This window comes from Kitasatospora sp. NPDC090308 (assembly GCF_044769485.1).
GTDB classification, from domain to species: domain Bacteria; phylum Actinomycetota; class Actinomycetes; order Streptomycetales; family Streptomycetaceae; genus Kitasatospora; species Kitasatospora fiedleri.
The window spans coordinates 1-55608 of record NZ_JBIVXY010000019.1 but is presented as its reverse complement, the minus strand read 5'-3'; the positions used below and the strand labels follow the sequence as shown (position 1 = coordinate 55608).

Below are 55608 nucleotides of genomic sequence, written 5' to 3'. Positions count from 1 at the left end.
CGAGGCGTTCACCGAGCACCTCAACGGCATGTACGCCTTCGCGCTGTGGGACCCGCGCGCCGAGGAACTGCTGCTGGTGCGAGACCGGATGGGCATCAAACCGCTCTACTACCGGCCCACCCCCGACGGCGTCCTGTTCGGCTCCGAACCCAAGGCGATCCTCGCCCACCCCGAGGTCCGCGCCGTGGTCGACGCCGAGGGCCTGGCCGAACTGCTGGCCTTCACCAAGACCCCCGGCCACGCCGTCTACCGCGGCATGCGCGAACTCAAGCCCGGCCACACCCTGCGGGTGCGCCGCGAAGGACTGACCGAACGCCGCTACTGGGCGCTGGAGTCGTCCGAGCACACCGACGACCTGCCCACCACCATCGCCACCGTCCGCGAACTGCTCGACGACATCGTCGCCCGCCAACTGATCGCCGACGTCCCGCTCTGCACCCTGCTCTCCGGCGGCCTCGACTCCTCGGTGATCACCGCGCTCGCCGCCCGCGGCCTGGCCGCCGCCGGACGGGGACCGGTCCGCTCCTTCGCCGTCGACTTCACCGGCCAGGCCGAGAACTTCGTCCCCGACGAACTGCGCGCCACCCCCGACGGCCCCTACGCGCACGCCCTGGCCGCCCACGTCGGCTCCGCGCACCGCGACATCGTGCTGGACACCGCCGACCTGATGGAACGCCGCCACCGCGACGCCGTCCTGGCCGCCCGCGACCTGCCGGTCGGCCTCGGCGAGGCCGACACCTCGCTCTACCTGCTGTTCAAGGCGATCCGCGAACAGTCCACCGTCGCGCTGTCCGGCGAGTCCGCCGACGAGGTGTTCGGCGGCTACCTGTGGTTCCACGACCCGCAGGCCGTCGCCCACGACGGCTTCCCCTGGATCCACACCCTCACCAGGGGATTCGGCGGCGGCACCGCCACCCTCGGGCCGCAGTCGCTGCTCGCCCCCGGCCTGCTCGCCCGGCTCGACCTCCCCGGCTACCGGGACGCCCGCTACCGCGAAGCCCTGGCCGCCGTGCCCCGGCTGGCCGGGGAGAGCGGCCACGAACGCCGGATGCGGGAGATCAGCCACCTCCACCTGACCCGGTTCGTGCAGATCCTGCTGGACCGCAAGGACCGCGCCTCGATGGCCGTCGGCCTGGAGGTCCGCGTCCCGTTCTGCGACCACCGGCTGGTCCAGTACGTCTTCAACACCCCCTGGGCGATGAAGACCTTCGACGGCCGGGAGAAGTCCCTGCTGCGCGCCGCCGCCCGCGACGTGCTGCCCGAGGCGGTCGCCCAGCGGGTCAAGAGCCCCTACCCCTCCACCCAGGACCCGCGCTACGGCGAGGCGCTGCGCGGCGAACTGCGCGACCTGCTGGCCGACCGGAACGCCCCCGGCCGCGACCTGCTCGACCTGACCGCCGCGGTGGACGCCGTCGCCGACGCGCCCGGACGGGACCTGCGCAACGCGGGCGAGGTGGTGCTGCTGCTCGACGGGTGGCTGCGCCGCTACCGGGTGTCGCTGGAGCTGTAGGGCGCGACCGCCGCGGTACGGCGGGGCCCCGTCGCGTTGTGACGGGGCCCCGCCGCCGGGTTCCTGGCCGCGCTGCCGGGCTGACGGGGTGGGGTCAGTGCGGGCGGCGGACGGTCAGGTCCCGGCAGCGCCAGGAGAGCCGGCCGCTGTTGGCGCGGGGACTGCGGTGGCCCCAACGGCCGCCCGCGACCGACAGGTTGACGATGATCCAGGCCCGCCAGCCGGAGCCGACGCCCCGGCCGTCGGCGTACACCTCACGGCCGTCCAGCTCCCAGCGGACCGAGTCGGGGCCGAACAGGCAGGCGAGGGTGAACCACCGGCCCGGCGTCACCAGGTCGTCCAGGTAGGCCGGGTCGCCGGGGCGGACGTGGTTGCTCAGCTCCAGCATCCGCGGGTGGCCGTCGTGGTACTCCATCACGTCCACCTCCCCGTGGCCGGGCTGCGACCGGCCGGGGGCGACGTCCCGCCCCCAGGTCCAGATCGCGGGCCAGACGCCCTGGTCGGCCGTCACCTGGCAGCGGGCCTCCAGCCGGTCCCCGGTCCGCAGTTCGAACCCGCCCGCGGTGCCCTCGGTGGTCACCAGCGGCGTCCGCCAGCTGCGCGCGTTCTCCCGCACCGCGGTGAAGCGGTCCCCGTCCGGGCCGTAGCCGGGCACCAGGTGGTCGAGCTTGTTGTCGTCCGGGTTCCGCCCGCCCCGCGGGTACGCGGAGGAGGCGCCGGCCGCCCACTGGGAACGGTCCGAGAACGGCGCGTTGAACACGACCGGTGCCTGTGCGGGGCCGGCCGGCTGCGGCGCGGCGGCCTGCTGCGGGACGGTGGGCTGGTCGGCGGTCGGCTGCGAGTCGGTGGGCTGCGGTTCGGCCGGGGGAGGGGTGCTCACTCGTTCACGCTCCGGTGGTGCGTCAGGTTCGGGCAACCCAGGGCATTCCCGGCCAAAACCTTCCCGCACCCTCACCCGACCGGCGCACGGAGGCAAGCCGCCGAGCCCGCGCACGCCCCTGCCGTCCGCTCATATGACGGTACGTCCGGTGGGCTGTCCCCCGGCCGCCGCGGGGCGGGTGGCGCCGCGCCCGGTTCAGCCGCCCCCGGGCGGGCACTCGGCGTCGACCAGGGCGGCCGCCCGGGACGGGTCCTGCCCGGCCCGGTCCAACAGGCCGTCCGCGTGGTAGGTGAGCGGACCGGAGCCGTGGTGGATCTCCAGTTGCAGGTCCGCGGAGAAACGCGGCCAGACCAGCGCGGCGTCCAAGTCCGGCCGCCGGACGGCCAGTTCCTCCAGCAGGTGCCAGGCCAGAGCGGCCCGCTCCGCGCGCCGGACCGGGTCGCACGCTTCCGAGGCCGCCGCGATCCCCGGATCGTCCGGGTCCTCCGCCGCCAACACGGCCAGGACGGGCAGCAGTTCGGGGCGGCCGAGGACCGCCGCGGCGGACAGCGTCAGCACGTGCGGCTGCCGGTACGTCTCCAGCAGGTCGATCAGCCGGGGCAGTACCGAGGCGTCCTGACGGTTGGCCAGGCCGCGGACGGCCTCCTCCGCCACGTCCTCGTCCTCGTCGTCCAGCCGCTCGTGCAGCGCCGCCCGGACCGCCGGGCTGTACGCCTCGTCCAGGGTGCCGACCGAGAACACCGCCGCGTCCCGCACACCCGGGTCCTCGTCCCGGCACAGCGCCAACAGGGCCCGCACCCGGGGCGAGTCCGGGGCGGGCTCGCCCGCGAACGGCAGCGCCTTCGCCACCGCCCGGCGCACCTCCGCGTCCGGGTGCCCGGCCAACCCCAGCAGCACCGGTAGCGCCTGCACGCCCCGCGCCGCCTCCAGCGCCTCCGGCCCCGCCACCGGAGCGGAGGGCGCGAACCCGTCCGGTTCCCGCGCCGCCCGGCCCGGTGCCTGGTCGGGCGCCTCGCGCGGGTCTTCGGCCGGGGGCCGGGAGTCGTCGCTCATGCGCCCGAGTGTGGCCCGTCCGGGGCGGTCGGTGCCACGTGATTGTTGGGGCCGGCCGGGCGGGTGGCCTGTTCCAGGGCGATCAGGACGGAGCGGTAGGTGCGGCCGGTGACGTGGTCCATGCCGATCTCGCACGTCCGGTTGGCGCTCAGGTGGGCGTCGAAGTCCCGGGCGAGGACCTCGGCGGCCTCGTGCCGGGTCGCGGCGGCGGTCAGCTCCTCGTGCAGCATGCCGCGGTCGCCCGCGAAGCCGCAGCACTCGGCGTACACCGGGGTGACCACCTCCGCGCTGACGGCCCCGGCGACGGCGGCCAGGTCGCCGACCACGTCCAGGTGGCGCATCGAGCAGGTGGGGTGCAGGACGGCGCTGTTCAGCGGGGCGGTGACGGTGAGGCGGGGGAGCAGGCCGGCGGCCCAGGTGGTGGAGTCGACGACGGTGAGCCGGGCGTGGCGCTCCCGGTTGCGCGCGTCGAGGTACGGCAGGACCTCCTCGGCGATGCCGAGCGTGCAGGAGGAGGCGTCGACCACCAGCGGCAGCTCGCCGTGGCCGGTCCACTCCCAGGCCCGTTCGACGATCCGGTTCGCCATCAGGGCGTTGCCCTCGACGTAGCCCTTGGAGTGCCAGATGGTCGCGCAGCACGTCCCGGGCAGGTCGGCGGGGATCCACACCGGCCGCCCGGCCCGCCGGGAGACCTCGACCAGGGCCTGCGGCAGCGAGGCGTGCCGCCCGTCGCCGGAGGAGTCGAAGATCCGGTTCACGCAGGCCACGTAGTAGACGGCGGCGGCCCGCTCGCGCGGCCCGGTGGGCGGCAGCGCCTTCGCCGCCCCGGACGGGATCTCCGGCAGCCAGGCCGGGACGAGGTCGGGGCGGACGGCGGCGCGGGCCAGGCCGGTGGCGCCCGCCAGCAGCGGGTCGGGCAGGTGGGCGGCGGCGGTCAACCCGGTGCGGGCGGCGGCCTCCAGCAGGGCGAAGCGGTCGGCGGCCGTCCGCGCGCCGCGCTCCTCGAAGGCCGAGTGCCGCCGGTGCCGGAAGTCCTTCATCAGCGCGCCGGTGTCGATGCCGACCGGGCAGGCCAGCTTGCAGGTGGAGTCGCCCGCGCAGGTGTCGACCGCGTCGTAGCCGTACGAGTCGAGCAGTTCGTCCAGCACCCTGGAGCCCTCGTCCTGGCGGGTCATCTCGCGGCGCAGCACGATCCGCTGGCGCGGCGAGGTGGTCAGGTCGTGGCTGGGGCAGACGGCCTCGCAGAAGCCGCACTCGATGCAGGGGTCGGCGACCGCCTCGACCGGCGGGATGGACTTGAGCCCCTTGAGGTGGATCTCCGGGTCGCGGCTGAGCACCACGCCGGGGGCGAGGACCCCGTGCGGGTCGAACAGCTCCTTGATCCGCCACATCAGGGCGGTGGCCCGCTCGCCCCACTCGAGCGCCAGGTACGGCGCGAGGTTGCGCCCGGTGGCGTGCTCGGCCTTCAGCGCGCCGTCGAAGCGCTCGACCGTCATGGTGCAGAAGGCGTCCATGAACGCGGCGTAGCGGCGGACGTCCTCGGGGCGGGAGGCGTCGAAGGTGAGCAGGAAGTGCAGGTTGCCGTGCGCGGCGTGCCCGGAGACGGCGGCGTCGAAGCCGTGCGCGGCCTGGAGTTCGAGCAGCGCCGCGCACGCCTCGGCCAGCCGGGCGGGCGGGACGGCGAAGTCCTCGGTGATCAGCGTGGTGCCGGGCGGCCGGGCCTTGCCGACGGCCGTCACGAACGCCTCCCGGGCGTGCCAGTACCCGGCGGCGACGGCCCGGTCCCGGGTGAAGCCGTTGGTCGCGGAGTCGACCGGCCGGACCAGGGCGAGCTGTTCGACGGTGCGCCGGGCGGCCTCCTCGTACCCGGCCAGCGCCTCCTCGTCCGGGGCGCGGAACTCCACCAGCAGGGCGGTCACCTCGCGCGGGACCCGGGCCCAGTCGTCCGGGACGCCCGGCACGGAGGCCAGCGCGCGCAGCGTGTTGCCGTCCATCAGCTCGACGGCGCGGGCGCCCAGCGCGGTGAAGCCGGGGACGGCCGCGGCGGCGTCCGCCAGGGCGGGGAAGAACAGCAGCGCCGTCGTGGCGCGGCGCTCCAGCGGCACCGTCTCGAAGACCGTGTCGGCGATGAAGCCCAGCGTGCCCTCGGAGCCGACCACCAGGCCGCGCAGCACCTCGACCGGGGTGGCGCCGTCCAGCAGCGCGTCCAGCCGGTAGCCGTTGGTGTTCTTCAGCTCGTACTTGGCCCGGATCCGGGCCACCAGGGCGGGGTCCGCCTCGACCTCCCGCTTGAGCGCCGCCAGGCCCGCGTGGAGCGCCGGTTCGGCCTCCCGCAGCCGGGCGTCGGCGTCCGCCGCGCCGGTGTCCACGACGGTGCCGGACGGCAGCACGAAGGTCACCTCGGACAGCAGCCGGTAGGAGTTGCGGGTGGTGCCCGCCGTCATCCCGCACGCGTTGTTGGCGACCACGCCGCCCACGGTGGCCACCCGCCCGCTGGCCGGGTCCGGCCCCAGCAGCCGGCCGTGCCGGGCCAGCGCCGCGTTCGCCCGCAGCACCGTGGTGCCCGGCGCGATCCGGGCGCGCACGCCGTCCGGCAGCATCCGGGCGCCGGTCCACGCGCGGCGGACGTCCACCAGGATGTCCTCGCCCTGCGCCTGCCCGTTCAGCGACGTCCCGGCGGCCCGGAACACCAGCGTGCGGCCGTTGCGGTGCGCGTAGCCGAACACCGCGGCCACGTCCTGGACCGTCTCGGCGAGCACTACCACCTGCGGCACGAAGCGGTACGGGCTCGCGTCGGAGGCGTACTTCACCAGGTCCGACACTTTGCTGAGCACCTTCGCCTCGCCCAGCAGGCCCACCAGGCCCGCCCGCAGCGGCTCCGGGGTGCCGGCGGCCAGCGCGTCCGGGACCTTGTCGGGCGCGTCCAACAGGCTCGCGGGGCGCAGCAGTTGCGGGGACGGGACGAAGAGCGGCACGGCCGGGTCCTTCTCGCGCGGGTCCGGGGAGGCGGCGGGACCGGGACGCCGGCGGGGCCGGGACGCGGGCGGCGCGCGCGTCGCGCGGACCGTCCGACCACCCGCGGACCGGTCGCGCGGACCGTCCGACCACCCGCCGTGCCCAGCGTGGCACCCCGGACGCCCGGAACGGCCGTGCGACGCGCGCGGGCGATTCGGGACGGGCGTGCGGGGCGGGCGTGCGGGGCGGGCGCTTCCGGCGGCGTTCCCGCGCAGGTGGGCGGCGGGCGGGCGGCGCGGGTGGGCGGCGGGCGGGGCCGACGGGGCTACACTGGGCCGCGGTCGTGACGCCCCCGGGCGTCCGGAGCGTCAGGAGGTGAGAGCAGTGGAGTGCAGTAGTCCGGGTCGAAGTCGGCCCCGCTCCGGGACGTTCTCATCCGCTCCTGGCCCCCGGCACCACCGCCCGCGCCCGCGCCGCGCCGCCCGCTGAACCCCCGCGTTCACGCCCGGCCCCGCCCCGCGCCCGCGTGCGGCCGCCACCGGGGCCCGCCGCCCCGCCCGCCCGTCCGCGTCCGCGTCCGTCCGGGCCCGGCGGCACCAGAACCGTGGAGGTACCGCCGTGTCCGACTGGCGTGTGCGCGCCGTGCGCGCGAGCAAGCGACCCTTCAGCCGTCCCGCTCCGCGGCCCGCCGACCGCACCGCGGCCCCCGAGCACTCGATGGACCCGCGCTCCGAACAGCACCCCCACTCCGACGAACCCGTCTCGCTGGAACGCTCCGTCGTCGACGCCGCCGTCTACCGCGACGGCCGCCGGATAGAGACACCCACCAGCCTCGCCGAGATCTACCGCGAACTCCCCGGCAAGCCCGGCACCATGGCCTGGATCGGCCTCTACCGCCCCGCCGAGGCCCAACTCGTCGAAGCCGCCGAGAAGTTCGACCTCCACGAGCTCGCCCTCGAGGACGCCATCGTCGCCCACCAGCGCCCCAAGCTGGAACGCTACGGCGACACCCTGTTCGTCGTGCTGCGCGCCGCCCGCTACCTCGACGACGTCGAGGAGGTCGACTTCGGCGAGATCCACCTCTTCGTCGGCCCCGACTTCGTCCTCACCGTCCGGCACTCCCAGTCGCCCGACATCTCCATGGTCCGCAGCCGCCTCGAAGCCGACCCCGAACTGCTCGCCCTCGGCCCCGAAGCCGTCCTCTACGCCGTCCTGGACGCCGTCGTCGACGGCTACGCCCCCGTCATCGCCGGACTCCAGCACGACATCGACGAGATCGAGACCGAGGTCTTCGGCGGCGACCCCGAGGTCTCCCGCCGCATCTACGAACTCTCGCGCGAGGTCATCGAGTTCCAGCGCGCCACCGGCCCCCTGCTGGAGATCCTCCGCGCCCTCGAGGGCGGCTTCCAGAAGTACGGCACCGACGAGGAACTCCAGCGCTACCTGCGCGACGTCGCCGACCACGCCACCTACGCCGCCGAACGCGTCGACGGCTTCCGCCAGATGCTCCAGAACATCCTCACCGTCAACGCCACCCTGGTCTCCCAGCGCCAGAACGAGGAGATGAAGCAGCTCGCCGAGGCCGGCCACGCCCAGAACGACGAGATCAAGAAGATCTCCTCCTGGGCCGCCATCCTCTTCGCCCCCACCCTCATCGGCACCGTCTACGGCATGAACTTCGACGAGATGCCGGAACTCCACTGGATGTTCGGCTACCCCTTCGCGATCGGCCTGATGGGCGTGGTCTGCGTCAGCCTCTACCTGATCTTCAAGCGCCGCAACTGGCTGTAGCCGCAAGCCGATTGCGGCCCGACCCCGGTGCCGGGCCGGGTCGGATCGGGCCGGACCCGGCTGGGGGCGGGTCGAACTGGTCGGTGAGTGGGACTCGTTGGAACTCGTTGGAACTCGGTGGAGCGGGTGGGGCCGGTGGCGCCGCCGCCCGGGGTGCCGTCGGGTGTCCGGGGACCGACGCGGCCGGTCGTCCGGGTGCCCCGGGACGGTGTGGGCGGCGGTGCACGCCGGGCCACCCCGCGGGGGCGTCCGGGGAGCGGCGCGACCCCCGCCGGGTGGCGGAGCTCCATGCTCGTGCGTCGCCGCCCCGTCGCCCCAGGGCCGATGGTCCCGCCGGCGGCGGCCTGAGGGTCCTGGTCCCGGGGCCGTTCCGCGACGGAAGGCCCTGGCCGGAGGGGGTCTGCCGGGCCGTGGGCTGGGCGGGGTGCTGCGGTTCAGGCCGCGGCGGTGCGGACGTGCGGGTGGCCGCCGTGCAGGGATTGCAGGGCGGCGGCGAGGCGGGCCGGGTCCTGGCGGAGCCACAGGCGCAGCGCGGTGCCCAGCGCGGCGGAGGGCGTGGGCGCCGGGTGGGGGACGTGCTGGGCGGCGTACCGGGTGGCCAGGTGGGTGGCGAGGGCGGGCAGCAGTTCGACGAGTTCCGGCGGGAGCCAGACCGTCACCGCGCACGGGGCGAAACGGTTCGGGGGCTCGGCGGGCCGGGGCGCATCCCGGGTGAGCAGCATGGGCAGCACGTCCAGCAGCGCGTCCGCGACCACCTCGGAGACGTCGCCCCGGTGCCCGTGCGCCAGCCGTCGCAGCAACGTCCGCTCCGCGGTGGTGAGTCGGACCGTCAGCATGACCTCGTCGGATTCCATCGCACGGCCTTCCCCGGGCGTCCACGCCCACCCGATCGGCCCGCCTGGCGGGCCGGACACATCGCTGACCCGGGTCACTGTCCACATGCGGGCGGCGCGGCCGGAAGGGCCGAACGGCCCCGGTCGAGGGGACCGAACAGCGGGGCGGGGGTGCCGGGTTCAGGCGGTGGCCGCACCGTCGTGGCGGATCGGGGCGTCCGGGACGCCCGCGTCCGGCAGCAGCGAGCGCACCACCGCCGCGACGATGGCGGGTGGGGCGGCCCGCTCAGGTGCACGGGGGCGGGGCCCGGGCCGAGGGCCGGGTGCGGATTCAACCAGGTCCGGTAGGAGGAGAGTTCGAGCAGGGCGGGCCAGTCGTACAGGACCGCGCGGGGGGTGGGCCGCGACCGTCGGCCGGACCCGGTGGGCGTCCTCGGGGCGGGGTCCAGGGGGTACCCGCACGCAACGGAGCGGCCCCGGACCGGGATCCGGGGCCGCTCCGACGTGCCGGGTCAGGCGACGGCGGGACTCGCCACCCGCTCGCGGCGGCGCAGCAGGCTGCCCAGGGCGAGGCCGCCGGGGCCGGCGGCGGCGATCAGCAGGAACGCCCAGGCGAACATCGCGGCGGGCTCGCCGCCGTTCTGGATCGGCCACAGGGCGTGCTCCTGGTGGACGCTGAAGTAGGCGTAGGCCATCGAGCCCGAGCACACCAGCGCCATGGGCCGTACCGCGATTCCGATCAACACCAGTACACCGCCCACCAGTTGGATCAGTGCCGCCCACCAGCCGGGCCACTCGCCGACCTGCGGCGCCTTGCCGTGGGCACCGCCGAAGACGCCGAACAGGGTGGCCGCGCCGTGGCAGGCGAACAGCAGGGACACCACGATCCGGCACAGGCCCAGGAGGATGGGTCGGGCACGTTCGGCGAGCCGCGAAAGGTCTTCGGTCATGAGAACTCCTCGTGTGGGGACGAGACCTGGAACGGGTGCTGGGAGCGTGCACCGGGACGGCGAACCGCCCGACTTGATGAGCTGCGATCAATTCTGGCGTGGCGTCAGTTACGGGGCCAAGCTTGGAATGCTCTGAGAATCCTATGAATGCCTACCCGCGCCCCACCGCTGAAGCCGCCACCGGGCTCCCGGCAGGCCCCCGGTGGGCGCCTGGCGGGCGCCGCACCTGCTCTGAGCACCTGGTGTACAGCGGGGTATGCGCAGATCACGTCCTCCGTCGGTGGTCGAACTGCGGGAGGCGGACGACGCGGCGGCGGGCGAACCCTGGGAGGCCGGGGTGGACCCGGCGGTGCCGGTCGCCGCCCGGAACCCGTCCCCCGCCCGGGAGCCGAGCGCCCCCGCCCAGCAGCCGGTCACCCGGCCGCGGCGGGCTCCTTCCGGCGGGCCGCGGCGGCCGTGACCGTCACCTTGAGGTGCTTCATGATCGGCTGGTCGCTCTGCGTGCTGTGGTCGCCGATCGCGCACAGCACGTTCATCTCGGGCATGTACCCGGCCGCGCAGCCGCGCGGGATGTCGTACGGGACGGCGAGGTAGCCGTGCAGCGAGCGGGTGGAGCCGTCGCGGGCGGTGGCGGTGACGTCGACCGGGTCGAACTCGGTGAGGCCCCGCTCGCGCATGTCGTCGGGGTTCATGAAGACCAGGGTGCGCAGGTTCTTGACGCCCCGGTAGCGGTCGTCGTCGGAGTAGATGGTGGTGTTCCACTGGTCGTGCGAGCGCATGGTGCCGAGCGCGAGGGTGCCGGGCGCGGGGACGACGTCGGGCAGCGGGGCGGCGGAGAACTCGGCCTTCCCGGAGGGGGTGAGGAACACCAGCTCGCGGGCGGGCTGCTTGATCCGGAAGCCCAGCGGTAGCCGCACCCGCCGGTTGAAGTCCTCGAACCCGTCCAGGACTTCGGCCATGGTGTCGCGGATCCGGTCGTAGTCCTCGACGTACCACTCCCAGGGCGTGGCGCTGTCCGGCAGCGCCGCGCGGGCGATCCCGGCGACGATGGCGGGTTCGGAGAGCAGCAGCGGGGAGGCGGGGCGCTTCATGCCGCGGGACAGGTGCACCATGCTCATCGAGTCCTCGACGGAGCTGGACTGCTCGCCGCCGCGCTGGCGGTCCTTCTCGGTGCGGCCCAGGCAGGGCAGGATCAGCGCCTGCCGCCCGTGCACGAGGTGGCTGCGGTTCAGCTTGGTCGACACGTGCACGGTCAGCGCGCAGGTGCGCAGGCCCGCGTGGGTGTAGGCGGTGTCGGGCGCGGCCAGCGCGAAGTTGCCGCCCATGCCGACGAACACCTCGATCTCGCCGCGGTTCATGGCCTCGATCGTCGCGACGGTGTCCTTGCCGTGCCCGGTGGGCGGATCGATCCGGCAGACCTCGCGCAGGCGGTCCAGGAACTCCCGTCCCGGCCGGTGGTCGATGCCGCAGGTGCGGTTGCCCTGGACGTTGCTGTGCCCGCGCACGGGGGAGGGGCCGGCGCCCTCGCGGCCCAGGTTGCCGCGCAGCAGCAGCAGGTTGACGATCTCGCGGACGGTGTCCACCCCGTGCTCGTGCTGGGTGACGCCCAGGCACCAGCTGACGATGCTGCGGTCCGCGTCCCGGTAGATCCGGGCGGCCGCCAGGATCTGCGCGCGCGAGACGCCGCTCTGCCGCTCGATCTCCGCCCAGGAGGTGGCCTCGCACACCGCGCGGTACTCCGCGAAGCCGCTGGTGTGCCGCTCCACGAAGCGCCGGTCCAGGGCCTTCGGGTCGTGCGCCGACTGCTCCAGGAGGGCCTTGGCCATGCCGCGCAGCAGCGCCATGTCACCGCCGATCCGCGGCTGGACGTTCAGCGTGCTGGTCCGCGTCGACTTGTTGAGCGCCATGTCGACGAAGTCGTGCGGGATGATCGTGCGCCGGGCCGCCGCCTCGACCAGCGGGTTGACGTGCACGATCCGCGCGCCCCGCTCGTACGCCGCGGCGAGCGCGGTGAGCATCCGGGGCGCGTTGGAGGCGGCGTTCACGCCGAGGATGAACAGGGCGTCGGCGGCCTCCCAGTCCTTGAGGTCCACCGTCCCCTTCCCGGTGCCCAGCGCGGCCTGCATGGCGCGTCCGCTGGCCTCGTGGCACATGTTGGAGCAGTCCGGCAGGTTGTTGGTGCCCAGCTCACGGGCCATCAGCTGGTACAGGAACGTCGCCTCGTTGCCCAGCCGCCCGGAGGTGTAGAACGCGGCCCGGTTCGGGTCGTCCAGCTCCCGCAGGGTCCGGCCGACCAGCTCGAACGCGTCCCGCCAGGCGATCGGCCGGTACCGGTCGGTCTCCGGGTCGTACACCATCGGCTGGGTCAGCCGGCCCTGGTCCTCCAGCGCGAAGTCGCTCCACTCCGACAGCTCGGTGACGGTGTGCGCCGCGAAGAACGCGCGGTCCACGCGCTTGCGGGTCATCTCCCAGCCGACGTGCTTGATCCCGTTCTCGCAGAGGTCGAGCTTCAACCCCTTGAGGTCGTCCGGCCAGGCGCAGCCGGGACAGTCGAAGCCGCCGTCCTCGTGGTTCATCCTCATGATCGCGCGCGGCCCGTCCAGGTACTCGCCCTCGCGGACCAGGAACTTCGTCACGCTCTTCGCCGCGCCCCAGCCGGCCGCCGGGTGGCGGTACGGCTCGACGGCGGGCGGCTGCCGGGGCGCGTCCCCGACGCTCGGTCCGACGCCGTCGGGGGCCGTGGGGGCGGCAGGGTCGGCGGGGGCGGGCCGGGGGTCTTCGGAGGAGTGCACGGTGGTCGCCTTCCGGGGCGGAACGGCGGGCACCACGGCGGTGGCACCCGGTCGGCGGGCCCCTCGCTCGGAGCCCCGCCTCCCAGGAAGCCAGCTCCACGGGCATCGCGCCCGCCGGGGCGTCCCGGGGCAGGTCGTTACCGGGTCCGGGCGGGCCGCGACCGTACGCTCTCCCTCGGCGGCAGCGGGCCGGTGCACGGGCGGGCGGAGGCGACGGGGTGAGCGACGGGCCGGCGGAGCAGCGGACCGGGACGGCATCGACCGGGACGGCACCGACCGGGACGGCACCGACCGGGACGGCACCGACCGGGACGGAACCGACCGGGACGGGGGAGGCGGGCGCATCGACGGAGCCGGAGGCGGCCCGGACGGACCAGGCCGAACGGGCGATGGGCTTCGCCCTGGCGCTGGGGCAGCGGCTGTTCGAGGCGGGGGCCGAGACCAGCGCCGTCGACGCCGCGCTGGCCTCGGTGGCCGCCGCCTACGGCCCGCACGACGACCTCCAGGTGGACATCACCGCCCGGACGATCACCCTCTACCACCGCCCGGCGGAGGGCCGGCCGACGTCGATGACCCGGGTGACCCGCACCGACGAGAGCCGCTCCCTGGACGGGCTCAACCGGCTCTACCGGCTGGTGCTGCGGATCCGCTCCGGACGCCTGCCGCTGGCCCGGGCCGAACGCCTGCTGGCCGACTCCGACCGGCTCTCCCGGCGGCCGTGGATCGCCGGCGCCCTCGGCGGGGCCACCCTGGCGGCCTCGATCAGCCTGCAGGCCGGCGGCACCGCGGGCGCGGTGGTGACGGCCTTCGTCCTGCAACTGCTCTCCGGCCGGCTGGGGTGGCTGCTGGGCCGGGCCGGGCTCCAGCCGTTCTACCTGTCGGCCGCCCAGGGCGCCGCCACCGTCGGCGCCTGCACGCTGCTCCTGCAACTCGACGTCCTCACCGGCCGGGAGGCGGTGGCCGCCGCCGCGGCGGTGCTGGTGCTGCTGCTGCCGATCCTGTCGGTGGTCTCGCTGGCCGAGGACGCCGTCAACGGCTACGCGCTGATGGCCGCGAGCCGCCTGATCACGGTGGCCACCCTGTTCGCCGGGCTGCTCGGCGGCACCGCCCTGGCCGGCCTCGCCGTCCGGGACTGGGCCGACAGCGCCCACTACGTGCACTTCGCCGCGCTGACCCCGCCGGTGGTGCTGCTGGCCTCCGCCGTCGGCGCGGCCGGGAACGCCGCCTTCAACGGGGGCGGGCCGCGCCTGCTGCTGCCGGCCACCGCCGCCGGGCTGGTCGCCGGGGCCGCCAACCTCGTCCTGCACACCGCCCTCCCGGTGCCCGTCGCCCCGGCCGCGTTCTGCTCCTCGGCGCTGCTGGCCCTGCTCGCCGCCCTCGTCGCGCCGCGCCTGCACCTCACCCCCACCGTGATGATCCTGTGCGGCATCACCGGCGCCCTGCTGCCCGGCCCCGCGGTCTTCCAGTCGCTCGCCGCGGCGGCGGCCCGCACCGGCGGCGCGGGCGCCGGTTTCGCCAGCGCCCTGCTGACCACCACCTCCCTCGGCTTCGGCGCGGTCCTCGGCACCACCCTCGGACTGCGCCTGCTCGCGGCCCGCTCCCGGACCCGCCCGGCCGCCGCCGCCGCGCCGTCCGTGCCCTGAACCGCGCCGCCGTCCGTGCCGCCGCACCGTCCGTCCCGCCGCCCGTGCCCTGAACCGTGCCGCCGCCGTACCGGCCGGGCCCGGCCGACTGCCCCATCGGGGTGAGCCCGGCGGGTGTCGCGGCCGGTCGCGGCGCCCGCGGGCCCTATCGTCGGCAGGGCTCCCGGCCGGGGGCCGCGGGGCGACGAGTGCGGGGAGTGGCATGGCGACCGGAATCCCCCCGACCGAGCACGTCCCGCAGGCACCGGCGTCGCGGGTGCTGCGCCGGTGGAGGCTGTGGCTGGTGCCGGGGGTGCTGAGCGCGCTGGTGGCGCTGGTGCTGTCGCTGCTGTACATGGGCGGCATCCTGTCGCCGCAGGACGACCTGCACCGGATGCCGATCGCGCTGGTCGACTCGGACGCCGGGCCGCCGCCGCCCGGCCGCTCGGCGCCGCTGGGCGCGGAGCTGGCGGACGCGGTCGCGGCCGGGACGCCGCCGGGGCAGGTGCAGTGGCAGCGGCTGTCCATGGCCGAGGCCCAGGACCGGCTCTCCTCGGGCCGGGTGTACGGGGCGCTGGTGGTGCCGGAGGACTTCACCCGCAGCGTGGCCGCGCTGACCACCGGTCAGGCGACGGCCCGTCCGGTGCTGCTGACGCTCACCAACCCGGGCACCGGGTCGCTGGCGTCCTCGCTGGCCGGGCAGATCACCCAGCTCGCGGCGCACCGCTCCTCGACCCGGCTGGGCGAGCAGCTGACGGCCGCCGCGCCGGACGCGCCCGCCACCTCGAAACTGCTGCTGGCCGACCCGGTGGACGTGCAGGTCCGGCAGGGGCACCCGATCGCCCGGCACACCGGGCTCGGCCTGAGCGCCTTCTACTACACGCTGCTGCTGGTGCTGGCCGGCTTCCTCAGCGCCAACCTGGTGCACAACGGCGTGGACGCGGCGCTCGGCTACGCGGACAGCGAGATCGGCCCCTGGCACTCGCGCCGCCCGACGGTGCCGATCAGCCGGACCCAGACCCTGGTGGTGAAGATGGCGATGACGGCCGGACTGTCGGCCGTCACCGCCTCGATGATCATGCTGGCCACGATCGGCATCCTCGGCATGGACGCCCCGCACCCGGCCCTGCTCTGGGTGTTCTCGTTCTGCGCCTGCCTCACGGTCGGCCTGGGCGTGCAGGCGATCAACGCGGCGTTCGGCTCGATCGGCCAGCTGGTCGCGATGTTCGTCTTCATCGCCCTGGCCCTGCCCTCCTCCGGCGCCACCATCCCGCTCCAGGCCACCCCGTCCTTCTACCGCTTCCTCGGCGCCTTCGAACCGATGCGCCAGGTCGCCGGCGGCGTCCGCGCGATCCTCTACTTCGACGCCCGCGCGGACGCCGGCCTGACCCGGGCCTGGCTGATGATCCTGCTCGGCTTCGCGGCGGCCCTGGTCTTCGGCTTCGCCATGACCCGCTACTACGACCGCAAGGGCCTGCACCGGATGGTCCCGGCACCGTCCTGAGCGGGCCCGCGCGCGTCCGGGGAGGGTGGCCGGCCCCGGTCGCTGCTGCGGCGGCGGTGCGGAACTACCGGGCGCGCGGGGGGAGTTCGCCGGAGCCGCGGGGGATGAGGCGGGTGGGGACGGTGACCGTGCGGGCCCGGGTGCGGTCGCCGTCGAGGCGGGCCAGGGCGATCCCGGCCGCGGCGGTGCCGATGGCGACCGGGTCCTGGGCCACGGTGGTGACGGCGGGTTCCAGGACCTCGGCGAACGGGAGGTCGTCGAAGGAGACGAGCGCGACGTCGCGCCGGCCGGCCCGGGCGGTGCCGAGGACGGTGCCCATGGCGGCGAAGTTGTTGGCCGCCAGGATCGCGGTCGGCGGCTGCGGGGCGCGCAGGACGCGCTGGACGGCGTCGGCGGCCTCGGCCTCGGTGTGGCCGTCGAGGACGAGCGCGCGGTCGTGGGGCAGCCGGGCGGCGTCGAGCGCCTCGCGGTAGCCGGCCAGGCGTTCGCGGCGGGTGTAGAGGGTGGCCGGGCGGTCGCCGACGAAGGCGATCCGGCGGTGTCCGGCGGCGATCAGGTGGGCGGTGCCCTCGCGCGCGCCGTCCCGGTTGGAGCTGACCACGCTGTCGGCGGTGAGGCCGGTGCCGGGACGGTCGAGGAACACCACCGGCAGGCCCCCGTCCCGGGCGGTGCGCAGGTGGGCGTGGTCGGCGCCCGCAGTGGGGACCACCAGCAGCGCGCTGACCCGGCGGGCCAGGAACGTCGCGGTCAGCGCCCGTTCCCGTGCGGGGTCGTCGGCGCAGGAGCCCATCAGCAGGGTCAGCCCGCGTTCGCGCACCGCGCTCTCGATCCCGCCGGCGACGGAGCCGTAGAACGGGATGCCCATGTCGGGGATGATCAGGCCGACGGTGCTGTCCGGGCCGCCGACGCGGATGTTGCGGGCCATCAGGTTGGGCTGGAAGCCGAGCCGCTCGACCGCCGCCATCACCTTCTCCCGGGTCTCCCGGGAGGTCGGCCCGTCGCCGTTCAGCACCCGGGAGACGGTCTTGGCGCTCACGCCGACCTCCCGGGCGACATCGTTCAGCGTCGTACGACGGGGCGAGGCCATGGACCACCGTTCCGGCTTCGTCCGGCGCGGGCCCCGCCGTGCTGGACGCGGCCCCCGCACGGACCTGTCTGGTCAGTTCGGGCGGACCCCGGCGGCGGCGTCATCGGCCGGCCGGGCGTCCGCGACGACAGTACCGCCGCGGCCGGGCGCCGTTCCGCCGGGCGGCCCGGCCACGTCCGACCCCGGCCCCGACCCCCGGCCCTGATTCCGACGCCGGCCCCGATCCCGACCCTGGCTTCGAGCGGGCGGGGCTCCCTAATATGAGCACTCCTCGCGTTTCCCGGATCGTGCCGTCTGGAAGGACCCCCATGACCGACCGCTACGACCTGCCCGCCGGCTTCCGCTGGGGCGCCTCCACCGCCGCGTACCAGATCGAGGGCGCGGTCGACGAGGACGGCCGGGGCCCGTCGGTCTGGGACACCTTCTGCGAACGGCCCGGCGCGATCCGGGACGGCGACACCGGACGCACCGCCTGCGACCACTACCACCGCTGGCCCGAGGACATCGCCCTGATGCGCGAACTCGGCCTCGACACCTACCGGTTCTCGCTCGCCTGGCCGCGCGTCCAGCCCACCGGCCGCGGCCCCGCCAACCCCGCCGGACTCGACTTCTACGACCGCCTGGTCGACGGCCTCCTGGACGCCGGGATCACCCCGCTGCCCACCCTCTTCCACTGGGACCTCCCGCAGGCCCTCGAAGACGCCGGCGGCTGGCTGCACCGCGACACCGCCCACCGCTTCGCCGACTACACCGCGCTGGCCGCCGACCGGCTCGGCGACCGCGTCCCCGCCTGGATCACCCTCAACGAGCCCTTCGTGCACCTGGTCTACGGCCACGCCCTCGGCATCCACGCCCCCGGCCACGCCCTGGTCCTCGACGCCCTCCCCGCCGCCCACCACCAACTCCTCGCCCACGGCCTGGCCGCCGCCGAACTGCGCACCCGCGGCCTCGACGTCCTGATCGCCAACAACCTCACCCCCGTCCGCCCCGCCACCTCCGATCCCGCCGACGTCGCCGCCGCCGACGCCTACGACGCCCTGCACAACCGCCTGTTCACCGACCCCCTCCTCCTCGGCCGCTACCCCGACCTCACCGCGTACGGCCTCGGCCCCGGACCCGACCTCGGCGGCGCCGTCCGCGACGGCGACCTCACCCTCATCGCCGCCCCCGGCCTCGACGGACTCGGCGTCAACTACTACAACCCCACCCGGATCGCCGCCCCCACCGACCCCGGCCTCCCCTTCGCCGAAGCCCCCGTCGAAGGCGTCCCCCGCACCCACTTCGGCTGGCCCGTCGTCCCCGAAGGCCTGCACGAACTCCTCCTGACCCTCCGCGACCGCTACGGCGCCGCCCTCCCCCCGATCACCATCACCGAGAACGGCTGCTCCACCGACGCCACCCTCGACGACACCTTCCGCATCGACTACCTCGCCACCCACCTCGACGCCCTCGCCCGCGCCACCGCCGACGGCATCGACGTCCGCGGCTACTGCACCTGGTCCCTCCTCGACAACTTCGAGTGGGCCGAGGGCTACAGCCAGCGCTTCGGCCTGGTCCACGTCGACTTCACCACGCAACGGCGCACGCCGAAGGCGTCGTTCGCCTGGTACCGCGACCTGATCGCCGCCCACCGGGCCGGGCGGGTCGGCTGAGGAGCCGTCTCTTCTGGTGCCGGGGGTCGTGGGATGGTTGTGGAGGGACTTGTCGAGCGTCCGGTCCCGGACGGGTTGTGGGATTGGTATCGCCGGATAGTGCCGCCAACGGTCTCCGTTCCCTGGAGATCCTCAGGCTACGCTGCCTGTTCGGACGGGCTGGGAGGCAACCGGGTGAGCCAGTACTACGACAGGGGCGACGAGACCCTCTGGAACCCGTCCAACGGGGCATCCCGGTTGTTCCTGCGCCAGGTGGCGGTCTTCGAGGAAGAACTTGACCTCCCGTCCGGCATCGGGCCCATGGTGTCGGACGAGTGCCAGGTCGACCCGGCGGCGCTCGGCGTCTTCGCCCACGCACTCCTGGCCCGGCACCGACAGACTCCGCACGCCGTCGTGCGGGCTCTGACCGAGGGATTCCTCATCACGGTGCTGGCTCTCGCCGAGCGGGCGGGCGTCGAGCTGCACGGGGCGGCGTCGCTCAGCGCCGCTCCGGCTTCCGAGTTTCGCGACCTGCAGATTTCAGCGAACGGATCCGCAGCCGACAACGAGGACAGCCAGGCGTGGGAAGAGGAACTCCGCGGGAGGGCGAGGGAACTGGGCCGATTTCTGGCGCGCTGACGAGACCGCCTCTGGTCGGGCCGGCGGCCGCAAGGCCGGCGGGGAGGACATCCGGACCGGCGCGAACACCGAGGTCATCGCCAACGCGCGCCAGGACGTGCCGCGTCCGGTCGTGGAGGAGGACGCGCACCCCGAACGAGGTCGACCCGCTGGTCGTGCACGTGGCTTGACGGCGGGGCTCGACGGTCCCGTGTTCGGAGCGGAGTTGCGGTGGGCCGCTCAGTGGAGGAAGTAGTCCGGGGTGCGTCGGGTGAGGGTCGACGTCAGGGTTTGCAGGTCGGCTGTGGTGGTGTTCTTGCTGTCGGCGGACATCACGATCAGGTAGTCGCCGCGGCGGACGAAGTAGTGGAGCGTGTAGGGGCCGACCTGGCGCCAGGTGTCCGGGGTGACCTGCTCGCAGTTCTCGGCGCGCACCGTGCTGCCGAGGTCCAGGGCGTCGCAGAGCGGGGGGCGGAAGGTGTCCCGTACCGGTTGGACGGTCACCCGGACGGCTCGGTCGTCGGCGTCGTCGGCGTCGTCGGGGTTGTCGGTGGCCGGGTGGGCGGGGAGCAGGGTGAAGCCGAACCAGTGGGCGGGCTGGTTGGCCAGGGGGCTGTGCAGGCGGTAGTCGGTGAGGTCCGGGGCGTACAGCGGGACGCCGGCGCCGGTGATCTCGTCGCGGAGGTGTTCGTCCGCCTGGTGCTCGCCGAGGAGGGCGGACAGCGGCCAGCAGAGGGCGAGGACGAGGAGCAGGGCGATGCGCGGTCGCCAGCGGGGCGGTCTGGGGGCGGTCAGGACGGCCGCGAGTGCGAACAGCGCGGTGGAGGCGAACGGCAGCAGTACGTCCGGGGGGATCCGGGAGCCGGCTCGGTAGTAGAGGTTGTCGGCCAGCCAGAAGAGCAGGACGGCCACCGCGACGACCCGCCAGGCCGGGCGGACGCCCACCAGCCGCAGTGCGAGCCAGCTCAGCAGGAAGCCGGCGACGGCGCTGACCGCGAGGAACAGCAGCCCCACCCCCAGGCAGCCCCACTCCTGTTGCCGGTCGCACGGGAGGAGGCCGGCCCACGGGAGCGCGGCCAGACCGAGCCAGCAGAGCCCCAGACCGGCTCCGACCGCCGCCGACCTCGCCGTGCGCGATCCGCTGACCGCCCGCCACCGGCCCGTCCCTCGGCTGGGCGTGGCCTTCCCCCCGGTTGAGCTCACCGGCCCGCATCCTCTCCGTGCTGCTGTGCGCGCGTAGTCTGAGGAGCGAGCCTCTCGTACGGCGGCGGGGGCGGCATGAGTACGCGCACTCAGATTCGGGGGCGACGGAGCCGTGGCACCTCGGACGACGTCTACCGCAGCGCCACCGCGCGCACCGGCTGACGCCCCGCCCCTGTTCGGTTGACGGCGCGTCAGCCCGCAACAGGACTCCCCAGGTACGGTCGGACACCCGCCCGGCGGTGCAGGGCAGTCCTGATGCGGGCCGGTCCGCTCACGTCGGCGACGGTGACGGCAGCTGCGGTGCTGCGAAGGGGAGGGCCCGGCGGTGGTGACCGGGACGGGGGAGCGGAGCCTGGCCGGGCCGGGGCGGTCCGGGACGGCGGCGGCGAGACGGAGGTGCTGCGCGACTCCGCGGCGGAGGTCGCCGGGTTCTCGCTGCCCGTCACCGCCGTGGTGCTGCTGCACGCGACGGCGCTGGAGGCCGACCTGGTCGCGGTTCGCCCGGCTCGGGTACCTGCTGGTGGGCCTGCCGGCCGCCGCCTGGGTCGACCGGTGGCGCCGCAAGCGGACCGTGCTGCTCGCCGCCGACGCCGCCTCCGCGCTGGGGCGTTCTGACGGTGCCCCAGCTGTTCGCGGTGGCCCTGGCGGTCAGCGTGGCGGGGGTGTTCTTCGACGTCGCGCACACCAGCGTGCCGCCGCTGCTGGTCTCCAAACGCCGGGTCGCCGACGCCGACGCCCGGTGGCAGACCTCCGAGAACGCGATCCGGGCGGTCTCCCCGGGCGTGGCCGGCGTCCTCACCCAGAGCGTCCCGGCCCCGCTGCTGTACGGGCCGGCCGCCGTCCTGCACCTGCTGCCTTGCCTGCTGGTGCGCGGCGTCCGGCCGGACGCGGACACCGCAGCCTCCGGTGGTCCGCGCCGGCTGCGCCACGAGATCGCCGGGGGCGTCCGGATGACGGCCCGGCGGCCGGTGCTGCGGCTGCTGATCCCGCAGGCGGCGCTCAACAACCTGGGCGCGGGCGCGATCCTGGCGGTCCTACCGGTGTTCCTGCTGCGCGACCTCGGCCCGGCGCCGTGGCTGTACGGCGCGCTGTCGACGGCGGGGGCGGCGGCGGGCGTGCCTGCCTCACTGGTCGGGCCCCGGCTGCGGCGGCGGTTCGGCGAGATCCGGATGGTCTTCGTGTTCTCCGCACCGGCCCCCGTCGCCGCCGTCGGCGCACCGCTCGCCGGGCTCCTCCCCGGGGAGCGGTGCCGCTGGTGGCGACCGCCCAGGTACTGATCGGCTTCGTCGTCGTGGGCCGGACGATCGCCGCCGCGGACCTGCGGGCCCGGGTGACGCCGACCCGCTACCTGGGCCGGGTCGCGGCGGCGGCCGGTGTCGTCACCCGGGGCACCACCCCGCTGGCCGCCTCCCGGTCGGCGCCCACCGCCCTGGGGACGGGCGTCGCGCCGATGGCCGGGCCCGCCGTCCTGCTGGCCCGCTCGCCGCTGCGCGGGTACCGCACCCTGCCGGCCGCGCGGGAGGAGGACTGACGTGAGGGCGGACCGGCGCCCCGGACGGTCCGCGGGCCGCTCGGCGGGTCTTCCGGCCGAGCGGCCCCACGGGCGAACAGACGGACGGGCGGGACGGCGTCAGTGCAGGGTGCGGGCCGCCGCCGCGTCGTAGGGGCGCAGGTCGGCGGTGCGGCCGGAGAGGACCTTGGCGGCCCACTGCGGGTCCTGGAGGAGGGCGCGGCCGACGGCGACCAGGTCGAACTCGTCGCGCTCCAGCCGGTCGAGCAGGTCGTCGATGCCCTGGACCGGGGCGCCCTCGCCCGCGAAGGCGCCGAGGAAGTCGCCGTCCAGGCCGACCGAGCCGACGGTGATGGCGGGCAGGCCGGTGAGCTTCTTGCTCCAGCCGGCCAGGTTGAGGTCGGAGCCGTCGAACTCGGGGACCCAGTAGCGGCGGGTGGAGGCGTGGAAGGCGTCGACGCCGGCCTCGGCGAGCGGGGTGAGGATCGCCTCCAGCTCCTGCGGGGTCTCGGCGAGCCGGGCGTCGTAGTTGTCGGACTTCCACTGCGAGTAGCGGAAGATGACCGGGAACCGGGGCGAGACGGCCGCGCGCACCGCGGCGACCAGCTCGGCGGTGAACTTCGTCCGGGCGACCGGGTCGCCGCCGTACCCGTCGGTGCGGCGGTTGGTGCCCGCCCACAGGAACTGGTCGAGCAGGTAGCCGTGCGCGCCGTGCAGCTCGACGCCGTCGAAGCCGATCCGCTCGGCGGCGGCCGCGGCCTCGGCGAACGCGCCGATCACGGCGTCCAGGTCGGAGCGGGTCATCGCCTGCCCGGTCCCCTCGGTGCCGTCCAGCCGGATGCCGGACGGCCCGATCGCGGGGGCGTCCGGGAACGGCTGCTGGCCCTGCTTGCGCACCATGCCGATGTGCCACAGCTGCGGGACGATGGTTCCGCCCGCCGCGTGGACGTCCTCGGCGACGCGGGCCCACCCGGCCAGCTGCTCCTCGCCGTGGAAGCGCGGGATGCGGTCGCTCTGGCCGGCCGACTCGTGGCCGACGTACGTCCCCTCGGTGACGATCAGCCCGACGCCCGCGGCGGCCCGGCGGGCGTAGTACCCGCGCACGTCCTCGCCGGGCACGCCGCCGGGCGAGAACTGGCGCGTCATCGGCGCCATCGCGATGCGGTTGGGCACGGTCAGCCCGTTGATCGCGACGGGCCGGGACAGCACCTCGGCCGCCCGGGAGGCGGTGGAGCCTGCGGAGTCGGCGGAGTCGGTGCCCGGGGTGGGCTCGGTGACGGTCATCGAGGTTCCTCACGGTCGGTGGCGGCGGACGCCCGTGTACAGCTGGTCCCACGCGTCAACCGCCCTGCGCGCCGCCGCATTTCGCCTCCTCCGCCCGCCCCGCTGTGATCCGCGTCACCCGGGAGGGGCGGGTCGGGGGTGGGGGTCGCCGAACGCCGCAGCCCCGGCCCGGGGTGCGGGACGGGGCTGCGGGGAGCGCCGGAGGGCGGACGGGCGGGGGTCAGGCGGCGGCGGGGGCCGGGAGGTCCAGGCCGCGGGTGGTGACCAGGTGGGCGGTGCCGTCCACCAGGCGGTAGGAGAGGCCGACGACGGCGGTGGTGCCCGCGGCGACCGCGGCCGCCAGCGTCTGCGAACGGTCCACCAGCAGGGACACGGTGTGCCGTATGTGCTCGTCGATGAAGTCGGAGTTGTCGGTGTAGCCGGCGGCGTTGGCGGCCAGCACGCTGGGGGTGACCCGCTCGATGACGTCCCGGACGAAGCCCTCGCCGCTGGAGCCCGCGGCGACGGCCTCCCGGGTGGCGCCGACGGCGCCGCAGGAGTCGTGGCCGAGGACGACCACCAGCGGCGTGCCGAGCACGCTCGCGCCGTACTCGATGCTGCCGAGGACCTCGGGGCCCAGCACGTGGCCGGCGGTGCGGACCACGAACAGGTCGCCGAGGCCCTGGTCGAAGATGATCTCGGCGGCGAGCCGCGAGTCGGAGCAGCCGAACAGCACGGCGAACGGGGTCTGGGACGGCGCGGTCTGGGCCCGGCGGGCGGCGTCCTGGTTGGGGTGGTTCGGGGAACCGGCGACGAACCTGCGGTTGCCCGCCAGCAGCGTCTCGAAGGCGACCTGGGGGGTGAGGTGTGCGGCGTCAGTCATGCCCGCAGACTACGTCCCCCACCCGCTCCGGGCCATGCCCGGGCCACGTCCTGGACTCTCCCGCGCCGGGACCAAACCATGGTCAAAGGGGTGATCCCGGCAGAAATCGTTCGGATAGCGGCGTCCCGGCGGCGATAATCGCAGCCGTTCCGGGCCGCCGGTGCGCACATCCTCCCCCGGACGGTCGGCGGGCGCGGCGCCGACCGGTGTTGACCGTGGCCGGACGGGGCCGACCGGGCCGACCGAGCGGGGGAGGGGGCGGGAGAGGGGGACGGCGCGGCCGGACTGCTGACGGCGCTGCGCCCGGGCGGCTGGGCGCTGGTCATCTCGGGCGGCCGGGACGCGGTGCGGCGCAGGTTCGCGCCGGCCGGGCCGCCGCTGCCGGCGGTGCAGGTGGACGGGGAGGACGGGGAGGGCGTCCGGGAGGCCGAGCCGCACCCCGAGGCGTACCTGCCGGCCGCGCACCGGCCGGGCGTCGAGCCCGGGCGCGGCGGCCGGGTGCGCCGTGATCGGCCTGACGCTCTCCCGTCCGCCCGACGCGCTGCCCGGGGCCGCGCTGTGCGTACCGTCGCTGCGGGCGGCCGGGGGCCGGTCGGCGGAGCTGCCGGAGCCCTGACGGCGCCGGGTCCGGGCGGGTCGGCCGGGGTGGCGGGGCGTCAGCACATGTAGTCGGCGCTGCCCTGGTAGCGCCTGCCGGACCAGTTGATGAAGTAGATGTCGTAGACGCCGTGCCGGAAGCCGTTGCCCGCGACGTAGGTGGAGGTGCGGAACTGCTGGAACTGGCCGTCGCCGTAGTTGTTGGAGTAGGTGGCTGGGCAGCCCAGGCCGCTCAGGTTGGCGACGGGGGACGCCGCGGCGGGGCCGGCCAGCGTGAGGGCCAGGGCGCCGGCGAGGGCGGTGATGGTGAGTGCTCGGGCGGCGCGGCGCGGGGCCATCGGAACTCCTGGGGAAGTCGGCGGCGGGGCCGCCGGGGCAGGGGGCGGCCGGGCCGGGGGAGCGAGGGCCGTCCCGGCGTGCAAGATCCTGCTGGGGTGCGGCCACTCCGGTCAATGGTCTGGACCACTTGGCCGGAAGCGTGGCCGGATCGCGCCGTCCGGGTTTCCTGCTGATGCGCCGTCAGGGGCATTGTGCAGAGCTCCGGTTGGATAACGGCTCGGTGAACGCCGCTGCCCGGCCGGGGAGTTTCCTCCGCCGACCGGGCGTCGGGTGCTGCCGGGTGCTGCCGGGCGCGAGGTCAGTGGCAGCGGTACTCGGCGTTCGGCAGGTTCGACGGAATGCCAGCCGAGTTGTGGAAGACCACCTTGTAGTCGCCGTACTGGATGCCGTTGGCGGCGACGAACTTCTTGATCAGCGACTGGGTGTAAGTGCCGCCGTTGGCCTGGTTGTTGTAGACGCTCGGGCAGCCCTTGCCGCTGAGGTCGGTCGGGCCGCCGGCCGCGAACGCGGCGCCGCCGAGGGTCAGCGCGAGGGCGCTGCCCAGGGCGAGGACGGAGGCTGCCTTGGCGGTGGTGCGAGCGCGCATGGGGACTCCTTGGATCGGTCGGTCGTGGGGAGAGCCGGTGGCGGAGGGGGAGGCCCGGATCGGGCGGGGCCGCTCCGTCCCGGTGCGATCGATCCTCTGCCCGGGTCCGAACAGCGTCAATGGTCTGGACCAGTCGGGGTGAATCATGGCCGGATCGCGCCCGTTCGCCCACTTCCCGATCAGTGCCGATCACTCCGCGTCGCCCTTCGCCGGCCGAATCCGACCGCCCGGGCGCACGAATGCCGACTGATCGCCAGAAAGGGTGAACAGCCGGACGGTTGGCGAAAAGGCGGGGCGCACCGGACGGTTCCGCGCCATGATCGGACCTCGGCGGAACGGAACCGGAAGGCGGCGGGACGCGTGGTCGAGGGCCGGGAGTGGGACGACACGCTGTTCGCGGGGGCGGCCCCGTACTACGCCCGTGGCCGGCTCCCGTACGCGCCCGGGCTGGCCGACGCGCTGGCCGGGGCGCTGCGGCTGGACGGCACTGGGCGGCTGCTGGACGTCGGCTGCGGGCCCGGCACGCTCGCGCTGGGGCTCGCCGACCGGTTCGCCGAGACGGTCGGCCTGGACGCGGACGCCGCCATGGTCGCCGAGGCGGCCCGGTCCGCCGCCCGCGCCGGACTCGCCGGACGGACCCGCTGGGTGCATGCCCGGGCCGAGCAACTCCCGCACGGGCTGGGCGTGTTCGACGTCATCGCGTTCGCCCAGTCCTTCCACTGGATGGACCGGGAGCCGGTCGCCGCGACCGCCCGCGCCATGCTCCGCCCCGGCGGCACCCTGGTGCACCTCGCCGACTGGAAGTCCGAGCCGCTCCCCGCCGAGCCCGCCCCGCTGCCGCACCCGCTCGTCCCGCAGCCCGCGATCGACGCCCTGGTGCGCCGCCACCTGGGCCCGGTCCGCCGGGCCGGGCGCGGCGTCCTGCCGCACGGCACGCCCGGCGGCGAGTCCCGGGTGTACGCCCGGGCCGGGCTGCTGGGCCCCGAGCGGCTGGTCGTCCCCGGTGGACAGGCGCTGGAGCGGGACGCGGACCAGGTGGTGGCGGGCGTGCTGTCGCTGTCCTCCTCCGCGCCGCACCTGTTCGGCGCCGGCCTGCCCGCCTTCGAGGCCGAACTGCGCGCCCTGCTGCGGGAGTTCTCACCGTCCGGCCGGTTCTCGGTGCGGCAGCCCGGCAGCGAGGCCGTCCTGTGGCGCAGGCCCGGCGGCTGAGACCGGCGGTTGGGACCGGCGGTTGGGACCGGCGGCTGAGACCACTGGCCTCCGCTCAGGCGCTGCGGGAGCCGTCCGCCGGTTCGCGGTAGAGCGCCCAGGTGGCCGTGGTGAGGGCCGCCGCCGCGATCAGGGCCCAGCCGGCCTGCCCGTGCAGGACGAGCACGGAGCCCGGGACGACACCGGCGAGCATGGTCAGGGCGGCCAGGAAGCGGCGGCGCCGGCGGGGCGAGTGCGGCTCGGCGGCGAGGCTGGTGAGCGTCATGGTGAGGACGGTGGTGGTCAGGTCGGGGACGCCGAGGCTGCGGACCGTCGCGTTGCGGATGCCCATGGCCACGGCCAGCAGCGCGATCACCCCGTACTGGACGTCCCCGCCGGTGCCGGCGGCGAACACCACGCCCGCCGCCGCCAGGTGCAGCAGCGTCTCCGCGACCAGCGCGAACCGCAGCCGCCCGGCGGTCAGGCGCCCGGCGAGGGCCGCGCCGAGCAGGAACGCGGCGAGCGAGGTGATCGACCCGAGGACGGAGAAGCCGGGCGCCCCGGCCAGGGCGAAGCCGATGACGACCACGTTGCCGGTCATGTTGGCGGCGAAGACGTGCCCGAGGCCGAGGTAGCTGACGGCGTCGATCAGCCCGCTGACCACGGTGAGCCCGAACAGCGCGAGCGCGAGCGGGTCGCCGTCCTCGGTACTCGCCCCGACGGTCTTCGCTGTGGACACGGCACTCCTCCCGGAAGTTTCCCGACCCCCGGTCAGCAGTGTGCCGGACCCGCCGGTGCGGCGGCAGGTCCGGTGACGGCGTGTCAGCGGCCCGCCGGTCGAAGGCCGGTGGCGCACCGGAGGCGGGTCAGCAGCGATCGGGGAAGTGCCGGGCCAGGTCAGCCGGTGTGCTGCGCGGTGGGCGGGCGGCCGAGGACGGGGCCGAGGGGAGGCCGATCGCGTGGCGGGCCTGGGTGAGGGTGGCGGTCCAGTCGCCGGTGAAGCGGATCGCCCGGTCGTCGATGTAGACGGCGGCGCCCAGTTTCTTGTTGGTCACCAGCAGGCAGTCGCCCTGCCAGTAGGCGCGCTCCGGGTCCTCGTCCACCAGCGTCTCCAGCCCGGAGTGCTCGCGCAGCCACCCCGCCACGGCGGGGTGGAAGCGGCGCGGGCGGGCGGTCATGATGAACACCGAACGGACCCGCTTCAACGCGCGCAGCGACTCGATCGCCCCCGGGACCGGCCTGCCGTAGATCCGGCCGTCCTGCCAGCCGTCGTCGTGCGCGACCAGCGTCTGGTCGAAGTCGATGCCCACGGCGTGCGAGGCGGGCGAGGCGGGGTCGAGCGGTACGACGGTCATGGGACCGGTCTCCTTCGGTGCGGTCGCGGCCGGCTGTCGGCCGGTTCGAAGGAGGGGAGTGGGGCGGGCCGGTCCGCTTACCGGGTTCGGCCGCGTTTGGTGATCAATGCACTCCATGGAGTGAATGGAGCCGGTAAGTTCCCTGCTGGACGGGGAAGTTGGCGGAAGGCGCGGACGTGCGAGGGGGGGCAGGGCCTCAGGCCGCGGCCCACTCCGCCGGGCCGAACCAGCGCTCCAGCGCCGCCACCAGCCCGTCCGGGCCCGCCGACCCCGGCCCCGCCTCCGACCCCGGCCCCGCCTCCGACCCCGCCCCCGGCTCCGCCCCGGGCGCCTCCGCCGCCTCTCCGCCGACCCACGCCACGTGCCCGTCCGGGCGCAGCAGCACCGCGGGGGCCGGCAGCTCCGGGCAGCCGTCCACCAGCACGTCCACCCGGCCCTTCCAGCCGTCCCCGTCCAGGCCCGCGTCCGCGGACAGCCGCCCCGTCCGGTCCAGCAGCAGGCCCCGCCCGGCGTGCATCCGCTCGTACAGCCGCCCCGCCCCCGGGTCGTCCACCAGCCGCACGTCCCGCAGGCGGCGGCCCAGCAGGGCCGGGCCCGGGCCGAGGTCGTACCGGAGGTCGACCCCCGAGATGACGCCGGTGATGTACCGGTTGACGTCCGGGAAGTCCATCAGCCGGGCGAACACCCCGCGCAGCGCCACCGCGCCCGGCGCCGTGCCCAGCAGCGTCATCTGCGCCCGGGTGTGCGCGATCACCGCCGCGCCGACCGGGTGCCGCTCCGCGTGGTACGTGTCCAGCAGCCCCGGCGGGGCCCAGCCGGCCACCTCGGCGGCCAGCTTCCAGCCCAGGTTGAACGCGTCCTGCACGCCCAGGTTCAGGCCCTGGCCGCCCGTCGGCGGGTGGACGTGCGCGGCGTCGCCCGCCAGCAGCACCCGGCCCGACCGGTACCGCTCCGCCTGCCGGGTCGCGTTCCCGAACCGGGACAGCCAGCGCGGCGAGTGCACCCCGAAGTCCGTCCCCGCCACCGCGCGCAGCCGGGCCCGGAACTCCTCCAGCGTCGGCGCCGCGCGGTCCTCCGACACCCCCTCCGCCGGAACGATCACCCGGTACACCCCGCCGCCCTCGTGGTGCAGCCCGAACCGCAACTGGGTGCGCCGGACCTCCGCCACCACCTCGGCGATCCGCTCCGGCTCCTCCGTCGCCTCCAACTGCCCCAGCAGCGTCTGCACCGTCGCCGGCTCGCCCGGGAACGCCACCCCCGCCAACCGGCGCACCGTGCTGCGCCCGCCGTCGCACCCCACCAGCCAGCGCGAGCGCAGCCGCGCCCCGTCCGCCAGCTCGACCTCCACCCCCGCGCCGTCCTGGACCAGCCCGACCACCTCGCAGCCGCGCCGCAGGTCCGTGCCCAACTCCCCGGCCCGCTCCCACAGCAGCCGCTCCGTCACCGGCTGCGGCGTCGCCAGCCCGTACGGGTGCGCCGTGTCCATCCCCTCCGGCCACGGCCGCGCCTCCCCCGCGAACAGGCCGCCGACCCGGAACTCCTCGCTCACCGCCCGGAAGCGCTCCAGCAGCCCCCGCTGATCCATCACCTCCACGCTGCGGGCGTGCAACCCCTGCCCCCGGGACTCCCCGGTCGGCGCCGCCAGCCGTTCGAGCAGCACCACGCCCACCCCGTGCAGCCGCAACTCACACGCCAGCATCAACCCGGTCGGCCCGCCGCCGACCACCAGCACGTCGATCATCAACTCTCCCCGACCGCCCGGACGGTGAGAAAACACCACCTACCGGACTTCTCGCTTCTTCCCGTCTCCGACCGGACATTCTGCGCCCCCGCGGGGCCCTTGCGGCAAGGCCCCCGGTGCGCGCTACCTTGGAAGTGGCGGGGAGGCGAGGGCGCGGGGTGGCTCAGCGGACCACGTCGAAGACGTTCTTCTGCACGCCGTTGGAGAAGGCCGCGAACTCGACCAGTTCCAGCTTCTGCACGTCCTTGTCGGTGTCGCTGAACAGCCGCTTGCCCGCGCCCAGCAGCAGCGGGAACACCAGCAGGTGGTAGCGGTCGACCAGGCCCGCGTCGGACAGCGCGTGGTTCAGGCGGGCGCTGCCGTGCACGATGATCGGGCCGCCGTCGGTCTCCTTCAGGGCGGCCACCTCGTCCACCGAGCGCAGGATCGTGGTCGGACCCCAGTCGTCGACCAGGCCGTCCGGGCCGAGGGTGGTCGACAGCACGTACTTCGGCAGGGTCTTGTAGCGGGCGAACTCCGGCATGCCCGGCCACACCGGGCTGAACGCCTGGTAGCTGACCCGGCCCAGCAGCACCGCCCCGGCCTGCTCCTGCTCCCGGCCCTTGATCTCGAACGCCTCCGGGACGAAGTCGATGTCCTTGAACGTCCAGCCGGAGTTGCGGTAGCCCGGCTCGCCGCCGGGGGCCTCCATCACGCCGTCCAGGGAGACGAAGGCGGTGCTGATCAGCGTGCGCATCGGGGGTACCTCGTTCTGTCGGTGCTGCGGGGGGCAGTGCGGGCGTGTGGTGGCAGTGCGTGTGTGGCGGCGCGGGCGGGCGGGGTCAGGGGCGGTGGGCGGGTGGGACGGGCAGGGCGGACAGCCAGTGCTGCCAGGCGCTCTCGGCGGTGCGGGCGTCGGGGGCCGGCTCCGCGAACAGGTGGTGGAAGAGCAGCAGCACGCCCGCCGGGTGCAGGAAGGCGTACAGCCCGTCGGCGGTGCGGACCTCGAAGCGCTCGCCGTCCGACCACACCAACTCGCCGTCCAGCGGCGGCAGTCCGGCCGGTTCGGCGTGCACCCGGGCGCCGACCGGCGGGTCGGGCGGGAGGCCGAGGGCGGCGGTCAGCGCCGCCCGGACCTCCCCGGCGGGACGGTCGGCCGTCGGGCGGACGGCGAACACCGGGACGGCGGTGCGGCCCGCGAAGTGCGCCAGGTACTCGCGCAGGGTGTGCAGGTGGAACGGCCAGCCGCTGCGCAGCGCGTCGTACTCGTCCGCCCAGTCGTCGCCGAGCAGGCCGCTGTGCACCACCCGCAGGACGGTGCTGCCGCCGTCGCGGCCCTCGACCAGGTACTCGAAGGCCATGAACCGGCCGTCCGGGCCCGGTTCGGTACGGGTGGCGAAGCGCCTGCCCGGCTCGTACGCGGTGACGGTCGAGGTCTCCCGGTGGCCGCCGGTCTCCATCGCGGCCGTCCCGCCGACCCGGGGGTCCACCTCGTTGCGGCCCATGAACCACGCGTCGATGCCCGGGCCGGTGGCGATCGCCGCCCAGACCTGCTCCGGGTCGGCCGGCAGCGCCAGCTCGAATTCCAGCTCGAAGGGGTGCGGCACGGGATCAGCCCTCCTGCGGCGACGGGGACGGGGACGGGGACGGGTTCTGAGTCGGGGACGGGGACGGGGACGGGGTGCCGGGTGGTGCCGCGTCCGGGACCTGGTGCAGGCCGACCACCACCCGGTGGACACGGCCCTGCGGGGCCGACTCGTCGTGGTAGCGGCCCACCAGGGCGGTGACCGCCTGCGAGAGCTCCTCCGCGAACGCCGCCCGGTCGGCCGCCGAGGCGAACCGGACCCGGGCGTCGATCCCGAACGAGGCCACCCGCTGCCGGGCCCGGGCCGCGCCCGTCAGCAGCGAGCCGACCTCCTGCACCATCCGGGCACCGAGCGCCAGCAGCCAGCGCGCGGAGAGCTGGTCGGGCGAACGCGACGGGTCCGGGCTGACCGCCGCCAGCGCGGCCGGCGAGATCACGTACGAGGCCGCGGTGGCCCGGTACACCCGCTCCGTCATGCTCCCCCTGCGGCGCTCCTCGGCCAGCTCCACCAGGCCGTGCCGCTCCAACTCCTTCAGGTGGTAGTTGACCTTCTGCCGGGGCAGCCCGAGCCGGGCGGCCAGCATGGCGGCCGAGCCCGGCTCGGCCAGGGCCGCCAGCAGCCGGGCCCGCATCGGGTCCAGCGAGGCTTCGGCGGCGGCGGGATCTTCGATCACGGCGACGTCCAACACCCCTCCAGGATCGTACCGACAAATTTTTCTGTCAAGGAGGAAAAATTTTTCCGTGCGGATGCGGCCGGGGGAGGGGCGACGGCGGATGACCGGGCCCGTTTCCGGTCGGCGGAGGCCGGGCAGGCGCGCTGGCACACGTGCCGGTCCGTCGCTCCGAGGCGGACCGGACCCGATGGGAGGTCACCACGATGGGACGGCAGGAACGCCCGCTGCACGACATGGGCGGGGCGATCGGCCCCGCGGACACCGGCTGGCAGGAGCCCGAGGAGGACCGGGAGCCCGCGGACGACGGCACCGAACGCGAGCCCGCCCCGATCGGCAAGGGCGGCACGGCGAACGTGGCGGGCAGCGACGAGCAGCAGCCCGAGATCGCCGAGGGGCCGGTGCCGGGCGTCCAGCCGGACGAGCGGCTCGCGGGCGACGGCGGTGGTGGCGGTGGCGTCACCCGGGAGCTCGACCCGCCCGGTCCGCCGAAGGTGCCGTCCCGCCCGGTGCGCCCGGACGCGGTGGAGGACGCCCCCGCCGCGCTCGACCCCGAACGGGCCGCCCCGCCCGACCCGGCGGCGTTCCCCGAGGACGAGGGCCTGCCGGACCTGGAGGACGGCTCGCCCACCGCCCGGGCCGCCGCCGACCCGCAGCGCCCGTCCGTCCCCGGCGACCGGCCGGTCGCGGCGGAGTCCTTCGGCGTGACGGGCGAGGAGCAGGCCCGCGGCGAGTCCCTGGACCAGCGGCTGGCGGCCGAGCGGCCGGACGTGGGGGAGCCGGGCAGCGAGGAGGAGGACGAGCCCGCGTCGCGCCCCGGGCTGACGGCGGAGGAGGCCGCGATCCGGGTGCGCCGGGAGGGCTAGCGCAGGAGCGTCAACTCGCCTGCGGGTGAAGGGACTCGGTGGGCGGGCGAGCAGGCGGACGGGCGGACGGGCGGACGGGCGGATGGTCGGGCGGAGGGCCGGTGCCGGAGGTGGGCCGACCGGACCGGCCACCGCTCGACGGCCGGGCGGCTGGGCGGCCGGGCGGTGGGTCACCAGCGCAGGGCGGTGAAGTCGGCCGGACGGGGCGCGAGCCGGGCGGTGCGGTCGGCGAGGGTGTGCAGGCCGCGGGTGGACTCGTCGGCGGGCGGGTGCCTGCGGTCGCCGTGGCCGGGCAGCAGCCACTCGCAGCGCAGCCGAGGAGCGGTGCGGGCCGGGGAGTCGGCCGGTTCGGTGAGGGAGCACCAGGTCACCGACTCGGCGACGGCGAGGTCCGCCCGGTCGCGGGACCGGTGGCACCAGTAGAGCCAGTGGAACCAGTGGAGTGCGTCGGCGAGGCAGAGCGCGCTGCCCTCGGTGCGTCCGCACAGGTGCACGTTCTCGGCCGGGCGAAGCGGGAACGGAGCGTGGGCCTGTTCCGGGCCGCGGTCGTCGCGGCCGTCGCGGCCGTCGCGCCGGGTCGACCGGGCGGGCCGGATGCGGCGATTGGGTGAACGCCCCGGGGGTATGCGCGGGGCGGGGATGGGCGCGTGGTGGACGACGTCCTGGACGAGCAGGGCCGAGGTGGAGTCATGGCAGGGCCGCACGGTTACCGGATCACCGTCCCCGGGCGACCGGGGGCGCACGCCCCGCAGGTGGTGGTGCTGGTGTACCGCTCGGCGGAGACCACCGACGAGGGCCTCGCCGTCTACCTGAGCGCGGACGGTCTGCGGGTGACGGTGCGCGGCACGGTCGCCTGCTTCCTGGAGCCCTACCCGCCCGGCCTGTGCCACCCCTTCGGGCACGCCTACCCGTTGGCCGAGAGCTGATCGGACGGGCCGCGAGTCGGCAGGTGGACAGCCGGACCGGGCCGACCGACGAGGTGTCGGTCGGCCCGGACGGCCGCGGCCCGGACGCCTGCGGGCCGGGCCCGGCGGGTCAGGCGGCGGCGGGTCAGGCGGCGGCCGACGAGGCGGAGAAGGCGGTGACCAGGGCGCGGTCGAAGGCCGGCAGGTCGTCCGGCTTGCGGCTGGAGACCAGCGTGTTGGGGCCGTTCGTGCAGACCACGACCTCGCGGTCGACCCAGTGCGCGCCCGCGTTGCCCAGGTCGGTGCGCAGGCTGGGCCAGGAGGTCATGGTGCGGTCGCGGACGACGTCGGCCTCGACCAGCGTCCACGGCCCGTGGCAGATCACCGCGACCGGCTTGCCGTGCTCGAAGAACCCGGAGACGAACTCCACGGCCTTCTCGTCGGTGCGCAGGAAGTCGGGGTTGGCGACGCCGCCGGGCAGCACCAGGGCGTCGAAGTCGCCGGCCGAGACGTCCGCGACGGTCGCGTCCACCATGAACGAGTCGGCCCGGTCCAGGTGGTGGAAGGCCCGGATCTCGCCCGGCTCGGTGGAGACCAGGCGCGGGGTGCCGCCGTGGTCCAGGACGGTCTGCCAGGGCGAGGTCAGCTCGACCTGTTCGGTGCCCTCGGGCGCGACCAGGAACGCCACGGTCACCCCCTCCAGCTCCTGCAGCTCGCCGGTGCTGCCGGTGTCGCCGGTGCCGTTGGTGTCGCTCATGTCGGCTCTCCGTTTCTCGGTGGGTAGGCGGGAGGAGTCCCCCTCCCGGCACGTTTCACCACGAACGGCATCGGCCAAACCGGTGTGAATGGAGCAAAAGGGGCGGTCCGGCGGCCTAGGGTGGAGGCGGCGGAACGGGTGGCGGGTCGGGCGGCGGAGGTGGTGAGGCACGGTGGACGGCGAGAAGTCCGGGCTGGAGGCCACGGTCGACCGGCTGCGCACCGAACTGGAGGGGCTGCGCACCGCGATGCGCACCCGGGCGGTGATCGAGCAGGCCAAGGGCGTGCTGGTCGAACGGCTCGGCTGCACGCCCGACCAGGCCTTCGACGCCCTGGTGCGCCGCTCCCAGGACGAGAACCGCAAGCTGGCGCAGCTCGCCGCCGACCTGGTCGCCATCGCCGCCCCGCCCCCGACCCCGCGCGAGACCCCCGCCGTGGACCCCCTCGGTGCTGCCGAACCGCCCGCCGCACCGGCACGGCCCGGGGGCAGGAGCAAGGGGAGGGGCGGGGACGAGGGCCGGGCCGGAGGGGAGCCGGAGACCGAGGACGGGCTGGCCACCCGCTTCCACCTGGCCGCCGCCGCGCTCACCACCGCCACCGACCCCGACGAGCTGGCCGAACGCCTGCACCGGGCCGCCCTCGACCCGCTCGGCGCCCAGGCGCTCGTCCTCGCCGTGTGCGAACCGGACGGCGCGCTGCGGCTGGTCGGCGCGCACGGCGTGTCGTCCCGGCAGCTCAGCCAGTGGCAGCGGATCCCGCCGCGCACCCGGGTGCCGCTCACCGAGGCCGTCCGCACCGCCCGGCCGGTGTGGGTGACCGACCGGCGCGAGTTCGCGGCCCGCTACCCCGAGCAGGACGGCGACGACCTGGTCCCCGGCACCACCGTCTGCGCCCTGCCGCTGCACGCCGGCGGGCGGCTGCTCGGCGCGCTCAAGATCGGCTGGCCGGAGCGTTACCGCCCCACCCCGGCCGCCGAGGCCCACCTGGCCGCGCTCGCCGACCTGGCCGCCGACACGCTGCTGCGGCTGCCCGTGGCGCTGCTGCCCGAGGCGCCGTCCGAGGTGCTCGACCCGGTGGACGCCCCGTGGTTCCGGGCCGTCCTGGACGGCCTGCTGGACCCGGTGCTGGTGCTGCGCGCCGTCCGCGGCCAGGACGGGAAGGTCGCCGACCTGCGGGTCGAGTACGCCAACGCGCCCACCGTCGACCTGGCCGGACGGTCCGCCGCCGAGCTGCGCGGACGCCGGCTGACCGAGCTGTACCCCGGCACGGTCGCCTCCGGGACGTTCGACCGCCTGCGCACCGCCGCCGCCGACGGCATCCCCTACCGGGGCGAGGCGGAACGGTACGTCGAGACGGTCGCGGGCAGCCCCCGGGCCAGCGCGATGACGGTGTGCGCCACCCCGTTCCAGGACGGCCTGCTGCTCACCTGGCGGGCCCACGACGAACGCGACCGGCGGATCGCCCAACTCGCCCAGGCCGGCCGGCTGGCCCGGGTCGGCACCTGGGAGTGGCGCCCCGGCGAGCGTCGGATCTCCTGCTCGGACGGCGTCCCGCAGCTGTTCGGCACCCCCGCCGGAACCGACCTCCTGGACCCGCGCACCGCCCTCGACGCGATCGCCCCCGCCGACCGCGAGCCCGTCCGCGCCGCCGCCCTGGCCCTGCTGGACGGCCGCACCCCCGTCACCGTCGACTTCGCCGTCCGCGCCGCCGACGGCTACCGCAACCTGCGCGCCCTCGGCGAGGCCGCCGTCGCCGACGACGGCCGCCTGCTCGCCCTCAGCGGCGTCGTCCAGGACGTCACCCCGTGGCGGCGCGCCGAACAGGCCCTCAGCGACACCCGCGACCGCCTCGCGGACCAGCGCCGCCGCACCGGCGACGAGCAGCGCGCCGTCCACGCCCTCCAGCAGGCCCTGATGCGCGCCCCGGCCGGCCGCCCGGTCCGCGGGCTCGACAGCGCCGGCCGCTACCTGCCCGCCGAACGCGAACGCAAGGTCGGCGGTGACTGGTACGACCTGCTCGACCTGCCCGACGGCACCGTCCTGCTCGCCATCGGCGACGTCTCCGGGCACGGCCTGACCGCCGCCGTCGCGATGTCCCAACTCCGGTACGCGCTGCGGGGGATCGCCTACGACGGCGCCCCGCCCGGGCAGATCCTCGACCGGCTCGACCGGATGCTCTGCCACCAGCGCGCCGACCACATCGCCGCCGTCACCGTCGCCCGCCTCGACCCCCGCACCGGCCACCTCGCCTGGGCCCGGGCCGGCCACCTGCCCCCCGTCCTGCTCCGCGACGGCACCGCCCGCAGCCTCGACCCGCCCCCCGGCCTGGTCCTCGGCGTCACCCCCGGCGCCCACCGCCCCACCGCCGAACTCCACCTCGCCCCCGGCGACACCCTGCTGCTCTACACCGACGGCCTGATCGAGCGGCGCGGAGCCGGCCGCCGGGGCGGCGCCGAGAGCGGGGACCGGGCCGGGGGCGGTACCGGGAACGGTGCCGGTGCCGGGGCCGACCTGGACAGTGGTGTCGGCCGACTGCTGCACGCCTGCGCCGACTACCGGGCCGACCCGGACCCGGCCGAACTGCTCGACCACCTGCTGCGCCGCTTCGGCGCGCCCAACCCCTTCGACGACATCTGCCTGCTCGCCGTCCGCCGCCGCCCGGGCGCGCACCGGGGGTGAACCCCCGGGTGCGGTTCCGCGGTGCCGGGCAGGGGTGTACGCCGCAGGTGCACCTGCGGCGTACACGTTCCGGGGTCACTCCTCGTCGCTGGCGATCTCGATGCAGGCGAGGTCGATCTGGTCGGCGAGCTGGCGGACCAGGTCGGCGAGGGCACCGGTGGTCGCCGGGTCGAGCCAGCTGTCCTCGCGGGCCGCCCACTCCTCCCACTCCCCGGGCAGCGCCCGCAGCAGTTCGACCACCTGGAGGGCCGGAATGGCCAGGCCGCCGGACAGTCCGCAAATCACCGGAACACTGAGTCGCTCCACGGCGTCCACCTCCTCCTGCGCTTGCGTCGTACGTCCACGTGCGGTGTTCATCCGGGCGTCTGCCCGGGGCCGTCGGGGGGAAACGGAGCCGCGCCGCGGCCGCGACGGCGGTGGCTGGTGTCGCACAGCGGGTAGCGGCGGCTGCGGCGGCAGGTGCAGACCGCGACGACCGGGCGGTCGCAGGGCAGGACGGTGCCGTCCGGGAGGAGCAGCTCCACCGGGCCGTCGATCAGCAGCGGGCCGCGTTCGGTCAGCCGGACCCGGGGCGGGGGCGGTCCGGCGGCGTGGGACGGTTCAGTCGCGGACACCGCGGATCACCACCAACTCCTCGGTGCGGACGCCGGGTTCGATCAGCCCGATCTGTTCGAACCACGGCGCGCGCGCGGTCATCACCGGGCCGAACTCCTGCCGCCGCCGGGCGGCGACCGCGGTCCGCAGGCCGGCGGCGCGCAACTGCCGCACCGTGGCCTCGGGCCGGGCCAGCGAGGACTGCACGAGCAGCAGCACCCCGCCCGGGGCGAGCAGCGCGGGCACCCGGCGGCACAGCCGGTCCAGCAGCAGGCGCCCGTCCGGCCCGGCGTCCCAGGCCCGGGCGGGGCCGGGCGGCGGCGGTCCGGGGCGCGGCGCGGGCACGTACGGGGGGTTGCTCAGCACCAGGTCGTACCGGTCGCCCGGGGCGGGCGCGGTGAGGTCGCGGTGCCGCACGCGCAGCGGGAGGCCGTGCAGGTGGGCGTTGAGCCAGGCGGTGGCGAGCGAGAGCCGCGACAGGTCCACGGCGGTCACCCGGCAGCCGCGCCGGGCGGCGGCCAGGGCGAGCGCGCCGGAGCCGGTGCCGATGTCCAGGCACCGGGCGCCGGGCCGCAGCGGTTCCCGGCCGAGCACGTCCAGCAGCAGGGCGGTGTCCCCCTGGGCGGCGTACACGCCGGGCGGTCGTAGCAGCAGCATGCGTCCGCGTATGCCCGACCGGCCGGGGGCGACACCTCGGGGACGGGGACGGGGACGGGGCGGGCGGCGCTGCGGTTCAGTGCGGGACGGCGGCGGTGCCGCTGGTCGCGGCGGTCGCGGCGGTGCGCCGGGCGAGGTCGTCGACGACGGCGGTGAGTCGGCCGTGCCGGGCGAGGGCGGCGCGCTGCCGGTCGGCGCCGCAACCGGTGGCCAGCAGCCGGGCGGTCAGCTGCCGGGCGAGCCCGAGGTCGTCCGTGCGCAGCAGCGCGGGGGTGGTGAACTCGACCAGTGCGGGCAGCAGTCGGCGGGCGGGCCGGAGCGCGCCGGTGAGCGGGTCGGGCAGCCGGGCGTCGAGGGCGTCGGCCGCGGCGCGGCGGTGGGCCGGCCGCAGCGGGCCGTCGGGCAGCGGCCGGACCCTGGTCCGCGGGTCGAGCAGGGTGTGGGCGAGGGCGCGCAGCAGGACGGCGAGCAGCAGGACGGTGTCCAGGTCGGCGTTGCTGTCGGCGATCCGCACCTCCAGGGTGGGCAGGTGCTCGGACGGCCGGGCGTACCAGTACAGCATCCGGCGGTCGAGGATCACCCCGTCCGCGATCAGCCGGTCCAGGGCGGTGCGGTAGCCGGGTTCGTCCAGGACGGGCGCCGGGCCGACGGTCGGCCAACTGGCGTGCCGTTCGGGCCGCAGGGCGGCGGTGCCCCGGTCGATCCCCTCGCAGAACGGGGAGTTGGCGCAGAACGCCTGGAACAGCGGCAGCCAGTCGCGCAACCTGGCGTTCAGGAAGAGTGCCTGACGGAGCGTCAGGTCTCCCAGGTGGACGTGGCAGCCGCACAGTTCGGCGCCGATCTGGTCGGCGACGCCGTCGATCCGGTCGGCCAGCCGCAGGTAGCGGGGCAGCGGGGTGACGGGCAGCGGGTGGCGGCTGGGCAGCACGGCGGTGCCGGTGGCGGCGAGCCGGCAGCCGGCCCGGTCGGCGGCGGACAGCAACACGCCCCGGGTGTCGGCCAGTTCGGCGCGCAGTTCGGCGGCGGTGCGGACCGGGCGGGTGCAGCCCTCCACCTGGGTGGCCAGGAACTCGTGCTGGGCGCGCGGCCCGAGGGAGCGGGCGGCGTCCGCGACCACCGCCTCGGCGGCGGGCACGGTCACCCGGCTGCCCGGGTCGACCAGCAGGAACTCCTCCTCGACGCCGAAGCGCAGCAGCGGCGGCCGGGGGTCGGCCGGTGCGGCGCTCACGCCGGGTGCCCCGGGACGGGACCGGCCGCGTCGCGGAGGGCCGGGGCGGGTGTGACGGCAGGAGTGGTCGCGGCCGGGGCCGCTCCCGCGTCGCCCGGCGGCAGCGGGTGCCCGGCGAAGCGCGGCGGGTGGGGCGGGCACGGGGAGCCGGGACCGGCCGGGCCGCCGACCCGGGCGCCGGCGGCCCCGGCGGTGACCACGTACCCGGACCGGTCGAGCGGGTGCGGGAACGCCTCGAAGCCCTCCGGCGTCCGGCTCGGCGGGTCGGTGGACGCGGTCATCGACGGGTTCCTTCCGGCCGCAGGTCCGGGCGGGGCTCGGGTGCCGGTTCGGGCAGGGGGACGCGCAGCGAGGAGCCGGTGCCGGTGCCGGACTCGGGGCCGGAGCGCCAGGCGGCCATCAGGTGGTCGGCGAGCCGGTCCTCGGCCCGGGCGTAGGCCAGTGCGCCGAAGGCGATCTCGGGCGCGGGGCAGTCGGGCAGGGTGAGCAGCGGCTCGATCACGGTGTGCCGGACCAGCTGTTCGTGGACGGCGTCGGCGAGGACGTGCTCCCGGTAGAAGAGCGTCCCGCGCGGGGTGGCGCCGAGACGTTCGAACGCCTCGGCGAGCCGGGCCGAGCCCGGCGGGGAGGTGATCTCCACGGCCGCGAACTGCCCGACCAGCGCGGCCCGCAGGGACCGGTGCAGGCCGAACAGCGACATCGTGTTGACGACGGCCAGCGCGGGCGCGGGCACCGCGTCCAGGTACGCGCCGTAGGTCGGGTCGAGGCCGAAGTCCGTCATCATCCCGGCGAACAGCTCGGCGTGCGCCCGCTCCGGCCGCCCCGCCCCGTACTCGTCGTACTGCACCGCGACCAGGGCCGCCTTCGCCGGGTTCGGCAGCCGGGGCACCGCCCACATCTGCGGGTCGGCCTCCTTCAGGTGGTACAGCGAGCGGTGCGCCAGGTACTCGCGGGCCTGCTGCCGGGTGCCCGCCGACAGCAGGTGGTACGAGGGACCGTCACCGTCCGGGGATTCGACCAGCAGCCCGGCCAGCACGTCCGCCAGCGGCGGCGGCTCGCCCACCTCCCGGCGCAGCGCGCCCAGGAAGGCCCGCTCCAGCCGCCCGCGCAGCGCGAGCAGCGGCGGCGACCACTCCCAGGCCGGATCGACGTCCGCGAAGCCGCGGTAGTGCAGCTCGTAGCAGACGTACAGGGCGAGTTGGACGTCCTCGCCCCAGGGGTCCTCGCCCCAGGGGTCCTCGCCCCAGGGGTCCGCGCCCCAGGGGTCCTCGCTCCGGGGGTCCCCGCTCCGGAGGTCCGTCGGGAGGTCGGTCGGCACCGGCAGCGGCGTCAGGTCGGTGGGCGCGGGGCGGTGCAGCGCGGCGAGGACGGCGGCCGAGAGCGGGCCGCGGGCGGCGGGGAGGACGGGGTCGGCGGCGGTGGCGGTGGCGGTCGTACGGGCATCGGTCGGCACGGGAGTGCACCTCATTCCGAACGCAGTTCCAGGACACAGCACTTGGGCCCGCCGCCGGCCTTCCGCAGCTCCGGGAGGTCGACCGGCACCGGGACGAACCCCGCGGCCCGCAGCTGCTCGGCCAGGCCCCGGGCCCCGTCCGGCAGCACCACGTGGCGGCCGTCGCTGATGGCGTTCAGGCCGAACGCGGCGGCGTCCGACGCGTCGGCCAGGATCGCGTCCGGGTAGAGGCGGTGCAGCAGGCGGCGGGCCTCCGGGGCGAACGCGTCCGGGTAGTACATCACCCGGGAGTCGTCCAGGACGGCCAGCGCGGTGTCCAGGTGGTAGTAGTGCGGGTCGGTCAGCCGCAGCGAGACCACCGGCCGTCCGAACACCCGCTCGGCCTCCCGGTGGGCGGCCGTGGTGGTGCGGAAGCCGCTGGCGGCGAGGATGCGCGGCCCGGCCGCCAGCAGGTCGCCCTCGCCCTCGTTCACCTCGACGGCCGTCCGGACCTGCGGGAACCGCGCGGCGGCGAACCAGCGTCGGTGCGCCGCCGACTCGCCCGCGCGCTCCGGGTGCCGGAACCGCGCGACCAGCACCCGGCCGTCCACCACCGTCGCCCCGTTCGCGGTGAACACCATGTCGGGCAGGCCCGGCTCCGGCGCCAGCAGGTCGACCCGGTGACCGAGGGAGCGCAGCACCGACGCCAGCCCCCGCCACTGCCGCAGCGCCGCCGCCCGGTCCACCGGACGGTCCGGGTCCATCCACGGGTTGATCGTGTACTCCACCGCGAAGTGCTCGGGCGGGCACAGCAGGTAGCGCCGCCGCCGGACGGCCGGACCGGCGGGCCCGGGAGCGGTGGTGGCGGGAGAGGCGTTCATGCGCCGCGTCTGTCCACCGCCGTCCGGAGCGAAACGGCGCACGGGGCGCGGCGGGGACGGGCGGCGGGCCGGGGCGGCGGGGACGGGCGGCGGGCCCGCCGCCGTTCGTCAGCCGTCCCGGCGCCCCCCGGTGGCGGCCCCCGCGCCCGCGCCCAGCCGCGTGCACACGGCGGACAGCGACGCCCAGGCCGCCGCCCTGGTGCGGTAGCGGAACCGGGTCAGCAGCGGGCCGAGCCGCGGGGCCCGGCCGGGCGTCGTGCGCACTGCGGTCACCGTTCACCGGTCCGGGGGCGGGCCAGCGCGCTGTCGCCCAGGCCGGCCAGCAGTGCGCCCACCGAGGCGTGCACCTCCAGGGCGCCCGCGTCGCGCAGTTCCGCGGCGGCGAGACCGCCGCTCTCCACCCCGAGGCACGGGGTCCCGGCCCGGTTCGCCGCCTCGACGTCCCACACGCTGTCGCCGACGAACACCGAGCGGTCCGCCCGGGCGCCGACCTGTTCCAGTGCGGCGCGCACCAGGTCAGGGGCCGGTTTCGAGGCGGCCACCGCGTCCGCGTCGGTCACCGCGTGCACCGCGTCGTCGGCGTCCAGCACCTTCCGCAGCACGTCCAGTTCCCGGCCCGACGCGGAGGTCGACAGCACCACCCGCCACCCGCGCCCGGCGCACTCCCGGAGCAGCTCCGCCGCCCCCGGGAAGGCCCGCAGGCCGGGCCAGTGCTGGGCGTACAGCGCGAGGTGCGCGGCGCCGATCGCCTCGTCCTCCGACCGGTCCCGGTCGTCCCCGAGCAGGTGGTCGAGCAACTGGTCGCTGCCCATGCCGATGGCCCGGTGGATCGGGGCCGCGTCCACCTCGTGCCCGAACTGCGCCAGCGCCTGCCACCAGGCGAGGGTGTGCAGGTACGTGGTGTCCACCAGTGTGCCGTCCACGTCGAACAGCGCGGCCGCGACGTCCGCTGCCATGCCCTTCGCCTCCTCCCGATCCGTTCCTCCGCCCGGAACCGTTCCGGTGCGGGCCCCCGTCTACCCGGGCCGCCGCACCCCACACCCCCGGTCTCCGACCGGTCCCGGCGACCCGGCGGGGGCGGTCAGTTCAGCCGGGTGCCGAACGGGTCGTGCTGGGCGGCGGCGCCCGCGCCGGCGGCGGGCGCGGGCGGGGGAGGGGAGGGCAGGTCGGCCGGCGGCAGCCGGAAGCGGACGCTGCGGACGACCCGGACCAGCAGCGGGGCGTAGACCTCCGGCCAGTTGTCGACGTCCGGGGTGCCGAGTTCGAGCAGCAGCACGCCCCGGAGGGCGGGCGGCATCGGGAGGTACGCCTTGGCGGAGAGCAGCGGGACGCTCCCCCCGGCGCCGAGCTGCCAGCCCGGCTGCTGTTCGAGGGTGATCACGGCCGGTCCGGCGGGGGCGTCGAACCGGCGCACCAGCAGCGGGCGCGCCGCCCGCCGGGCGGCCGGCGGGGTGAGGACCTCGACGAGCCCGGCGGCGGCGGTGGCCTGCGGGGTGCCGTCCTCGGTGTCCAGCGCGGTGACGGTGAGCGTCGCCGTCGACAGCCGGTCGCCGATCGTGCCGACGCAGGTGCCGGACCAGATCGCGCCCGCGTCGGCCAGCGCGGCGGACCCGGCCGCGTACAGCTCGGTGAGCGCCTGCCGCCGGGCCGGGGGGAGGCCCTCGGCGGCGGACCCGAGACGGGCGAGCACCAGCTCGTAGGCATCGTCCACGTCGTCGGCGGGCTCGAACGGCACGAAGTCGGGCGGGACGTCGAACTCCACGGTCTCCGCGCGCCCCGGGCTCTCCACGTTCCCGCTGCTCTTCACGTTCTCGGTGTTCTCGGTGTTTCCCACGGTGCTGCCGGTCAACGGTCGTCCTCACGGTTCAGGGGGCCGGGCGGGGGAGGCGGCGGGGTGCCGGGGCCCGGCGGCGGGTCGTACGGGGGGCGCCGGTCGGCGCCCGCCTCGACCAACCGGTCGCGGTGGCGCCGGGCGGGCAGGTAGCCGAGCAGGAACGCCAGCGCGACGGCACCGAGGGCGGCCGCCGCCACCGGGGCGCTCGCGGCCAGGGCCAGGGCGACCACCGCGAGCACGCCGCCGATCACCAGCAGGCCCGCCGGGCGGTACTCCGAGCGGACCTGCTCGGGAGTCGCCCGGGGCATCCGGTCGGGCGCGGGCCGCAGCGGTCCGCAGCCGGGCGGCCACCCCGGCGGCGTCCACCCGGCCGGGGCCCCGGTGTGCGGGCCGGTCCACGGCACCGGCGCGGGCATGCCGGGCCGCAGGTCCGGGGCGCGCATCCAGGCACCCCGGACCCGGGCGGCCGGGTCCGCGTCCAGGACGGCCCGCACCCGCTTGTGGTGGCTGCGGCCGACCTGCCGCAGCTGTTCGAGCCGGTAGCCGTAGAGCCAGCAGAGCCAGCGCAGCTGGGGCTCGTCGAGGGTGAAGGAGTCGACCAGTTCGTCGACGGTCCCGCGCCCGTCGAACAGCAGCGCGGTGCGGGTCAGATCCATCGGGTCGCTCCGGTCGGGGTGATTTCCTGACGCACCGTCAACGACCGCCCCGGGCGGCGGCCCCGTCCTTCTCCGAGCCGTCGTGCCAGGCGTTGTCCAGGCCCACCAGCAGCGGGCCGCCCAGCAGGAGTTCGCCCCACTGGCCGCCGTCGCGGGGGAGGAACTGCCGCAGGCCGTCGGCGTCCGTCGACCAGCCGTCGAGGGTGATGCCGGTCGCGCCCAGGGCGACGCCGTTGCCGACCGCCTCCCGGGCGAACAGCGAGGCGGCGAGCTTGCCGGTCTTCCCGACCTCGCCGATCACCGGGACCATGCCCATCACGTCGACCGCGAAGCTCGGCGGGGGCACGTCCGCCCCCGCCGCCGCGGCCACGCCGTGGGTGACCAGGGCGGCGCCCGACAGGCCCATGGAGACCGCGTTCAGCGCGGCGGCGCCGACCTCCAGCGGCGGGAACACCAGCCCGGCGCCGGCCAGCGCGATCGAGCCCAGGCCGACCAGGGTGCTCGCGTTGGAGAGCAGGTCGCCGACCGCCGCGATCGCGTTGGCGTGCGACCTGGCCCACTCCACGGCGTCCTTGGCGAGCTGGACGTGCGCCTGGGCGACCTGCTTCACGGTGTCCATCAGGTTGGCGAACCAGCCCGGTCCGTCGGGCGCCTGCTCGCCGGCCCGGGCCACCACCCGCGCGGCCTGCCGGGCCAGTTGGTCGTGCTCGGCGCGCAGCGCCTCGGCCCGGGCCGCGATTCCCTGGAAGTCCGCGTCGGCGGACCGCAGTTCGGCGTCCGCCTTGCGCAACCTGGCCTCGGCGTCGGCGAGTTGGTCCGCTTCCTGGAACCAGAGGCCGCCCAGCTTCAGGTCCGGGTTGTCGGCGGCCCGGTCGCGGCGGGCCTTCGCCGCCCGGGCCTGCTCCTCCTGGTCGGCGGCGGTGCGCTGCAGGGTGGCGAGCTGGTCGCGCCAGCCCGCCAGCGCGGTGTACGCCGAGTCGAACGACGCGTGGGCGACGTCGAGTCGGCCGGGGAGCTCGGCGATCCGGGCGGAGAACGCGTCCGCCGCCTCGCCCTGCCAGGCTCCGCCGCCGCAGGACGCCCGGTTCACGCTGTTCCGGGCGTCCTCCAGCTCCTTCGCGGCCTGCCGGAGGTCCCGGACCAGCTCGTCGATGCCGGGCAGGCTGCCGGGCGCCGGGTCGAAGCCGAGCGCGTCGAAGCCGTCGCGGTCGGTCGACGCGGCCCAGGCCGGGAACGGGAGGGTCGACATCAGACGGCCTCCCCCGCCATCATCCGGCGCACCGTCTCGTCGGTCTCCCGGTACGCCCGCACGGTCACGTCCAGGCCCTCGCTGATCGCGTGCAGCGTCTCGTTGAGCTGCTTCAGCCCGTACTTCCAGTCGTCGGCGAACGCCGCGCACGCACCGTCCAGTTCACGGTGCCCGGTCACCTGCGGCGAAGTCCGGCCCAGAGCGTGCATCGCGCCCCCCATGCTGCCGTTCGCCTCGGCGAGCTCCTTCGACACCCGGCCGAGCTCGTCGGCCTCCACCCGGAACGCCCCCTGGGCCACAGCTCCCCCTCGTCTCCCCGTGCCACCGCGTCCGGCCCCTTCGCCCGGCGCAATTCCGCGCAGCCTACCCGGAATTGCGGCGGCGGGGGGATTCTGGGTGTTTCCTGAAAACGCGGTCGGAAATCGCCGGTGGCGGCGGTGGCGGGGTGAGGGCGTCAAGTAGTCGCTGGTGGACGGGAGTTGGTGGCCAGGTCGGCGGTTCCGCGGTCAAGCGCCGGAGTGGGTGCGGAACATCGTGCCGGTGGAGGGTGGAGACGGGAGTCGAACTGCCGGAAATCCGGCACCGAACCGGCGGGTGAACACCTGCTTTGTCTCGACCTGTACCACCCTTGACCTGCACTTGACCTCGGTGAATCCGGCGGAGGGGCACCGGAGCGCCGACACGGATCGGCCGCCGCCCGTCGGTGTTCGACGGGCGGCGGCCGGGGGTGCGGGGCTCAGCGCTTGAACGCGCCCTTGACCTTGTCCACGCCTTCGGCAATCCGGTCCTTGGCCTTGTCGACGCCCTGCTTCGCCTGGGACTCGGCCTGGTCGCCGCGGCCCTCGTTCTCCAGCCGGTCGTTGCCGGTCGCGGCACCGGTCTTCTCCTTCGCCGCGCCGACGGCCTCCTGGGCCTTGTGCTTCATGCGGTCGGATGCGTCACTCATGGGTCGGTCCTCCTCGATCGTGCGGTCGTTTCGTGCGGTCGTTTCCTGCGCCCGTTCCGTCCGGTCACGGGGCGGGGTCGCCGGGCGGCGGTGGCCCCGTCAGTGCGTGAAGCGGTGGCGCGGGCGGCCCTGCGGGCGCTGGGTCGTCGTCGTGGGCCGGTCGGCGGACGACAGGTCCGCCCTGGTGGCACCCGATTCGGCGGTGTGGTCCAGCGCCACGGGGGTGTCCTGCACGGGAGTCGCCCGGTGGTGGCGGCGCCAGTGCAGGCCGCCGCGCATCAGGGCGAGCCCGGCGCAGAAGATCAGCGCGAGTGCCAGCCCGGCCAGGAACGCGCCGAGGGTGCTCATGGTGGCGATCTGGTGGCCGAGCACGGTGACGCCCGTCTCGGGCCCGCCGCCGAGGTTGTCGGCGATCAGCAGACCCGCGAACGCACCGGACGCCGCGAACAGCAGAAGTCCGAGCAGCAGCATGGTCCAGGTCCTTTCGCTAGCTCCGTTGCTTCTTCGTCCCGTGGGGTCCGTTGCCCGGTTGCCCCTGGTTCGGTGGCGTCTGCCCAGTGCGCCCGGACCGAATCAGCCCCGCCGCGGCGGGTGGCGTCCGCCGGGACGGTCACGGCGGTCACGGTGCGGTGCGGCAGGTTCCTCCCGCACGCCCGACGGCGCCGCCGCCGGGTCGTCCGACCGCCCGTGCCGGAACGGAGACCCGGGGGAGGGGAGGGGAGGCGGGGCTCAGGGGGGCGGTATGCGCAAGGGACGCGGCCGGGTCGGCCGCAGGTGTGCCGGACCGGGTGCGTGGCGGGGTTCGTCGAGGGGGGCCGGGTGCGCACGGGTACGCGGTGCTCTGCGGCGGGGTGCACGCCTACCGGGGTTGGCCGCCGGCGAGGCGGCTCCTCTTTCACGTGCTGCTGTCGGCCGACCCGCTGGTGGCCCTGCTGGTGGCTCCGGGGCGTCCGTCCGGGCCGCTGCCGGGCGCGGCCGTCATGGTGGCGGACCTGGCCGCCGACTGGCGCAGCACCCTGCCCGGGTGTGGTGCCACCCGCTGGAGCACCTGCGGCCGATCGGGCTGCTGCCGACCACGCTGTTCGGGGGGTTCGTGTGCGCCGCCGCCGTCCCGCTGAGCGGTTCTTCCGGACGCGGGCGCGGGCCGGGGCGGGTGTCGGCGGGGCCGGGGGCCGGCCGGGTCGAGCCGCTCGGGGGCGGTGGAACTCCGGCCGGCCGGCGGGGAGCGGTCAGAGCTCCTTGATGCGGGCCTTGAGCAGGCAGAACTCGTTGCCCTCGGGGTCCACGAGGACGTGCCAGGACTCCTCGCCGGTCTGCCCGATGTCGGCCGGGCGGGCACCGAGGGCGAGCAGTCGCTCCAGCTCGGCGTCCTGGTCGCGGTCGGTCGGGTTGACGTCGATGTGCAGCCGGGACTTGCCGGGCTCCGGCTCGGCCCGGGCGCTCAGGAACAGCGTGGGCTGCGCGCCGCCGAAGCCCTCGCGCGGGCCGATCTCGACGCTGCCGTCGTCCTCGCGGCCGAGCACCACGAAGTCCAGCACCTCGCACCAGAACCGGGCCAGGACCTCGGGCTCCCGGCAACCGAGTACGAGTTCACTGATCCGACATGCCATCGACCGAACCTGCTTCCGCTGAGGGGATGTGACGATTCGTCCGCACCCCCGCGGCCTCACGGCCGCCGCGGCGCGGACCCGCCCGCGACCGTACCCGGGGGAACGGCCGGGCGCGACCGATTTTTCCGCCCGGAGTGTCGCGCCCGGAGCGCCGTGCGCCGCGCACCTGTCCGTGAGGAGATGTCACTCCTGTTAGACCCCGTAACGGCGGCTGGACTCCCCGGACGGGGCGCGCCGGCGGAGGTGGGGCAGGACTGGCTCGAAGAGGACGGCCGATCGGTGTCCGACGCGGCCCCGGTGGCTCGGGGCTGACGACGACCGCCCCGCCCTGCCGGGTGGGGCAGGGCGGGGCGGAGCGTCTGGGGTCACGGGCTCGGTGGTGGGGGGCTGGGCTGCGGGGTGGGTTCGGGCTGCGGGTCGGGGTGGAGCGGGGGCCCGGGGCGGCCCGGCGGTTCCGGGTCCGGGAGGGGGTCGGGGCGGCCGGGGCCGGGGGGACCGGGGTTCGGGGGCTGCGGATCGGGCGGGATCGGGGCGATCGGCGGGTCCGGGTCCGGGCGCGGCGGGGTGGGGGAGAGCGGGCCGGGCGGATCGGTCGGCCGGGGCGGGACGTCGGGCGGGTCGGGCGGCCGGACGTCCGGGTCGGCGGGCACCGGGATGGTCATCGCGGTCACCGCCCCAGGGCGTGCGCGAGCTGGTCCTTGTTCATCTTCGAGCGGCCCTTGACGCCGCGCTGCCGCGCCTCGTTGTACAGCTGGTCGTACGTCGGACCGCCGGCTCCGCGGTGCGAGCGCTTGCCGCCCCGGTGGCCGGAGGAGACGTCGTGGAGGGAGCTGCGGCTGGCCGTCCGGCTCTCGCCGTGCCGGGCGCGCTCCTTGTTGACCGTGCGGGCGGCGATCTCCTCGGCGCGCTTCTCGCTCGATCCGCGCTCCAGCTGGCTCTCCTTGATGTGCTCGTACTGCCGCTCCCGCTTGGGGCTCGATCCGGCGGGCATGGTCGGACTCCTCTCGTCGCGGACGGTTCACCGGCCCGCATACCCGGATCAAGGCGGGTGAATCGGGGGAATCCGGTTCGCGGCGGCCGGACGGGGGTAGGAATAGGTCGCCATGCCGGGCGCACCGCCCGGCGCGGCCGACCCGCAGGGGTCCGTCACCCCACGGCATGCGAGCCGCGAGCCGCGTGCTGGGAGCCGTCGCCTGAAGAAGCCGGGTTCCACGGTTCTCCGCCCGCCCTGCCGCCGTGCGGCCCACCGAGTCCCGGACGGGGTTCTTCCACCGTCCGGAGCCCGGCACGCCGCAGTCCGCGCGCAGGGAGGGTCCCACCGTTCCCCGGAGATGACTCCCCGTGACCACCACGTCCACTCTGCGCGGCACCCCCGCGTCCGGCGGCGCCCCCGCCTCCACCCCCGGACCAGGGACGGCCGAGGTCGACCCGATGCACCGGCCCACCCGGCGGGAGATGCGGGCGATGGGCAAGTACGAGGCGCGCCGGCTCAGCGACGCGCTGTTCGCCCGACTGGCCGAACTGCCCCCCGAGGACCCCGCCCACAGCTACGTCCGCGGCACCCTGATCGAGCTGAACATGCCGCTGGTGCGGTTCGTCGCCGCCCGGTTCCGGCACCGCCCCGAGGAGCTCGACGACATCATCCAGGTCGGCACCGTCGGGCTGATCAAGGCCGTCGACGGCTTCGACCCGGAGCGCGGCGTCGAGTTCGTCACGTACGCGATCCCCACCGTCTCCGGCGAGATCAAGCGGTTCTTCCGCGACACCTCGTGGCCGCTGCGCGTCCCGCGCAGCGTGCAGGAGCGCTACCTGGCCGCCGCCCGCGCCTCCGACCGGCTCGAACAGAGCCTCGGCCGGCTGCCCGACACCGCCGAACTCGCCGAGGAGCTGCACGTCACCGAGGAGGAGGCCGCCGAGGGGATCGACGCCGGACGGCTCTGCCGCTGCGACTCGCTCGACTCGCTGCGCGACGAGGACTCCGACGACAGCGGCAGCGCGCTGATCAACCGGCTCGGCGGCTGCGACCCCGAACTGGAGGTCGCCGAACTCCGGGTGATGGCCAAGCCGTTCATCAGCCGCCTGCCCGAACGGGAGCGCGCCGTCCTGCTGCTGCGGTTCTGGGGCGGACTCACCCAGAACGAGATCGCCGCCGAGATCGGCGTCTCCCAGATGCACGTCTCCCGGATCCTCTCCGCCACCCTCGCCGGACTGCGCGCGCAGATCGAGGGCGCGCAGATCGAGGGCGCGGCCGGGGAGGGCGAGGAGCGGAGCCGGGAGGACGCCGACGGCACGTGCGACGAGCCGGGCGAGGAGGAGGCCGGGTGCGCGGTGCACGGCGCGGCTGATTGAGGTCCGGGCCGCCCGGGTAGCCGCGAGGCCGTGCCACCCGGGGGACGAGGAGCCGACGCCGAACGGCAGGAGGTGTTCGCACGTGGACGCACAGCCCGGCCCGGGCCCCGGTGTCCCGCTCACCGTCACCCCGCTCACCGTCGTGCTGCGCCACCCGCCCGGCGCACTGGTGGTGCGGCCCGAGGGCGAACTCGACCACGACAGCGTCGAACCCCTCCTGGACGCGCTGGAACAGGCGGTCGACGACCGGCCCGGACGGGTGGTGGTGGACTGCGGCGGCCTCGAGTTCTGCGACTCCACCGGCCTCAACCTGCTGCTGCGCGCCCACGCCGCCGCCCGGCGGACCGGCCTGCCGCTGCTGCTGGCCGCGCCCGGACGGGCGGTCGGCCGCCTGCTGGAGATCACCGGCGCGGACGAGGTGCTGGCCGTCCACCCCACCGTCGAGGACGCCCTCGCGGCGGATCTGGGAGAACCGGCGGAGCCCGGTGGAGCGGCGGAGCCCGGCACGTCCGGCGCGGACGACCCGTCCGGGGCCCCGTGATGGCCGCGCACCCCGCCGACCCCGCCGACCCGGCCTACTCCGCCGCCCCCGCCGGGCCGGTCCCGGCCGGGCCGGAGCGGCGGTGCCTGCCGCTGGCCGCCGCGCCCGGGGCGGTCGCCCGGAGCCGGGAGTTCACCCGCGGCGCGCTGCGGACCTGGGGCTGGCTGGCCGCGCCGGACGAGGGCACCCGGGCCGCCGCCCAGGACGTCCTGCTGATGACCAGCGAACTGGTGACCAACGCCTGCCAGCACGCCGCCGGGCCCTACACGCTGGAACTGTCCAGGTACGGGCCGCTGCTGCGGGTCGCCGTCCGGGACGCCGACGACCGCCCCCCGGTGCTGCGCCCGCCCGCGGAGCCCGCCCGGCCCGGCGGGCACGGGCTGCGGGTGGTCGACCGGCTGGCCGCCGCGTGGGGCAGCGAACCGGCGGTGGGCGGCGGGAAGACGGTGTGGCTGGAGATCGTCCGCCCCCCGGCGGAACCCTGAACGCGGTGCCACAGGGGGAGCCAGGAGCGGTCCCGCCCGCGGGGGCCGTGCCGCGCTCTCGGAGCCGAGGCGGTGGTCACGTGCGCCGGGGTGACCCGGGTGACCCCCGCCCGTTGCTCGACCGCGCCCTGGCGGCCGGCACCGCCGACACCGACGACGACACCTGCCCGATCGCCGTCGAGGTCCTCGACACCCCCGGCGGCCCGTCCGGTGGCGAACCGGACGGAAGCGTTTGATCCGGGGCGAACCGGTCAGACGCCTGCCAGACCCGTACGCAAGCGACCGAAACGCGAAACGGAGGAACACGCATGAGCATGGTCCAGAAGACCGTCGAGGTGGACGTCCCCCTGCACACCGCGTACGACCAGTGGACGCAGTTCGAGGACTTCCCCCACTTCATGGACGGCGTCGAGCAGGTGGTCCAGATCGACGAGCGGCACAACCACTGGCGGACGAAGATCGCCGGGGTGACCCGGGAGTTCGACACCGAGATCATCGACCAGCTGCCCGACCAGAAGATCGCCTGGCGGACCGTCGGCGGCGACGTCCAGCAGAAGGGCACGGTCAGCTTCACCCCGCTCGGCGACACGCGCTGCGAGGTGCGCCTGGCGATGGACTACGACCCCCAGGGCATGGCCGAGCACGCCGCCGACGCCCTCGGCATGGTCGACCGGCGGGTGAGCGGTGACCTCGACCGCTTCAAGTCCTTCATCGAGGAGCGCGGCGTGGAGAACGGCGGCTGGCGCGGGCGGATCACCCCCGCCTGACCCCCCGCCGCCCGCCCCCGTCCGATCCCCCTTCCCCATCCGCGCCGACCGCGCCCCGCGCCGCCCCGCACCGTCCAGCGGGGCGGCGCGGCGCTGCCCGGGGGAGCCGGGACGGAGCCGGGCAGGTCCGGTCGATACGGGGCGGGAACGGTCGGGAGCGGTCGATACCGGTGGTACCGGTGCCCGGCGGGGCCGGCGGCCAGTACGCTCGTCGTCCCGGTCGGAGCAGGGCGCGGGGGCGAGGACCCCGTGCGCCCCCGGCCGGGCGGACGCCGAGACGTACCGGGAGGCGCCGTGGACCGTCGCAGTTTCGTGGGGTTCGGCGCGGTCTCGCTCGCCGCGCTGGCCGCGCTGGCCGCACCCGGCGGGCCCGGCGGGACGGCCGACCCCGGGCGGCTGGGGACGCTGCTGGGCGGCACCCGGGTGGACACCGAGTTCGTCGCCTGGCTGGAGAGCGGCGGCCACGGACTGGCCGCCCTGCCCGCCGAGCAGCGCGGCCGGTCCGCCCGCCTGCTGGACGCCCAACTCGCCACCGTCCGGACCCTGATCGCCACCGGCCGGTACGACGAACCCACCGGTCGGCGGCTGCACCGGCTGGCCGCCTCCCTCGCCACCACCAGCGGCTGGCACCGCTTCGACCAGGGCCGCCACCCCGCCGCCGGACGCCGGTGGGAACTCGCCCTCCAGTCCGCCCACCGCGCCGGCGACCGCGAACGCGCCGCCGGGGTCCTCGCCGACGCCGCCTACCAGGCCACCTGGCTCGGCCGCCCCGCAGCCGCCGCCGACCGCCTCGACTACGCCCTCACCGCCACCCTCCACCCCACCGCCCGCGCCCTGCTGCTGCTCCGCCGGGCCCGCGCCCACGCCGCCCGCCACGACCCGGCCGCCTGCCGGCACGACCTGGCCGCCGCCGAACGCGCCCTCGCCACCCCGTCCCCCGACCCGGCCCCCGCCTGGTGCGCCTGGATGGGCCCCGCCGACCTCGCCGTCGACTCCGGCGGCTGCCTGCTCGACCTCGGCCACCCCGCCGCCGCCCGCAGCCGGATCGCCGAGGGGCTCGCCCGGCTCCCGCCCGCCCGGGCCAAGACCCGCGGCGTCTTCCTCGCCTACCAGGCCCGCACCCACCTGCGCACCGGCGAGGTCGAACAGGCACTCGCCGCCACCGCCGAGTCCCTCGACCTGGCCGCCCGGATCGGCTCCCCGCGCTGCGCCGCCCTGGTCCGCGGCCTGGCCCCGGCCTTCGGCCCGTACCGCCGACAGGCCGGCGTCCCGGAGCTGCTGGAGCGGATCGGCGCCGCCGGGGCAACCCGGGTGGGCTGATCGGGGCGGGCCGATCACGGAGGTGTGCCGGGGGCCGGGCCAGGGCAGACGCGCCCCTGGCCCGCCCGGACGCACCGGGCGCACGGCCGGACGACGGAGGTCGAAGATGTCCGCACCGCACCGCCGCACCGCCGCTTCCGCCGCCGGGGACGGCTCGACAGCCGTCGAGACGGACGTCCCGGGCCGGTTGGACCGGCTCCCCTGGTCACCCTGGCACTGGCGCATCCTGATCGGCCTGGGCACCGTCTGGATCCTGGACGGCCTGGAAGTCACCGTGGTCGGCAACCTGGCCGCCCGACTGGCCGAGCCGGGCAGCGGCATCGCGATCAGCAGCGCCCAGGTCACCACCGTCGCCGCCGCGATCTACGTGGCGGGCGCCTGCACCGGGGCGCTGTTCTTCGGCTGGCTGACCGACCGGCTGGGCCGGAAGAAGCTGTTCATGCTCACCCTGGCCGTCTACCTGGTCGCGACCGGCATCACCGCGCTGTCCTGGACGCCCTGGTTCTTCTTCCTCTGCCGGTTCTTCACCGGCTTCGGCATCGGCGGCGAGTACGCCGCCATCAACTCGGCGATCGACGAACTGATCCCGGCCCGGGTGCGCGGCCGGATCGACCTGATCGTCAACGGCAGCTTCTGGATCGGCGCCGCGCTCGGCGCGTTCGCCTCCATCCTGCTGCTGAACACCTCGCTGTTCGCCACCGACGTCGGCTGGCGGCTGGCGTTCGGCATCGGCGTGGTGCTCGGCCTGGTCATCCTGCTGGTGCGCCGGCACGTCCCGGAGAGCCCGCGCTGGCTGTTCACGCACGGGCAGGGCGAGGAGGCGGAACGGATCGTCGCCGAGGCCGAGGAGATCGTCGAGCGCGAGACCGGCAAGCCGCTGCCACCGGTGGACGAGCCGCCGATCACGATCCGCGAGCGCGGCCCGATCGGCTTCGTCACCATCGCCCGGACCCTGGTCTCCACCTACCCGCGCCGCACGATCCTGGGCCTGTCGCTGTTCATCGGGCAGTCCTTCCTCTACAACTCGATCACCTTCGGGTACGCGGCGATCCTCACCCAGTTCTTCGACGTCCCGGCGGGCCGGACCGGCTACTACTTCGCGGTGATCGCGGTCGGCAACTTCCTCGGACCGGTGCTGCTCGGCCACTTCTTCGACTCGGTCGGCCGCAAACCGATGATCGCGGGCAGCTACATCGGCTCGGGCGTGCTGCTGTTCGGCACCGCCTGGCTGTTCGACAACGGCTCGCTGAGCGCCACCACCATGACGGCCTGCTGGACGGTCGTGCTGTTCTTCGCCTCCGCCGGGGCGAGCGCCGCCTACCTGACGGTCAGCGAGATCTTCCCGCTGGAGACCCGGGCGCTGTGCATCGCCTTCTTCTACGCGGTCGGCACGGCGGCGGGCGGCATCTCCGGGCCGCTGCTCTTCAACGGCCTGGTCAGCAGCGGCGAGGTCGGCGACGCGACGCTGGCGTTCTGCATCGGCGCGGCGCTGATGACGGCCGCGGGCCTGGTCGAGGCGTTCCTCGGCGTCCGGGCCGAACGCCGCAGCCTGGAGTCGCTGGCCGCGCCGCTCAGCCAGGTCGAACGGGCCGACGCCGGCACCTGACGCCGGGGCGGCGGCGTACGGGCGCGGGGGGGGGGGGGGGGCCCCCCCGCCCGCCCCCCCCCCCCCCCCCCGCGGGGGGGGGGGGGGGCAGATAAAACAGGTGGTTTTGGGATAACGCGGGG

Annotated in this window: 58 protein-coding genes (1 of these 58 only partly in view); 19 read left to right on the top strand and 39 right to left on the bottom strand. The window is 75.8% G+C overall.

Annotation, left to right across the window (positions count from 1 at the left end):
* Positions 1-1510: the 3' portion of an asparagine synthase (glutamine-hydrolyzing) gene (gene asnB, locus ACIQVD_RS30605; RefSeq protein WP_402292377.1), read on the top strand. It extends 344 nt beyond the left edge of the window; only the last 1510 of its 1854 coding nucleotides appear in the window; its start codon lies off the left edge, out of view; it ends in the stop codon at positions 1508-1510.
* A 94-nt stretch (positions 1511-1604) separates the two neighbouring features.
* On the opposite strand, the gene ACIQVD_RS30600 is transcribed toward asnB, so the two are convergent.
* From ACIQVD_RS30600 to ACIQVD_RS30590, 3 genes are all read right to left on the bottom strand, one after another.
* Positions 1605-2390 carry a beta-glucanase gene (locus ACIQVD_RS30600; RefSeq protein WP_402292376.1) on the bottom strand — a complete coding sequence of 262 codons (786 nt, stop codon included), beginning with the start codon at positions 2388-2390 and terminating at the stop codon, positions 1605-1607.
* Between the two features lie 195 nt (positions 2391-2585).
* The gene (locus ACIQVD_RS30595; protein WP_402292375.1) at positions 2586-3443 is read right to left on the bottom strand and encodes a HEAT repeat domain-containing protein; all 858 of its coding nucleotides are present in this window, start codon (positions 3441-3443) and stop codon (positions 2586-2588) included.
* Positions 3440-6418, bottom strand: coding sequence for an FAD-binding and (Fe-S)-binding domain-containing protein (locus ACIQVD_RS30590; protein ID WP_402292374.1), 2979 nt, complete (start codon positions 6416-6418; stop codon positions 3440-3442). Before ACIQVD_RS30590 ends, ACIQVD_RS30595 begins: the two co-directional genes overlap by 4 nt.
* 598 nt (positions 6419-7016) lie before the next feature.
* On the opposite strand from ACIQVD_RS30590, the gene ACIQVD_RS30585 reads away from it, so the two are divergent.
* On the top strand, positions 7017-8189 hold the full coding sequence (locus tag ACIQVD_RS30585) for a magnesium and cobalt transport protein CorA (RefSeq protein ID WP_400685472.1): 1173 nt from the start codon (positions 7017-7019) through the stop codon (positions 8187-8189).
* A 434-nt stretch (positions 8190-8623) separates the two neighbouring features.
* Here the strand turns inward: ACIQVD_RS30585 and ACIQVD_RS30580 are convergent, their stop codons facing one another.
* From ACIQVD_RS30580 to ACIQVD_RS30570, 3 genes are all read right to left on the bottom strand, one after another.
* Entirely contained in the window at positions 8624-9043 is a 420-nt protein-coding gene (locus ACIQVD_RS30580; RefSeq protein WP_402292373.1) for a hypothetical protein, read from the bottom strand.
* A gap of 491 nt (positions 9044-9534) precedes the next feature.
* The gene (locus ACIQVD_RS30575; RefSeq protein WP_402292372.1) at positions 9535-9972 is read right to left on the bottom strand and encodes a DoxX family protein; all 438 of its coding nucleotides are present in this window, start codon (positions 9970-9972) and stop codon (positions 9535-9537) included.
* A gap of 413 nt (positions 9973-10385) precedes the next feature.
* Complete coding sequence (locus ACIQVD_RS30570) at positions 10386-12764, bottom strand: FdhF/YdeP family oxidoreductase (protein WP_402292371.1); 2379 nt, start codon at positions 12762-12764, stop codon at positions 10386-10388.
* A gap of 218 nt (positions 12765-12982) precedes the next feature.
* Here ACIQVD_RS30570 and ACIQVD_RS30565 point away from each other — a divergent pair, with 218 nt between their 5' ends.
* The gene (locus ACIQVD_RS30565; RefSeq protein ID WP_402292370.1) at positions 12983-14407 is read left to right on the top strand and encodes a threonine/serine exporter family protein; all 1425 of its coding nucleotides are present in this window, start codon (positions 12983-12985) and stop codon (positions 14405-14407) included.
* Positions 14408-14609: 202 nt separating this feature from the next.
* Positions 14610-15890, top strand: a complete 1281-nt coding sequence (locus ACIQVD_RS30560) for a YhgE/Pip domain-containing protein (protein WP_400685439.1) — start codon at positions 14610-14612, stop codon at positions 15888-15890.
* A gap of 64 nt (positions 15891-15954) precedes the next feature.
* On the opposite strand, the gene ACIQVD_RS30555 is transcribed toward ACIQVD_RS30560, so the two are convergent.
* Positions 15955-16977: a LacI family DNA-binding transcriptional regulator gene (locus ACIQVD_RS30555; protein WP_402292369.1), complete on the bottom strand. Its 1023-nt coding sequence runs from the start codon at positions 16975-16977 to the stop codon at positions 15955-15957.
* A 308-nt stretch (positions 16978-17285) separates the two neighbouring features.
* On the opposite strand from ACIQVD_RS30555, the gene ACIQVD_RS30550 reads away from it, so the two are divergent.
* The gene (locus ACIQVD_RS30550) at positions 17286-18629 is read left to right on the top strand and encodes a GH1 family beta-glucosidase (RefSeq protein ID WP_402292368.1); all 1344 of its coding nucleotides are present in this window, start codon (positions 17286-17288) and stop codon (positions 18627-18629) included.
* Positions 18630-18803: 174 nt separating this feature from the next.
* Positions 18804-19247: a DUF6086 family protein gene (locus ACIQVD_RS30545; protein WP_400685431.1), complete on the top strand. Its 444-nt coding sequence runs from the start codon at positions 18804-18806 to the stop codon at positions 19245-19247.
* Between the two features lie 219 nt (positions 19248-19466).
* Here the strand turns inward: ACIQVD_RS30545 and ACIQVD_RS30540 are convergent, their stop codons facing one another.
* Positions 19467-20240 (bottom strand): hypothetical protein, encoded by a 774-nt coding sequence (locus ACIQVD_RS30540; protein WP_402292367.1) that lies wholly within the window; start codon positions 20238-20240, stop codon positions 19467-19469.
* An 806-nt stretch (positions 20241-21046) separates the two neighbouring features.
* On the opposite strand from ACIQVD_RS30540, the gene ACIQVD_RS30535 reads away from it, so the two are divergent.
* Positions 21047-21706, top strand: a complete 660-nt coding sequence (locus ACIQVD_RS30535; RefSeq protein ID WP_402292366.1) for an MFS transporter — start codon at positions 21047-21049, stop codon at positions 21704-21706.
* Positions 21685-21960: a hypothetical protein gene (locus ACIQVD_RS30530; RefSeq protein ID WP_402292365.1), complete on the top strand. Its 276-nt coding sequence runs from the start codon at positions 21685-21687 to the stop codon at positions 21958-21960. The genes ACIQVD_RS30535 and ACIQVD_RS30530 overlap by 22 nt, the downstream gene beginning before the upstream one ends.
* A gap of 99 nt (positions 21961-22059) precedes the next feature.
* On the opposite strand, the gene ACIQVD_RS30525 is transcribed toward ACIQVD_RS30530, so the two are convergent.
* The 4 genes from ACIQVD_RS30525 to ACIQVD_RS30510 form a co-directional block, all read right to left on the bottom strand.
* The gene (locus ACIQVD_RS30525; RefSeq protein WP_400685423.1) at positions 22060-23223 is read right to left on the bottom strand and encodes an NADH:flavin oxidoreductase; all 1164 of its coding nucleotides are present in this window, start codon (positions 23221-23223) and stop codon (positions 22060-22062) included.
* Between the two features lie 220 nt (positions 23224-23443).
* Positions 23444-24085, bottom strand: coding sequence for a carbonic anhydrase (locus tag ACIQVD_RS30520; protein WP_100834884.1), 642 nt, complete (start codon positions 24083-24085; stop codon positions 23444-23446).
* A 656-nt stretch (positions 24086-24741) separates the two neighbouring features.
* The gene (locus ACIQVD_RS30515) at positions 24742-25020 is read right to left on the bottom strand and encodes a hypothetical protein (RefSeq protein WP_402292363.1); all 279 of its coding nucleotides are present in this window, start codon (positions 25018-25020) and stop codon (positions 24742-24744) included.
* 299 nt (positions 25021-25319) lie between these two features.
* Positions 25320-25607, bottom strand: a complete 288-nt coding sequence (locus ACIQVD_RS30510) for a hypothetical protein (RefSeq protein ID WP_400685420.1) — start codon at positions 25605-25607, stop codon at positions 25320-25322.
* A gap of 360 nt (positions 25608-25967) precedes the next feature.
* On the opposite strand from ACIQVD_RS30510, the gene ACIQVD_RS30505 reads away from it, so the two are divergent.
* Positions 25968-26816, top strand: a complete 849-nt coding sequence (locus ACIQVD_RS30505; RefSeq protein WP_402292362.1) for a class I SAM-dependent methyltransferase — start codon at positions 25968-25970, stop codon at positions 26814-26816.
* Between the two features lie 55 nt (positions 26817-26871).
* On the opposite strand, the gene ACIQVD_RS30500 is transcribed toward ACIQVD_RS30505, so the two are convergent.
* From ACIQVD_RS30500 to ACIQVD_RS30475, 6 genes are all read right to left on the bottom strand, one after another.
* A complete protein-coding gene (locus ACIQVD_RS30500) occupies positions 26872-27534 on the bottom strand; it encodes a YoaK family protein (RefSeq protein ID WP_402292361.1) in 663 nt (220 codons plus the stop codon).
* 127 nt (positions 27535-27661) lie between these two features.
* A complete protein-coding gene (locus ACIQVD_RS30495; protein WP_400685412.1) occupies positions 27662-28150 on the bottom strand; it encodes a hypothetical protein in 489 nt (162 codons plus the stop codon).
* A 196-nt stretch (positions 28151-28346) separates the two neighbouring features.
* Complete coding sequence (locus ACIQVD_RS30490; protein WP_402292360.1) at positions 28347-29891, bottom strand: FAD-dependent monooxygenase; 1545 nt, start codon at positions 29889-29891, stop codon at positions 28347-28349.
* Between the two features lie 163 nt (positions 29892-30054).
* Complete coding sequence (locus ACIQVD_RS30485; RefSeq protein ID WP_402292359.1) at positions 30055-30627, bottom strand: dihydrofolate reductase family protein; 573 nt, start codon at positions 30625-30627, stop codon at positions 30055-30057.
* An 85-nt stretch (positions 30628-30712) separates the two neighbouring features.
* Positions 30713-31477 carry an SRPBCC domain-containing protein gene (locus tag ACIQVD_RS30480; RefSeq protein WP_402292358.1) on the bottom strand — a complete coding sequence of 255 codons (765 nt, stop codon included), beginning with the start codon at positions 31475-31477 and terminating at the stop codon, positions 30713-30715.
* A 4-nt stretch (positions 31478-31481) separates the two neighbouring features.
* Positions 31482-32144 carry an ArsR/SmtB family transcription factor gene (locus tag ACIQVD_RS30475; RefSeq protein WP_402292356.1) on the bottom strand — a complete coding sequence of 221 codons (663 nt, stop codon included), beginning with the start codon at positions 32142-32144 and terminating at the stop codon, positions 31482-31484.
* A gap of 188 nt (positions 32145-32332) precedes the next feature.
* Here ACIQVD_RS30475 and ACIQVD_RS30470 point away from each other — a divergent pair, with 188 nt between their 5' ends.
* Complete coding sequence (locus ACIQVD_RS30470; protein WP_400693954.1) at positions 32333-32992, top strand: hypothetical protein; 660 nt, start codon at positions 32333-32335, stop codon at positions 32990-32992.
* A 170-nt stretch (positions 32993-33162) separates the two neighbouring features.
* Here ACIQVD_RS30470 and ACIQVD_RS30465 read toward each other — a convergent pair whose 3' ends face one another.
* Positions 33163-33486, bottom strand: a complete 324-nt coding sequence (locus ACIQVD_RS30465; RefSeq protein WP_402292355.1) for a hypothetical protein — start codon at positions 33484-33486, stop codon at positions 33163-33165.
* Between the two features lie 153 nt (positions 33487-33639).
* Between ACIQVD_RS30465 and ACIQVD_RS30460 the strand changes: the two genes are divergently transcribed.
* Positions 33640-33918: a DUF6296 family protein gene (locus ACIQVD_RS30460; RefSeq protein WP_402292354.1), complete on the top strand. Its 279-nt coding sequence runs from the start codon at positions 33640-33642 to the stop codon at positions 33916-33918.
* 124 nt (positions 33919-34042) lie between these two features.
* Here the strand turns inward: ACIQVD_RS30460 and ACIQVD_RS30455 are convergent, their stop codons facing one another.
* Complete coding sequence (locus ACIQVD_RS30455; protein WP_400693966.1) at positions 34043-34591, bottom strand: type 1 glutamine amidotransferase domain-containing protein; 549 nt, start codon at positions 34589-34591, stop codon at positions 34043-34045.
* Between the two features lie 235 nt (positions 34592-34826).
* Here ACIQVD_RS30455 and ACIQVD_RS30450 point away from each other — a divergent pair, with 235 nt between their 5' ends.
* On the top strand, positions 34827-37331 hold the full coding sequence (locus ACIQVD_RS30450) for a SpoIIE family protein phosphatase (protein ID WP_402292353.1): 2505 nt from the start codon (positions 34827-34829) through the stop codon (positions 37329-37331).
* A gap of 75 nt (positions 37332-37406) precedes the next feature.
* On the opposite strand, the gene ACIQVD_RS30445 is transcribed toward ACIQVD_RS30450, so the two are convergent.
* The 19 genes from ACIQVD_RS30445 to ACIQVD_RS30355 form a co-directional block, all read right to left on the bottom strand.
* Positions 37407-37637: a DUF6213 family protein gene (locus ACIQVD_RS30445; RefSeq protein ID WP_400693944.1), complete on the bottom strand. Its 231-nt coding sequence runs from the start codon at positions 37635-37637 to the stop codon at positions 37407-37409.
* A gap of 47 nt (positions 37638-37684) precedes the next feature.
* Positions 37685-37945: a CDGSH iron-sulfur domain-containing protein gene (locus ACIQVD_RS30440; protein ID WP_402292352.1), complete on the bottom strand. Its 261-nt coding sequence runs from the start codon at positions 37943-37945 to the stop codon at positions 37685-37687.
* A complete protein-coding gene (locus tag ACIQVD_RS30435) occupies positions 37932-38582 on the bottom strand; it encodes a HemK2/MTQ2 family protein methyltransferase (RefSeq protein ID WP_402292351.1) in 651 nt (216 codons plus the stop codon). The genes ACIQVD_RS30440 and ACIQVD_RS30435 overlap by 14 nt, the downstream gene beginning before the upstream one ends.
* A gap of 76 nt (positions 38583-38658) precedes the next feature.
* The gene (locus ACIQVD_RS30430) at positions 38659-39810 is read right to left on the bottom strand and encodes a YbdK family carboxylate-amine ligase (protein ID WP_402292350.1); all 1152 of its coding nucleotides are present in this window, start codon (positions 39808-39810) and stop codon (positions 38659-38661) included.
* Positions 39807-40091: a hypothetical protein gene (locus ACIQVD_RS30425; RefSeq protein ID WP_402292349.1), complete on the bottom strand. Its 285-nt coding sequence runs from the start codon at positions 40089-40091 to the stop codon at positions 39807-39809. The genes ACIQVD_RS30430 and ACIQVD_RS30425 overlap by 4 nt, the downstream gene beginning before the upstream one ends.
* Complete coding sequence (locus ACIQVD_RS30420) at positions 40088-41278, bottom strand: iron-containing redox enzyme family protein (protein ID WP_402292348.1); 1191 nt, start codon at positions 41276-41278, stop codon at positions 40088-40090. The genes ACIQVD_RS30425 and ACIQVD_RS30420 overlap by 4 nt, the downstream gene beginning before the upstream one ends.
* Complete coding sequence (gene ddaH / locus ACIQVD_RS30415) at positions 41275-42123, bottom strand: dimethylargininase (RefSeq protein ID WP_402292347.1); 849 nt, start codon at positions 42121-42123, stop codon at positions 41275-41277. The genes ACIQVD_RS30420 and ddaH overlap by 4 nt, the downstream gene beginning before the upstream one ends.
* A gap of 108 nt (positions 42124-42231) precedes the next feature.
* Positions 42232-42387, bottom strand: coding sequence for a hypothetical protein (locus ACIQVD_RS30410; RefSeq protein ID WP_159072968.1), 156 nt, complete (start codon positions 42385-42387; stop codon positions 42232-42234).
* Between the two features lie 5 nt (positions 42388-42392).
* Positions 42393-43079, bottom strand: a complete 687-nt coding sequence (locus tag ACIQVD_RS30405; protein ID WP_402292346.1) for an HAD family hydrolase — start codon at positions 43077-43079, stop codon at positions 42393-42395.
* Between the two features lie 125 nt (positions 43080-43204).
* Positions 43205-43972 carry a hypothetical protein gene (locus tag ACIQVD_RS30400; RefSeq protein WP_402292344.1) on the bottom strand — a complete coding sequence of 256 codons (768 nt, stop codon included), beginning with the start codon at positions 43970-43972 and terminating at the stop codon, positions 43205-43207.
* Positions 43969-44613 (bottom strand): hypothetical protein, encoded by a 645-nt coding sequence (locus ACIQVD_RS30395; RefSeq protein ID WP_402292343.1) that lies wholly within the window; start codon positions 44611-44613, stop codon positions 43969-43971. Before ACIQVD_RS30395 ends, ACIQVD_RS30400 begins: the two co-directional genes overlap by 4 nt.
* 37 nt (positions 44614-44650) lie before the next feature.
* Positions 44651-45862 carry a hypothetical protein gene (locus tag ACIQVD_RS30390; protein ID WP_402292342.1) on the bottom strand — a complete coding sequence of 404 codons (1212 nt, stop codon included), beginning with the start codon at positions 45860-45862 and terminating at the stop codon, positions 44651-44653.
* The gene (locus ACIQVD_RS30385) at positions 45862-46161 is read right to left on the bottom strand and encodes a WXG100 family type VII secretion target (RefSeq protein ID WP_400693909.1); all 300 of its coding nucleotides are present in this window, start codon (positions 46159-46161) and stop codon (positions 45862-45864) included. Before ACIQVD_RS30385 ends, ACIQVD_RS30390 begins: the two co-directional genes overlap by 1 nt.
* 437 nt (positions 46162-46598) lie before the next feature.
* Complete coding sequence (locus ACIQVD_RS30380) at positions 46599-46808, bottom strand: CsbD family protein (protein WP_282204736.1); 210 nt, start codon at positions 46806-46808, stop codon at positions 46599-46601.
* A gap of 99 nt (positions 46809-46907) precedes the next feature.
* The gene (locus ACIQVD_RS30375) at positions 46908-47279 is read right to left on the bottom strand and encodes a hypothetical protein (protein ID WP_400693905.1); all 372 of its coding nucleotides are present in this window, start codon (positions 47277-47279) and stop codon (positions 46908-46910) included.
* Positions 47280-47703: 424 nt separating this feature from the next.
* Positions 47704-47844, bottom strand: coding sequence for a hypothetical protein (locus ACIQVD_RS30370; RefSeq protein ID WP_402292341.1), 141 nt, complete (start codon positions 47842-47844; stop codon positions 47704-47706).
* 193 nt (positions 47845-48037) lie between these two features.
* Positions 48038-48418, bottom strand: coding sequence for a VOC family protein (locus ACIQVD_RS30365; protein ID WP_282204734.1), 381 nt, complete (start codon positions 48416-48418; stop codon positions 48038-48040).
* Between the two features lie 365 nt (positions 48419-48783).
* Positions 48784-49080 carry a hypothetical protein gene (locus ACIQVD_RS30360; protein ID WP_402292340.1) on the bottom strand — a complete coding sequence of 99 codons (297 nt, stop codon included), beginning with the start codon at positions 49078-49080 and terminating at the stop codon, positions 48784-48786.
* Positions 49081-49085: 5 nt separating this feature from the next.
* Complete coding sequence (locus tag ACIQVD_RS30355) at positions 49086-49409, bottom strand: plasmid stabilization protein (RefSeq protein WP_100834857.1); 324 nt, start codon at positions 49407-49409, stop codon at positions 49086-49088.
* A gap of 350 nt (positions 49410-49759) precedes the next feature.
* Here ACIQVD_RS30355 and ACIQVD_RS30350 point away from each other — a divergent pair, with 350 nt between their 5' ends.
* From ACIQVD_RS30350 to ACIQVD_RS30320, 7 genes are all read left to right on the top strand, one after another.
* Positions 49760-50767 carry a SigB/SigF/SigG family RNA polymerase sigma factor gene (locus tag ACIQVD_RS30350; protein WP_402292339.1) on the top strand — a complete coding sequence of 336 codons (1008 nt, stop codon included), beginning with the start codon at positions 49760-49762 and terminating at the stop codon, positions 50765-50767.
* Positions 50768-50849: 82 nt separating this feature from the next.
* A complete protein-coding gene (locus ACIQVD_RS30345) occupies positions 50850-51308 on the top strand; it encodes an STAS domain-containing protein (RefSeq protein ID WP_400693894.1) in 459 nt (152 codons plus the stop codon).
* Complete coding sequence (locus ACIQVD_RS30340) at positions 51308-51793, top strand: ATP-binding protein (RefSeq protein ID WP_400693891.1); 486 nt, start codon at positions 51308-51310, stop codon at positions 51791-51793. Before ACIQVD_RS30345 ends, ACIQVD_RS30340 begins: the two co-directional genes overlap by 1 nt.
* A 113-nt stretch (positions 51794-51906) precedes the next feature.
* Positions 51907-52029 carry a hypothetical protein gene (locus ACIQVD_RS30335; RefSeq protein WP_400693888.1) on the top strand — a complete coding sequence of 41 codons (123 nt, stop codon included), beginning with the start codon at positions 51907-51909 and terminating at the stop codon, positions 52027-52029.
* A 72-nt stretch (positions 52030-52101) separates the two neighbouring features.
* Entirely contained in the window at positions 52102-52560 is a 459-nt protein-coding gene (locus ACIQVD_RS30330) for an SRPBCC family protein (RefSeq protein WP_400693885.1), read from the top strand.
* Positions 52561-52854: 294 nt separating this feature from the next.
* Positions 52855-53880: an XRE family transcriptional regulator gene (locus ACIQVD_RS30325; RefSeq protein ID WP_402292338.1), complete on the top strand. Its 1026-nt coding sequence runs from the start codon at positions 52855-52857 to the stop codon at positions 53878-53880.
* Between the two features lie 106 nt (positions 53881-53986).
* The gene (locus ACIQVD_RS30320) at positions 53987-55486 is read left to right on the top strand and encodes an MFS transporter (protein ID WP_400693879.1); all 1500 of its coding nucleotides are present in this window, start codon (positions 53987-53989) and stop codon (positions 55484-55486) included.
* Positions 55487-55608 lie beyond the last annotated feature (122 nt).

Coding starts and splice junctions, on each gene's coding strand:
- ACIQVD_RS30595 (WP_402292375.1), bottom strand. CDS start 3,443: ATGAGCGACGACTCCCGGCCCCCGGCCGAAGACCCGCGCGAGGCGCCC.
- ACIQVD_RS30580 (WP_402292373.1), bottom strand. CDS start 9,043: ATGGAATCCGACGAGGTCATGCTGACGGTCCGACTCACCACCGCGGAG.
- ACIQVD_RS30575 (WP_402292372.1), bottom strand. CDS start 9,972: ATGACCGAAGACCTTTCGCGGCTCGCCGAACGTGCCCGACCCATCCTC.
- ACIQVD_RS30560 (WP_400685439.1), top strand. CDS start 14,610: ATGGCGACCGGAATCCCCCCGACCGAGCACGTCCCGCAGGCACCGGCG.
- ACIQVD_RS30555 (WP_402292369.1), bottom strand. CDS start 16,977: ATGGCCTCGCCCCGTCGTACGACGCTGAACGATGTCGCCCGGGAGGTC.
- ACIQVD_RS30550 (WP_402292368.1), top strand. CDS start 17,286: ATGACCGACCGCTACGACCTGCCCGCCGGCTTCCGCTGGGGCGCCTCC.
- ACIQVD_RS30525 (WP_400685423.1), bottom strand. CDS start 23,223: ATGACCGTCACCGAGCCCACCCCGGGCACCGACTCCGCCGACTCCGCA.
- ACIQVD_RS30520 (WP_100834884.1), bottom strand. CDS start 24,085: ATGACTGACGCCGCACACCTCACCCCCCAGGTCGCCTTCGAGACGCTG.
- ACIQVD_RS30515 (WP_402292363.1), bottom strand. CDS start 25,020: ATGGCCCCGCGCCGCGCCGCCCGAGCACTCACCATCACCGCCCTCGCC.
- ACIQVD_RS30510 (WP_400685420.1), bottom strand. CDS start 25,607: ATGCGCGCTCGCACCACCGCCAAGGCAGCCTCCGTCCTCGCCCTGGGC.
- ACIQVD_RS30495 (WP_400685412.1), bottom strand. CDS start 28,150: ATGACCGTCGTACCGCTCGACCCCGCCTCGCCCGCCTCGCACGCCGTG.
- ACIQVD_RS30490 (WP_402292360.1), bottom strand. CDS start 29,891: ATGATCGACGTGCTGGTGGTCGGCGGCGGGCCGACCGGGTTGATGCTG.
- ACIQVD_RS30485 (WP_402292359.1), bottom strand. CDS start 30,627: ATGCGCACGCTGATCAGCACCGCCTTCGTCTCCCTGGACGGCGTGATG.
- ACIQVD_RS30470 (WP_400693954.1), top strand. CDS start 32,333: ATGGGACGGCAGGAACGCCCGCTGCACGACATGGGCGGGGCGATCGGC.
- ACIQVD_RS30435 (WP_402292351.1), bottom strand. CDS start 38,582: ATGCTGCTGCTACGACCGCCCGGCGTGTACGCCGCCCAGGGGGACACC.
- ACIQVD_RS30425 (WP_402292349.1), bottom strand. CDS start 40,091: ATGACCGCGTCCACCGACCCGCCGAGCCGGACGCCGGAGGGCTTCGAG.
- ACIQVD_RS30420 (WP_402292348.1), bottom strand. CDS start 41,278: ATGAGGTGCACTCCCGTGCCGACCGATGCCCGTACGACCGCCACCGCC.
- ddaH (WP_402292347.1), bottom strand. CDS start 42,123: ATGAACGCCTCTCCCGCCACCACCGCTCCCGGGCCCGCCGGTCCGGCC.
- ACIQVD_RS30405 (WP_402292346.1), bottom strand. CDS start 43,079: ATGGCAGCGGACGTCGCGGCCGCGCTGTTCGACGTGGACGGCACACTG.
- ACIQVD_RS30395 (WP_402292343.1), bottom strand. CDS start 44,613: ATGGATCTGACCCGCACCGCGCTGCTGTTCGACGGGCGCGGGACCGTC.
- ACIQVD_RS30390 (WP_402292342.1), bottom strand. CDS start 45,862: ATGTCGACCCTCCCGTTCCCGGCCTGGGCCGCGTCGACCGACCGCGAC.
- ACIQVD_RS30380 (WP_282204736.1), bottom strand. CDS start 46,808: ATGAGTGACGCATCCGACCGCATGAAGCACAAGGCCCAGGAGGCCGTC.
- ACIQVD_RS30375 (WP_400693905.1), bottom strand. CDS start 47,279: ATGCTGCTGCTCGGACTTCTGCTGTTCGCGGCGTCCGGTGCGTTCGCG.
- ACIQVD_RS30365 (WP_282204734.1), bottom strand. CDS start 48,418: ATGGCATGTCGGATCAGTGAACTCGTACTCGGTTGCCGGGAGCCCGAG.
- ACIQVD_RS30360 (WP_402292340.1), bottom strand. CDS start 49,080: ATGACCATCCCGGTGCCCGCCGACCCGGACGTCCGGCCGCCCGACCCG.
- ACIQVD_RS30355 (WP_100834857.1), bottom strand. CDS start 49,409: ATGCCCGCCGGATCGAGCCCCAAGCGGGAGCGGCAGTACGAGCACATC.
- ACIQVD_RS30340 (WP_400693891.1), top strand. CDS start 51,308: ATGGCCGCGCACCCCGCCGACCCCGCCGACCCGGCCTACTCCGCCGCC.
- ACIQVD_RS30330 (WP_400693885.1), top strand. CDS start 52,102: ATGAGCATGGTCCAGAAGACCGTCGAGGTGGACGTCCCCCTGCACACC.
- ACIQVD_RS30320 (WP_400693879.1), top strand. CDS start 53,987: ATGTCCGCACCGCACCGCCGCACCGCCGCTTCCGCCGCCGGGGACGGC.